This window comes from Bacillus sp. DNRA2 (assembly GCF_012843265.1).
GTDB lineage: Bacteria > Bacillota > Bacilli > Bacillales > Cytobacillaceae > Bacillus_BU.
In genome coordinates this window covers 115,343-173,013 of record NZ_JABAIT010000005.1, presented here as the reverse complement: position 1 = coordinate 173,013, position 57,671 = coordinate 115,343, and the positions used below count along the sequence as shown (strand labels likewise).

Below are 57,671 nucleotides of genomic sequence, written 5' to 3'. Positions count from 1 at the left end.
CGTTTCTTTAATTCCTCATACAAGAGGTGAAACGATTTTAGGGCACAAGCGAGCTGGGGATATAGTGAACATAGAATTCGATTTGTTAGGAAAGTATGTTTATTCAATGATTGAGCGGAAAACAGAAGAACAAGCACAAAATTCTGGAATAACGGCTGATTTCCTAAAACAAACTGGTTTTATGTAACTCGAAGGAGGAGAAAAAATGTTTCATTCAGTTGAAGAAGCATTAGAGGATTTAAAGAATGGTAAAATGGTCATCGTTTGTGATGATGAAGACCGCGAAAATGAAGGCGACTTTATTATGTTGGCAGAATATGCCACACCAGAAGCCATCAATTTTATGGCAAAAGAAGGACGAGGTCTGATTTGTGCACCTATTACTGAGGATCTCGCAAAAAAACTTGATTTAAAACCAATGACAGATGTAAATACAGACACGAATGGTACGGCCTTTACAGTAAGCATCGACCATATTAGTACTACGACCGGAATTAGTGCATTCGAACGGTCCGATACGATTATCAAGTTACTAGACGAAGATGCAAAGGCTACCGATTTTAAGCGTCCAGGACATATTTTTCCACTCATTGCTAAAAATGGAGGGGTATTAAGAAGAGCAGGACATACTGAAGCCGCGATTGATTTAGCCCGACTTGCTGGTGGAAAGCAGGCAGGAGTGATATGTGAAATCATGAATGAGGATGGAACGATGGCTCGAGTTCCACAATTGATTGATATTGCCAAGAAATTTGATTTGAAATTGATTACAATCCAGGCGTTAATTGAATATCGACTAGTTCATGATTCTTTAGTAAAACGTGAGGCTGTTATTCAATTACCAACAGAGTTTGGACAATTTGTTGCTGTCGGTTATACAAATATTGTTGATGGTCAAGAACATGTAGCTCTTGTAAAGGGTGAGATTTCAGAAGACGTTCCAACCCTTGTTCGTGTCCACTCTGAATGTCTAACTGGGGACGTATTTGGGTCTTGCCGTTGCGATTGTGGTCCTCAATTGCATGCGGCGCTTAAGCATATAGAAGCAAATGGCAGTGGCATTCTCCTTTACATGCGTCAAGAGGGTAGAGGAATTGGTCTTATCAATAAAATGAAAGCCTATGAGCTGCAAGAGCAAGGGTATGACACCGTTGAAGCGAATCATAAACTAGGCTTTAAAGATGATTTGCGTGATTATGGTGTCGGAGCGCAAATTCTACGTGATTTAGGCGTGAGGAAAATGCATTTGTTAACCAATAATCCACGTAAAATTGCCGGACTTAAAGGCTATGGTCTTGAAATACTTGAACGAGTTCAGATTCAAATGCCAACTAAAGCTGAAAATAAGCATTATCTTGAAACGAAGCAACAAAAGCTTGGACATTTATTAAAATTATAAAGAAGAGGAGAATATATTATGAAGAAAATCATTGAAGGAAATTTAATTGGAACTGGTCTGCGAGTGGCGATTGTTGTGTCACGTTTTAACGAATTTATTACAGGTCGTCTTTTAAGTGGTGCTGAAGATGCGTTAAATCGTCATGGAGTAGATGAAGGTGATGTAACGGTTGCATGGGTCCCGGGCGCTTTTGAAATTCCACTTGCTGCAAAGAAATTAGCTGAATCCGGTCGTTATGATGCAGTTATTGCATTAGGTACAGTGATTAGAGGGGCTACACCACACTTTGATTATGTGAATAGTGAAGTCGCAAAAGGGGTTGCTAATACGGCGCTTCAAAGTGGTGTACCGGTTATTTTTGGTGTTTTAACTACAGATACAATTGAGCAGGCAATTGAGCGAGCAGGTACAAAAGCGGGTAATAAAGGCTGGGATGCAGCGACAAGCGCAATAGAAATGGCAAACCTCTATAAGCAATTCGAGTAGACATATAAACATAGAATGGATTCATTTTCGGGGGAATGATTGTGAATATTGAAGTGTTAAAAGTTCATGGGTCGGGCAACGACTTTTTGTTAATTGATGAAATGACTAATCTTTATACATTTTCTGAAGAGGATCGCGCAAGACTAGCCATTGCGTTTTGTAATCGTGATTCCGCTTTAGGAGCTGATGGGATTCTGTTTGTGTTAAACAGTGAAACTGCAGATGCTAGAATGCGGGTGTTTAATGCCGATGGTTCTGAAGCTTCTATGTGTGGCAATGGTTTACGCTGTGTTGCTCGTTATGTTTGTGAAAAATTAAAGGTAACAAGTGCTGTAATCGAAACGATGAAGGCTAACCTTCAAGTCGAGAAGGAAGCTGATTTATTTCCCGAAATTCCAACCTACAAAGTAGAAATATCACCAGTGACTTTTCAGCTAAAGGATTTACCATTAAATCTTCCACAAGAAACGGTTATTGATGAGAAAATTCCTGGTTTATCTGAGGACTTGGCATTTACAGCGATCGCTGTGCCGAATCCCCATATTGTCGCTATTGTTAATAATGACCAACTTAACTCTGATATTCAATTAACATTGAGTGAATATGTAAATGGCATAAATCCATTATTCCCAGATGGTGTCAATGTAAGTTTTGTTAAGCCGATAGAGAAAGGACATATTTTTGTTCGAACATTTGAGCGAGGGGTTGGCTTCACAAACGCATGCGGAACAGCGATGTCCGCTTCGTCATTGGTTACTTGCCTAGTTGGCTTAAATAATAAAGAGGAAGTAATTGAAGTTTACAATCCTGGTGGAAAGGTTCGCTGTATTGTTCATGAACAATTAGGTGTATATAAAATAGACCTAATTGGTAATGGTACATATGTGTACGAGGCGGTTGTGAAAGTTGCTGGCCCAGATTTTACTCAATTTTCGGTAGAACAAACATATGTATATTTAAATGAAGCAGAACAATATGAGAAATTGCAAGACCATGCGAAGCAATTTATTACACTTCATCAGGATTAATTAGTAAAAGAGATAACCAAAAGCCTGACAAAGGCTTAGCGGTTATCTCTTTTGTTTTTGCTTAAAAAATCAAGAATTGGCGCTATGTTTTGCTTTTCTTTGATTGTAAAATAATCCTGGAACGGGTCCCCAGTCTTGCGGATGCGCTCAATCACATTCGTAATATCAAAAAGGTCGGGGGACAAGGTGGCTGTTACTTCGTCCCAAAAAAGCGGAGTAGCAATGTTGGCTTTATTAGTTCCTCTTGGAGAATATGGGGCAATAATTGTCTTACCTTCACCATGCTGAACATAGTCTACGTATAGCCGATTGCCACGATTTTTTTTCAATCTTTCAATCGTAAAGTAATCAGGCGCCTTTGAGATTAAATACTCTGCAAGAAACGATGTGAAAACTCGTGTTTCTTCATAACTAATATTACCTTCAGGCAAGGGTATATAAATTTGTAAACCTTTATTTCCAGATGTTTTAATAAAACCGATTAAATGTAACTGATCCAGTACTTCTTTAATGAGTATGGCTGCTTTAACTGCAAGCTGAAACTCATTTTTTGAAGGGGGATCGAGATCTAAGACGATTTCACTGGGTGTGGTGCTCCCGATGGTTTGAAAGGGGATATGGAATTCAATGGCGAGCTGATTTCCTAACCAAACCAATGTATTAACATCGTTACAGACAATATAATCGATATCTTCAACTCGATAAGAATTTACAAAATCGGGGGCATAATCTGGACGATTTTTCTGATAAAAGGCCTCACCGAACATCCCATGGGGATATCGGATTAACGTTAAAATCCGATTGTTCAAAAACGGAAGCATGAAAGGAGCAATTTCATGTAAATAATAAATAAAATCTTGCTTTGAAACGGTAGGTATTTCCCAAATAGGTTTATCAGGATGGGTAATTTCGAGATTTGCAGGAAGATTTTTTTGATTTCTTACAAACTTGTCATAGGTGCAATTCTCAGGAGTAAGCTCAAACAGAAAACGGTGGAAATGGGGCTCACGTAACTGTTCCTCATAAAGTTCCAAGTACTTAATTTCCACACAGAGACCTGCCTGTATGTAGATCAGGTTATTATCTTCATGGGTTTTATTTTCTTTGAGTATCGTTGCAAGGGCCCGTTTTTCCTCCGGGGTCAATCCAAAGATGAAATGACCAATTTGTTTTATTACCTGATTTTGATAAACTGCGATGTGAAAGTAACCATTATGTTTGTCCATCGCTGTAATAAAACAAGATGCATATTTCCAATTCTTGTATTTTAACCAACTTTCAGTGCGTTTTCCCTCTTCCCAATAATGTTGCGCTTTTTTTGCGACAATCCCCTCCCCGTCATGGAGGACAACCTGTTCCCAAAGCGTTGAAAAGTTTTGGTTTTCAGGAATTAATTGAATAAGTCTGGAGCTAGTTTCAGATGGGTGAATCGGTAGTGACAGCGCTGAAAATAATTCGACCAGTTTCTGTTTACGCTGTAAATAAGGCTTCCTGTTGAACGATTTTCCTTTAAACATGAGTAAATCGAAAATTAATAAACGGCAAGGTTGTTTTTTAGATTTTTCATTAATTCTTTGTTGTGAGCGCATTCGTCCTCGGACTTGAATCCCCGCAAAATTCGATTTGTAGGGGTTGACTAAGTCAACTAGCTCACCGTCTAAAACAAGTGGTAAGTATGGCTCAAATGATTGTTTATTAGCTGTTAAAAATTGTTCGATTTCTGGGAATTGTTCAAGTAGCGAATTGCCATTACGACTAATCAATGTTACTGTTTGGTCCCAAATTAATAGCGCTCGGAAGCCATCGTATTTTACTTCATAATACCAATCTTTTCCTTCCGGGATGTCGAATGTCAGTGTTGGTAACATCGGTTTCATGATCCGTACCCCTTTACGCTAAATCTCATTAGTATTGTGCCACTTAAGGTAACCTTTCATCCTTTTCCAGATGTTTGTTAGCATGGAACCTAGCATCAATTTAAAAAATAAGAAAAAAAGATGGGAGCAGGATTCGATGCACACAATTTGGAAGGGAAGCATCAGTTTTGGGCTTGTTAATATACCGATTAAGCTGCATACAGCTACCGAGGATAAAGATATAAAATTACGAACACTTCACAAGCAGTGTCATTCCCCAATTAAGTATGAAAAAGTATGTCCCGTTTGTGATGTGGAAGTAAAACCTGAAGAAATTGTAAAGGCATTTGAATACACGAAAGGTAAATTTGTCGTTCTTGAAGATGAGGATTTAGAAAAACTAAAAAAGGAAAATGAAGAGCGTGCTGTGGAAATTGTTGATTTTGTTAAGATGGAGCAAATCGATCCAATCTATTTTGATCGAACCTACTTTATGTCACCAAGCGAAGGAGGAGTTAAAGCCTATTCACTGTTAAGAAAAGCGCTGGAAGATACTTCGAAAGTGGGGTTGGCGAAAATTATTATCCGTTTGAAAGAACAAATGGCTGTGATTCGAGTTTACGAAAATACTTTAGTAATGGAGACAATTCATTACCCAGATGAGGTAAGGAAAGCTTCAGATGTTCCTAACATTCCGACTGAAAGCAATGTTTCTGAAAAAGAATTAGAAACAGCAAAGTTGTTAATTGATCAGCTAACAACTGATTTTGAACCGAAAAAATATAACGATGAATATCGTACCGCATTAATGGAACTTATTGAAGCAAAACAAAGCGGACAAGAAACTGTTACGGCCTCGCAAAAGGATACACCATCAAATGTAACTGATTTGATGGCTGCTCTTCAAGCGTCAATTGATCGAACAAAGCCAAAAGCTAATTCAGGCGAAAAGAAAAAACGAGTTCTTACTAAAATGAAAAAAGAAGCTTAGGTCAAAGGGGGGAGTCCATTAAAAACTCCCTTCTTTTTTTATGCTTCCTGATTGATTTTTGAACCATTCATTAATACACAAGAGATAAAATAAAAATTATAATGGAGTGAGACTCAAATTTAGGCGTGACACTACATAATCATATAAAAAATAAGCTGTGTTAAAGCTTAGTGTTGATTTTTCGCTAGTTGATTGGAGCGGAAGGCACGAGACTCCTGCGGGAGTAGCTGGTATGGGAGACCCCGCAGGCGCGAATGCGCCGAGGAGGCTCCCAACTAGCCCCGCGGAAAGCGAAGTGCCTGTAGCGGAAATCAACATTCATGTTTAACACAGCCAAAAAATAATAAAAGAGTTTGGGGGAATTACATTGGAACAATACATACTATCTTTAGACCAAGGCACAACCAGCTCGCGGGCCATCCTTTTCAACAAGCAGGGAGAAGTGGTTCATATTGCTCAAAAAGAATTTGCACAATATTTCCCTAACCCCGGTTGGGTTGAGCATAATGCCAATGAAATATGGGCAACGATTCTAGCGGTGATCGCCAGCGTCTTAACTGAAGCAAATGTGAAGTCGGAACAAATTGCCGGAATTGGTATTACCAATCAGCGTGAAACAACTGTCGTGTGGGACAAGGACACTGGCTCTCCTGTGTACAATGCAATCGTTTGGCAATCTCGCCAAAGTCATGATATCTGTGAGGATTTGAAACAAAAAGGACATAGCGAGCTGTTCCGTCAAAAGACAGGTCTTTTAATTGATGCCTATTTTTCGGGAACAAAAGTAAAGTGGATTTTAGATCATGTCGAGGGTGCTAGGGAAAAAGCGGAACGAGGTCAGCTATTATTTGGTACAATCGATACTTGGCTGATTTGGAAACTTTCTGGTGGGCAGGCTCATGTGACTGATTATTCTAACGCTTCACGCACGTTGATGTACAATATCCATGAATTAAAATGGGATGAACAATTAGTGGAACTGTTAACTGTTCCAATCTCAATGCTCCCAGACGTTCGTCCGTCATCGGAAAGATATGCGAACACGCTACCTGAGCATTTCTTTGGTACCGAAGTTCCCATCTCTGGTGTCGCAGGTGACCAACAGGCTGCATTATTTGGTCAAACTTGTTTTGAGACAGGTATGGCGAAAAATACATACGGAACAGGCTGTTTTATGCTGATGAATACCGGAGAAAAAGCAGTAGCTTCCAAACATGGTTTGTTGACGACTATCGCTTGGGGACTGAATGGTAAAGTGGAGTATGCGCTTGAAGGCAGCATTTTTGTTGCAGGCTCAGCCATACAGTGGCTGCGCGACGGTCTAAGAATGCTCAAACACTCTAGTGATAGTGAAACTTACGCTAAAAGAGTGGCTTCCACAGATGGTGTCTACGTGGTGCCAGCTTTTGTAGGTTTGGGCACACCGTATTGGGATAGTGAAGTCAGAGGGGCGATTTTTGGTTTAACAAGGGGAACGACTAAAGAGCATTTTATACGAGCAACACTTGAAGCTCTTGCCTACCAAACGAAAGATGTGCTAGCAGCGATGGAAGCTGATTCAGGAATCAGTTTGAAGGCGCTTCGGGTTGATGGAGGTGTAGTGAAAAACGATTTTCTGATGGAGTTTCAAAGCAATATTTTAAATGTCCCTGTTGATCGTCCCAAAATCAATGAAACAACTGCGCTCGGAGCAGCATATTTGGCAGGTCTTGCAGTTGGCTTTTGGGAAAATCAACAAGAAATCGCTCAACTTTGGAGTGTTGATCGGAAAATTCTACCGAATATGTCAGAGAATGAACGTTATCAATTATATGATGGTTGGAAAAAGGCAGTTCAAGCTGCACAAATGTTTAAATAATTGGTTATGAAAGTAAACATTTATTAATATCATATTCTGAAGGCTTTTTTATCCAACACTCCATGGTGGTGGTTAAATGGTGGATTTTTCAAATTTGTACAGAAAGTTGTTTGTGGATCAGTTACGGACCATTCATTTTGACGTTTTGGTTGTTGGGGGAGGAATTACTGGAGCAGGTATCGCATTAGATGCCGTCTCCAGGGGACTGAAAGTGGCATTAGTAGATATGCAGGATTTTGCAGCAGGAACATCAAGCCGTTCTACCAAGCTTGTGCATGGGGGGCTTCGCTACTTAAAGCAATTGGAATGGAGACTTGTTAAGGAAGTTGGGAAGGAACGAACAATAGTATATCATAACGGTCCCCATGTCACGAGACCAGAAAAAATGCTCCTTCCTATCTATCAAGATGGAACATTCGGGAAAATAACGACCTCATTTGGCCTAAAAGTCTATGATTATTTGGCAGGTGTAGCAAAACAAGAGAGACGGAAAATGCTATCTGCAGAAGAGACATTACACATTGAACCATTATTAAAACGAGATGGCCTTAAGGGTTCCGGACTTTATGTGGAGTATCGTACGAATGATGCTCGTTTAACAGTTGAAGTTTTAAAAAAAGCAGTCGAATTAGGAGCAATCGCTCTAAATTATACAAAGGTGGAGTCCTTGTTATATCGTAGTGGGAAAATAAACGGGGCAACAGTAGTCGACCAAATTTCTGGTAAAAGTTATGATATTCATGCTCAAACTGTTGTAAATGCGGCAGGGCCTTGGGTCGATGACGTCAGGCGCTTAGATATTTCAACCGATGTGAAAACACTCAGATTGACGAAGGGTGTCCATATCGTAGTAGACCACGCTAGGTTGCCCATTAATCAAGCCCTGTATTTTGATACACCCGATAGTCGGATGGTTTTTGCAATTCCTCGTGATAACAAAACATATATTGGAACAACGGATACATTCGTTGATAACCCCACCCAAACTCCCAAAATGACCGTTGATGATTGTCTTTACTTACTTCAAGCGACTTCACGGGTGTTTCCAAGTATCAAATTAAATTTATCCGACATAGAGTCAAGTTGGGCTGGAATACGTCCATTAATTTACGAAGTCGGAAAAGGACCATCTGAGATATCACGAAAGGATGAAATTTGGCAATCTGAATCGGGTTTATTATCCGTAGCAGGTGGGAAATTAACGGGTTATCGAAAAATGGCAGAGAACGTTGTGAATATTTTGATAAAAAAAACCGGAAGAAATAATAAAAAGGCGAATTGGCCATGTCGAACAAGAGAGTTAGCAATATCAGGTGGCGAAGATATAACACCAAAAAATTTTGCTGATTTTGTTGAGCGTGGAATTAGACAAGGAATTGAACTAGGATTATCAGCTAATATAGCCAAAGAATTAACCTCAACTTATGGAACCAATATTAATAAAATATATGCGAAATTCGAATCCTATCAAAGAAAAAGTAGAGCCTACCAGCTTCCAATTGATTTGGTTGCTCGGCTAGATTATGCCATCATGGATGAAATGACTGTAAGCCCTTTGGATTTCTTTAATCGGAGAACTAGTATGCTTTTTTTTAATATTTGTGAGGTAGAGAAAAATAAGAAAGCTGTATTAAACTATATGTCCACAATATTTAATTGGAGTGAACAAGATTTTAAAAAATATGAGCAAGAACTTAATGATGCCATTATCGTTGCCACTACGGCAATCGAAGATAGCTGAAGCTAATGTTTCTAAAAGGGTTCTCGAAACAGTTGACAATTATCTTAAGATGAAATATGATGATATAGACGCTTTTAGTTAGGATATAATGAATAAGGATATAAGTAGTCGTAGCTGCAAATGAACTGTAGGCGATGGATTATCCCTACATTTCAAAATGAAGGCTACGCTTTTTTGTTGCTAATTATATGAAAAACTAATGGTGAATGAATTTTTGGAGGTCATCAACATGACTACAGGTAAAGTAAAATGGTTTAATGCAGAAAAAGGATTTGGATTTATTGAAGCAGCTAATGGTAACGATGTATTCGTTCACTTCTCTGCAATCCAAACAGAAGGTTTCAAAACGTTAGAAGAAGGTCAAGATGTAACGTTTGAAATCGTTGAAGGTAACCGTGGACCACAAGCAGCTAACGTTCAAAAAGCATAATTTGAACTGATATTATGAGGTGATGCAGCATAATCGCATCACCTTCTTTTATGATTTAGTATGATATTCAAATTCTTCATGTTCCTCTTGCTAAGTCTCCTCAATACTGTATGTCTTTTTGCTCAAAAGCCCCTTCTAAGGACGTTTTCCGAACAGAAGTTGATTTATTTGTGGGGATTCCACATGATTGCATATTGAATACTTTTTAGAACCTGATTCACACTGGAACGGCTTAGGAGCCGTAAGGACGAAAGAGAGGTAGGGCTTTCGTTGTATTAGGAAAGAAACCTACAAAATATTGAATAATTTGTATGTAATAAAGTAAAAACATGTAATATAGAAATACTTGAATTTGATAAATGATGGTTACCATTCTTTTTTTGATAAAAGAACGTGGTTTTTGATAATAATGTAAACATGGAACAATGTAAGGAGGATATAATTTGACAACATTTTCAGATTTTAATTTAAGCGAAGTGTTAGAAAGAGCATTATCACAAATGGGTTTTGAGGAACCAAGTCCAATTCAGGCACAAGCAATTCCGGTTGCCCTAACAGGTAAAGATATTATTGGACAGGCACAAACAGGAACTGGAAAAACAACAGCTTTTGGTGTTCCTTTAATAGAAAGAGCAAAAGTGGAAGAATCAGCGATTCAAGGTCTTGTTATCGCACCGACTCGCGAACTAGCTGTACAAGTAGCAGAAGAGTTAAATCGTATTGGTAATGTAAAAGGGATTCGCACCTTGCCAATTTATGGTGGTCAAGATATTAGTCGCCAAATTAGAAGTTTAAAAAACAGACCACATATTATCGCTGCAACACCGGGGCGTTTAATTGATCATATTGAAAGAAAAACAATCCGCTTACAAAACATACACACAGTTGTTCTTGATGAAGCTGATGAAATGCTGAACATGGGCTTTATTGAGGATATTGAGAAGATTCTGGCTGGTATTCCGAATGAACGCCAAACATTACTGTTCTCAGCAACTATGCCTAAACGTATTAAGGCTTTAGCTGAAAAGTTTATGAAAAATCCTGAACACGTACAAGTTAAAGCGAAGGAAATGACTGTTAAGAATATTGAACAGCATTACTTAGAAGTACAAGAAAAACAGAAATTTGATGTGATGTGTAGTCTTTTAGACATCCAATCACCTGAGCTTGCGATTGTGTTTGGTCGAACAAAGAAGCGCGTTGATGAGTTGGTTGAAGGATTAATTAAACGTGGCTATTCAGCAGAAGGAATCCATGGCGATATTCCACAAACAAAACGGGATCAGGTAATTCGCCGTTTTAAAGAGTCGACAATTGACATTATGGTAGCAACTGATGTAGCTGCACGAGGACTAGATATTAGCGGAGTTTCACATGTGTATAATTTTGATATCCCACAAGATCCCGAAAGCTATGTTCACCGTATTGGAAGAACAGGTCGTGCAGGTAATAAAGGGTTAGCGATTACCTTTGTTACACCACGTGAAATTGATCATTTACATGTGATTGAAAATGTAACGAAATCAAAAATCCAGAAAAAACCTATTCCTAGCTTTAAGGATGTACTTTTTGGGAATCAACAAGCAACCATTAATAAGATTATAAGTGTGGTCGAATCTGGAGATTTCAATGAATACAAGCGTGCTGCTGAAAATCTGCTTGAGGATACAGATTCTGTAACTCTTTTAGCTTCTGCATTAAAGCTGTTAACAAAAGAGCCTGATGCAACGCCGGTTACTCTTACAGCAGTTGAGCCGCTTCGCTCTAAAAAACCAAGATTTGAGCGTGATCGTAATCGACGTAACGACCGACCAAAAGCGAATAATCGACCAAGAAATAATGAAAATAGACGTCCAAGAACTGAAAAAGCGAAACGTCCATCAAGACCTCGTCCGTAAATTTTAAAATTTTTGTATGAAAAATGGATGTTTGTCCCATATTATATAATGTTTGATAGTATTATGCGATTTCGTAATTAGGAGGATTTTTACATGGAAACAGGTAAGGTAAAATGGTTTAACGGAGAAAAGGGATTTGGATTTATTGAAAGAGATAATGGCGAAGATGTTTTCGTTCATTTTTCTGCTATTCAAGGTGATGGATACAAAACTTTAGAAGAGGGCCAACAGGTTACCTTCGAGGTTGAACAAGGACAACGTGGACCACAGGCTGTAAACGTAGTTAAAGCATAATAATTTATAACCTTCATATAGTGGTTTACTAATCCGAATATTTGTAATTTATCTCAATAAACGTTATGATATAATTATGGATTATTTATGATGTAGGATAAATTCACTGATTATAAAATAAACTGTTTTATGCGAGTTTACTTTTATAATGAGTGGATTTTTCATTTGACTAAATTTACTGAAAGTGAAATGTTTAGTCAAAAAATGCAAACTGGAGGTAGATAGGATGGCTTTCGGCAGAAGAATCGTGGAAGAAATCATTACAGTTGAAACAAAGGTTTGGGAATGTGAGGCAGAAACCTGCAATTGCTGGGTTCGAGATAATTTCAAGGCAACAGAAGTTCCTAAATGTCCTATCTGTAACAGTGATATGGTACAATCAACAAAATTGCTACAATCAATCGATAATCATAATAAGAGTTACTAATTATTCGGAAAAAATGAGGCTGATAATGAATCAGCCTCATTTTTTATTCCGTACCATTTAGATGTTCCTTGCAAAAATTAAAAACCATATTCAATTCTTCATCCTCGAGCGATAAATCAATATACTTTTCAGTTGCGCTTTCGAGCAGATTGTAAGAAATAATTTTTTCTTCTGCTCCATTAATTAGAAATAATACCTTCAAGAGCAGTCCGTTTTCGTTGTATAACTCATCGTCTTCATCAACTTCTATGTCTAAGAAGAATTCATATCGATCTCCGCTCAAAATCCCAAATGGATCGATTAATTTTTCAACAGCATATCCTGTTACATTCATTTTTTTCATCCCTTATCTTTATTTAAAACAGTTTAACTTCCTTCTCTATTATAAACATAAATGTATGTTCAAAACAGTACTTGGCTATGCTCACAATTAACTTTTATCAGGTTTAATGGCGAATAAAGCATATAAAGCAGTTAAAAGGCTAATTCCTGATAAAAGATAGAAAATCCACTCTGTAGAATGCTTCATCATGATAGCGATCACTGGTGGCCCTGCCGCTACACCGATAAACCGCATCGAACTATATAATGATGTGATTGTTCCACGTTCCTCTTTTTCAATCCCTTCAGTAATTAAGGCATCTAAGCACGGGAGGCTTACACCAATTCCAACGCCACACACGATAAAGATGGAAATCATAAGCCATAATGAATTTGTAAACTTAAGTGAAAAAGCAGCAGCCGTTAACAATATTATCCCGATAAAAGTAATCCATTTCATCTTGATTTTATCTTCCTTGATTTTTTTACCGGTAAAATAGGAAGAAAGGCAAAGGGCACCTAAAGGGATAGCTAAAATACAGCCTTTTTTCACATCAACAATTTGATACTCTTTTTCCAGAATATCAGATAAATAAAAAAGCACTCCAAATAAAACAAACATAAGGTTCCCACCAATAATAAAAACAGCATTTAGCCAACGACCATTATTAGCAAATACTTCTTTCGTTTGGGAAATAAATTGTGAAAAAGGCAAGGTTTCTTGTTTTTTAGGTGGTGATTTTACTAAAAATATGATCATCACGACCGAAATGACACAAAATACTGGAAAAGCAAAAAAAGGTATAAACCAAATAATTCCTGCCAGGTACGCGCCTAAAATTGGGCTTAAAACTTTTCCGAGTGTATTGGACGTTTCGATGACACCTAAAGTACTGCTGACCTCATCATCGCTTTGAAACATGTCTCCAACAAGAGGAAGGACAATCGGAAAGGCCCCGGCAGCACCCACACCTTGCAATGCACGGCCAATTAAAATCAGCCAATAGCCATCCTGTAATTTCCACCCGACATAACCTGAAATAATTCCGCCAGCTCCAGCGATGATTAAGCTTGGAATAATGATTCTTTTCCTGCCAAGGTGATCGGATAAAAATCCTGCGATTGGAATTAACAATATCGCGACTATTGAATACACTGTTAAAATCATGCTTGATTGAAACGGTGAAATATCGAGCTCACGTTCCATAGCAGGAAGCACGGGGATTAACATCGAATTTCCTAGCGTCATTACTAGTGGTATCGAAGCGATGGATACGACTGCCCAGCGCTTTTTCATCGATTTCTTTTCTGTCTCATCAAATATTTTTTCAAAAAGACTGTCGACCTGTTCCATATTAAGCCACCTTTGTTTTCATGCTATTGTTAATATGGACATATTTGATTTTTACTAGTAGTGCAAGTTATAGTTGATTTATGGAAATAATATGGAAGTAATTTAAAGAAAATTGTTCCGAACTATTGACAATTTTTCAGAAAGTTAATATTATTAAAAATAACAATATCGATAGGGCATTGACAAAGAGTAGTAACTTAAATGGATACTGAAGAGAGCTGGTGGGTGGTGCAAACCAGTGTGGAAATTTAAGTGAATGGACTTTCGAGCCTCCAAACTGAAACCTTAATGGGAGTAGGCTTTGGCGATGGGTCTCATCGTTACAAGAGACGGGTATTCAAGCAGACGCTTTGATACTTTTAAGTGAGCTAATTGTTTAGCTAATGAAGGTGGCACCACGGGTTTCTCGTCCTTTTTATAGGAGAGAGACCCTTTTTTTATTGAAAAGGCGGAATTTTTACATCATTAAATCGATGAGTGAGAGTAGTACACAATACTGCTTAGTGACAGAGAGCCGGGCTGCTGAGAACCGGTACTAAGGGCTTGTGGAATGGACTTACGAGTGAAATCTTGAAATAACAGTAGGGGTTTCCGGTTATCACCGTTACATGATAAAGCAAACAGGTTATGCTGTTTGCTGAAAGTGGGTTAAAGGATTATTCCATTAACCAATTGAGGTGGTACCGCGGTCAACAATCGTCCTCTATATACACTATTTTACGTGTATATAGGGGATTTTTTTTATGCTTTGGAAGTGGACTTTGTTTTAAATGGAGGTAATCACAATGAAAAAATTAATAAATCCAACCAACTGTACTATAGAGCAAATGGAAGGCGATATGCTGACGCCGATTTCGATATTTCAAAAAATCAGTGGCCGAAAAAAGTTTCTTCTTGAAAGCTCATTAAAATATGAAAACACTGGTAGATATTCCATCATCGGAGCTGACCCTGTTCTAGAAATAAAAGGCTTTGGCCAACAAAAGAACAAGATCATCACTGAAAAAGGAGAAGAACTTGTAACGGGTAAAACGCTCGATATTGTTAAAGAACTACTTCCTCAATATGGCGAAGAGGATGGTGTGTTTCCCTTTGTCGGGGGGGCTGTCGGGTATGTTGGCTACGATACGATTCGCCAATATGAAAATATTGGTGCAATCCCAGGTAAAGATTTGGAAATGCCTGATGTTCACTTAATGTTTTATGAGCAAGTTATCATTTATGACCATTTAGAGCAAAAAGTGTATTTAGCCGCTACTCCTATTTTACCTGAGACAACTCAGCATACACTCAAAAAACAAAATGAAAAACGCCGTAAAGAACTGATGGCTGAATTTCACAGTGAAGAACGGAAGGGTGTAGTTCTATCAAGTTTCAAGGCTTCAACTTCAAAGCAAAAATTTATCGAGAATGTAAAGAAGGCAAAAGAATATATTTCAAAAGGTGATATATTTCAGGTCGTATTATCACAACGAATGGAAGCAAGTTTCGAGGGAGATCCGTTTTCCTTTTATCGGAAATTAAGAATCAGTAATCCAACTCCATATATGTATTATTTAGATTTTGAAGACTATGTAGTTGCCGGGTCATCACCCGAAAGCCTAGTAAAAGCGAAGCAATCAGTCATTACAACCAATCCAATTGCTGGAACTCGACCTCGCGGAAAAACTGAAGCTGAGGATCAAGTGCTCGCTCAAGGACTAATTGCTGATGAAAAAGAATTGGCAGAGCATCGCATGCTTGTTGACCTTGGCCGGAATGATCTTGGGAAAATTTGCACGTTCGGTACTGTAAACATCCATAAGTATATGGAAATAGAAAAATTCAAACATGTCATGCATCTCGTGTCAGAGGTGAGTGGCGACTTAGCAGAGAAGCACAAACCTCAAGATGCATTAATTTCTTGTTTACCGGCAGGGACCGTTTCCGGCGCTCCAAAAATCAGAGCAATGGAAATCATTAATGAGCTTGAATCAGAAAAGCGCGGTGTATACTCAGGGGCAATTGGATATTTTTCAGTAAATGGAAATATGGATTTTGCTTTAGCGATTCGGACGATGGTGATTAAAGAAAACAGGGCATATATTCAAGCGGGGGCAGGAATTGTCTATGATTCAGTCCCTGAAAAAGAATACGAAGAAACCATCCATAAACTAAAAACATTTTTGGAGGATCCAGATGATTTTATTAATTGATAATTATGATTCCTTTACTTATAACCTGTTTCAATATTTTGGCGAATTAGGTGAAGAGATTACCGTTATTAGAAATGACAAAATGACGATTAAAGAGATTGAAACGCTTCAGCCAGAGGCCATCATTTTGTCACCAGGACCAGGACGCCCGGAAAATGCCGGAATATGTGTCGATGTCATTAAAACGTTCCATCAATCAATCCCAATTTTAGGGATTTGTCTTGGTCATCAGGCTATCGGCTATGCCTTCGGAGCTAAAATAGAACGTGCTCAAAACATTATGCATGGAAAAACTTCACAAGTTGAACATTCTGGTTCAGATTTATTTGAAAATTTACCACAGCATCTAGAAGTGATGCGATATCACTCCTTGGTGATCAATCCAAAGACTTTACCTGAAGAGTTAACAATTGTTGGTAAAGCAACAAGCGATCAAGAAATTATGGCTATTAAACATAGGCAATATCCGACGTTCGGATTGCAATTTCATCCTGAGTCGGTTGGAACAATTGATGGAAAACAAATGCTGAAAAACTTTCTTGAAAAAATAAGAGAGGGGAACAAAACATATGAAAATTTATCTTGAACAATTAGCTGAACAACGCTCATTAACAGAAAATGAAATGGAAAGTGCGGTAACACAATTATTTTCTGAAGAGATATCTGATAGTGAAATGGCAGCCTTTTTAATTGGCCTAAAAATTAAAGGAGAGACGGTAGATGAAATTTTAGGACTTGTTAAAGTCATGCGCCGCTTTGCGATGCCATTTACGGAAGAAATTTCAAAAGTAATTGATAACTGTGGTACAGGTGGAGACGGATCGAAAAGTTTCAACATCAGTACAACTTCTGCTTTTGTTATGGCCGGTGCAGGATTGACCGTTGCAAAGCATGGTAATCGAAGCATTTCCAGTAAAACTGGTAGTGCAGATGTACTGGAGCATTTAGGCGTCAACTTTAATCTTCCGACTGAAGCAGCACAAGAAATACTTCAGACTGTAGGGATTACCTTCCTATTTGCGCCATTTGTTCATCCAAAAGTAAAAAGAATCATGAAGGTCCGTAGGGATTTACGTATTCCAACGATATTTAATTTAATTGGTCCGTTGACTAATCCAGTAAATCTCGATTATCAACTCTTAGGTATATACCGTCGCGATTTGTTAGAAATGTTTGGGGAGGTATTATTAAGACTTGGCCGGAAACGGGCCGTAGTTTTAAACGGAGCCGGTCATATGGATGAAGCCTCCTTACAAGGTGAGAATCATTTAGTCATTGTAAATAATAGCGAGATAACGAAGAGAATTCTTCATCCCGAAGAAGTTGGATTAGGCACCTATACCAACAAAGATATTGTCGGTGGCGATGCTAAAGAAAATGCTGATATTCTTTTAAGTATTTTGAATGGTGAAAAAGGGGCAAGACGTGATACGGTGTTGTTGAATGCAGGGCTTGGAATTTTCACTGCCCAGAAAGCTGAATCAGTTGAACAAGGTATTGCATTAGCAAAAGAAAGTATTGATTCCGGAGCGGCATTAGCAAAGCTTGAACAATTAATCGAGTTCAGCCAGCGGTATCAACAAGAGGTGATATAGATGAGTACAATTTTGAATCGAATATTAGACGTAAAAAGAACAGAACTTGCTGATTTAGCCAATTTAAAGTTTGAGGAGCATAGCCCTCGAAAAAAACGATCTTTTATAGAAAAAATCCGTGAAGCGAATGAAATGAAAATCATTGCCGAATTTAAACGGGCATCACCGTCAAAGGGAGATATCAATCCGAATTTGAATCCACAAGAACAAGCTCAAAGCTATGAGCAATTTGGTGCTGATGCAATATCTGTATTAACTGACTCCAGCTTTTTTAAGGGATCTTTTGCTGACTTACAAGCAGTCCGTTCCGTTGTGGACCTTCCGATTTTATGCAAAGACTTTGTTATTGATCCAATTCAAATAGACACTGCCTACAAGGCTGGTGCGGATATTGTGCTGTTAATTGCTGCAGCGATGGAAAAATCAAAGCTGATTGAACTATACCAATACGCCAATGAAAAGAATTTGGAGGTATTGGTTGAAATTCATGACGAGGAAGATTTTGAAAAAGCAAATGCTGCAAATGCTCAGTTAATGGGAATCAATAATCGTAATTTAAAAACCTTTGAAGTAAATCTCGCAGCAACAGAGCAGTTAGCGCCACTTGTTCTCCAAACTGGTGCTTCATTGATAAGTGAAAGTGGTATTAAAACAGTAAGTGACGTTATTCGTGTCCAATCAGCTGGAGCACGTGGGATTTTAGTTGGGGAAACATTTATGATGGCACCAAATTTACAAGATACTTTTAAACAGCTGAAACAACCAGTACGGACGGTGCGTTAATGATGAAGGTGAAAATTTGTGGGATTACCGATGTGTTTACAGCATTACAGGCAGTTGAATGCGGAGCTGATGCGCTTGGGTTTGTGTTTGCTGAAAGTAAACGAAAAATTTCTCCTGCTGCTGCAAGAGAAATCATCGATCAACTTCCTGAATATGTTGAGAAAATCGGTGTATTTGTCAATGAGAGAAAGGAAATGATTGACGAAATCATTGCTGAGGCAAATTTGACCATGATTCAGTTCCACGGTGATGAAACACCTGAATTTTGTGAGTCATTTTCTGTGCCAGTGGTTAAAGCATTAAGTATTAACGACGGAGAGGATTTTGAACAGCTAGCTGACTATTCAAATCAATGGTTTTTACTAGATAGCCCATCAGGGAAATATCGCGGTGGGAATGGCACCAGCTTTAATTGGGAATTGTTATCTGGGCGTCAATTTACAGATAAGAAAATTATTCTTGCCGGCGGTTTAGCAATCGACAATGTGGAACAGGCAATTGCCATTGCATGTCCAGACATGGTCGATGTTAGCTCCGGTGTCGAAACGGATGGCAAAAAAGATGTAGCAAAAATCAAAGCATTTATTGAAAAAGCCAAGAAAAATAATCATTAAAAGGAGAGTCAGTTATGACTACTTACACACTACCGGATGAAAAAGGACATTTTGGCAAGTACGGTGGAAAATATATTCCAGAAACACTCATGAAGGCAATTAACGAACTTGATGTTGAATATCAAAAAGCAATTAGTGACCCAACCTTCACAGAAGAATTGCAATATTTATTAACAGATTATGTTGGGCGGGAAACGCCCCTATACTTTGCGAAAAACCTCACAAAGTACTGTAATGGCGCAAAGATATACTTAAAACGAGAAGATTTAAATCATACGGGCGCCCACAAAATTAATAATGCGATTGGTCAGGCTTTACTTGCAGTTAGAATGGGAAAGAGAAAAATTGTTGCAGAGACTGGTGCGGGACAGCACGGTGTGGCAACGGCAACTGCTTGTGCATTACTAGATTTGGATTGTGTTATTTTTATGGGTAGCGAAGATATAAAGCGCCAACAACTGAATGTATTTCGGATGGAGCTTTTAGGGGCAAAAGTTGTAAGTGTTGAGTCAGGAAGTGCTACATTAAAGGATGCTGTAAATGAAGCACTCCGCTATTGGGTTTCTCATGTTGAAGACACCCATTATATATTAGGCTCGGTTACGGGACCTCATCCGTTTCCAATGATTGTTCGTGATTTCCAAAGCGTTATTGGTTCGGAAACAAAAACACAGCATCTTGCGAAGGAAGGTAAGCTCCCAGATGCAGTTGTTGCCTGTATAGGCGGAGGTAGTAATTCAATGGGCATGTTTTACCCTTTTATTAATGACCTCGACGTGAAATTATACGGTGTGGAAGCAGCTGGTCTTGGCGTAGATACGGACCGCCATGCTGCATCATTAACTAAAGGAACACCAGGTGTTTTGCATGGCGCATTTATGTATTTACTTCAGGATCAAAATGGGCAAGTTCAAGAAGCACATTCAATTTCTGCTGGTTTAGATTACCCAGGTGTTGGACCTGAGCATAGCTATTTAAAGGATATTGGAAGGGTTCAATATGATTCTATTACCGATGACGAAGCTTTGGAAGCACTTCAGTTATTATCAAAATTAGAAGGGATCATTCCGGCACTTGAAAGTTCACATGCGGTTGCTTATGCTTTAAAGCTTGCACCAAAAATGGAACAAACAGAAACTTTAGTGATTTGTTTATCTGGTCGAGGAGATAAGGACGTTCATACAGTAAGGGCTAGATTAGGGGGAGAATGACAATGAGTCGAATTCGACAAGCGTTTATGAGTTTAAAGGAAAAAAAAGAAAAAGCTTTCGTACCATATATTATGGCTGGTGACGGGGGACTTGAAGTGCTAGGAGAACGGATTGTATTTCTTGAGAAATGTGGTGCGACTGCAATAGAAATTGGCATTCCATTTTCAGATCCAGTTGCTGATGGTCCAACGATTCAACAAGCAGGGATTCGCGCATTGGAGCGTGGAACATCTCTTAGGGACATATTAAATGCTGTTGGTCAGATTAGACCGAAAGTTCAAATTCCATTAATAATTATGACCTACATGAACCCAATTATTGCACTCGGGGTAGATGAATTTGTAAATCTTGCGAATGAAGCTGGTATTGATGGTTGTATTATCCCGGATTTACCGATTGAAGAAGAGGAAATAATTGATCCATTACTGGAACGGGTTGACATTGATTTAATAAGATTAGTTACCCTAACAAGTTCACTTGAAAGATTAACAGCAATTTCTGAAAGAGGAAGAGGATTTTTATATGCTGTTACGGTTACAGGCATTACTGGAGCACGCAGTGGTTTTGATGAGAAACTGGGACACTTCCTGCAACAAGTAAAACAACTCAGTTCAATCCCAGTATTGGCCGGCTTTGGAATTTCATCACCGGAGCACGTAAAGGAAGTAAGCCAATATTGCGACGGAGTTATCGTCGGTAGTAAAATCGTTGATTTGTTTGCCAAAAATGATCATCAGGGCATCGAGACCTTAATTCAATCGTCAAAAACGGTCACTACGAAATAAACAAAAGGGACTCAAATGAGTTCCTTTTTTGTATAGATCAATAAAAATATTTCTTGGGAAAGCGCATGAACCGACAATTTTTTTGAAAAACGTCAAAAGGAGACGAAATGGAAAAAATAAGCGGTTAACTCGTGCATTTTGTTACAGAAGGATGTCTAGTAAAGCGTTATAATGACTATAAAGAACATCAATAATTACGAAAAAAACTATCAACAATGAAGAGAAGTTGTGAAATTAATAAGTGGGGGGATATGGTCATTATGTATATTTATGAAATGATCCTGGACATTTTACAAAAAAATGGTCCAACGTCGATTCCTTCCATCTGCCAGGAAATGAATCAGCAAACAATCCATTTGGAGGAAAAATTCGTTCAGCCTTCACAAGTGAAATCAGCTATCAATAGGAAAAAAGAATTATTTAAAGTACAAAATGATGTAGTCTTTATCGATCCAGATAAGGATATTCAGTATTTAAACGTCCATATTGGAGGTGCATCTGAGCCGGCTCTGACGATAAAAGTTGATTTCCTGAAAAATCGTTTTGCCTTTTTTGAATGGCACATGGATCAAAATCCCAATGTGAGTGTACGAAGATCCCATTCACAGATGATTGGGGATGTTGATACTTTTAAAAAGGAGCTATATCGTATAAAGCCATGGGAATGGGATGCAGATTATCAAGATGAAGGTTTAGTATTAGATGGAATTTATTGGTCCGTAAAATTGGTGACTCAAGGCAGGATTTATGAAAGTGAAGGGTTGCAATGTTTCCCAGAGGAATGGAAAAAATTATGTAAAAGTTTAACAAAACTAACCGGATTCAAGATACTTTAAACAGCCATCAATCTAATTGATGGTTGTTTTTTTAAAAGTCTAAATACGGCAAATGTTATAATGGTGATAAACGAATGATGGTAGAAGAGGGGAGACGTTAACTTTGATGTTTCAACAGTTACAAACACATCATGAACGCATTGAATTTATGAATCATTTAAAGGATTCATTTAAAGAAAGAGCTACAAAAATAGATGAGGATGGACTTTTTCCATTTTCAAATATTGAAGAACTTAAACAAAGTGGATATTCTGCATTAACTGTTCCAAAAGCTTATGGTGGAAACGAGATTTCGTTGTTAGAAATGGTAATGCTTCAAGCGAAAATTGCTGAAGGTGATGGGGCAACTGCACTTGGAATTGGCTGGCATATTGGCATTATGAAAAATTTGTCAGAAAAAAACAATTGGCCTTCTCAAACATTTGCAAAGTTATGTGAAGAAGTTAAAAAAGGGGCACTAATTAATAGTGCTGCTACAGAGCTGCAAACAGGAAGCCCAACAAGAGGTGGAAAACCCGCCACAACAGCTGTTGAGAGAAATGGAAAATGGGAAATCAATGGACGAAAAACGTATACAACGATGGCCCCTGTACTTGATTATTTTTTAGTGAGCGCATCAATGGAAGATGGCGGGGTGGGAAACTTTTTAGTTCCAAGAACCAGTAAAGGAGTTTCAATCGAAGAAACTTGGAATAGTATTGCCATGAAAGGAACTGCCAGTCATGATTTGGTATTAAATAAGGTTCAACTTTCGCAAGATAATTACGTAGAACGAATTGTTCCAGGAAAAAAACAAGCTGCGGGATGGCTCCTTCATATTCCTGCATGTTATTTAGGTATTGCTCAAGCAGCCCGTAATGAAGCGATAACCTTTGCTAAGCATTATTCACCTTCAAGTATTTCAGGGACCATAAGCGAGCTACCTAATGTACAGCAAAAACTTGGCGAAATAGAGCTACTCCTCATTCAATCACGTCATTTCTTATATAGTGTGGCTAATAAATGGGATGAAAGCGGCAGCGAAGCTAGAATGAATATGCAGGCAGAATTAGGTGCTGTGAAGTATTCAGTTACAAACAATGCGATTAAAGTAGTTGATTTGGCGATGAGGGTCGTTGGAGCAAAGAGTTTATCATCAAAAAGTCCATTACAGCGATATTATCGCGATGTTAGAGCTGGTCTGCACAATCCTCCTATGGATGATGCAACGATTAGTTTGTTAGCTAAAACAGCTTTAGCTTCTTTTTAGAATAACCAAAGAGGAGTAGGGGAGAATCCTCCTACTCCTCTTTAAATATGACTACTCGATTCCTCCCAGAATTTTTTGCATGATATAATGCTTGGTCAGCGCAATAAATGAGGTCAGTGATATTATTGATGTTCGAATTTAGGACCATTCCGATTGAAGCTGTAATATGGATTTTTTCTCCACTTGGTAAATGAAAAATATGGCATTCAATTTTGGTCCGAATCGATTCAGCCAAGCTTATAAGTTGTGCTTCATTGGCAGTAGGAACGATGATGGAAAATTCCTCCCCACCATTTCGAAATACAGTATGATTAAATGGATTTGAGTTTATGAGAATCCGGCTAAAACCTCTTAATACCTCATCACCAGCTGGGTGCCCATATGTATCATTGATTTTTTTAAAATGATCAATATCAATGAACAACAGTCCTAGCTTTGCTTCCGTTTCGCTTGCCTTTGCCAAAAGTCGTTCAAGCAAATGGTGGAATTGCCGAACGTTTCTTAGTCCGGTTAAATAGTCTATTTCTGCTTGTTGTTTTAGCATCTGATAGGAATGGTTTGTAATCGTGATATAATTAAATAAGTAAAAGGCTAAGAAGCCTCCTAATAAGGACATTGGAATATAGAAAAATATGATTTTTTGTAAGTAAAGGTGGCCATAGCCGAAGTGCTGCAAAACAAACCAAAACATAATCCCGTTGGCAATCGTACTAAAAGCAATCATCACTATAACCTTCTGAAACTCTGTGTACCTCCTCTTTGTTACAACACCTGAAAAAATTGTGATAATAATCAAAGTTATAACGGAAGCGTAGGTTGAGTAACTAATTGGGAAAAAAATAATTCGTGAAAAAGCAATGATGAATGCTGTAATAAAGGTCGGAATAGTACCACCAAAAACAGCAGATATAATGATAGGGACATGCCGGAGGTCGAGGATAATATATTGGGCTATCGGAATGTTGAAACGAATTAGTAGAGAACCAATAATGCCTAACAAAAAACCTAGAACCAATTTATGGCCAGTTTTGTTTTCTATATGAATATGTCTGAAAAAAGTGCCCATTAAAAAAAACAGGGCGATGACAATACATCCGTGAATGAACAACGCTATAATCATTTTCTCACCCAAATAATAGAATCTTGTATTTATCATATCAATTATTATCACAAAAAGCTGTGTGGAATTTATGTGAATTATGAATAGTTCATTGTAAATTTTTCGCAAAACAGGACAAATACTTTAAAAAAGTCATTTATTTTTTTGCAGTTGTAATTTTTTTTGGTATAAAAACCATTTTATTTGCGATAAAATGGGTATATTGATTTTTTATATGGGGGTTTTAACCTTGATTGATATATGTATTGACCAACTTTTAACGATGGAAAAGGCTATCCCCATTGACGTGCGTTCCCCAGAAGAATTTAATGAATCGACGATTCCCAATGCCGTTAATATCGCATTATTTAGCGATGAAGAGCGGAAAGAAGTAGGGACCATTTATAAACATGCTGGGCCAGAAAAAGCAAAGTGGCGGGCGATGGAAATCGTATCACCAAAGTTACCTGAATTACTAACAAGAGTTAAGAATTTGGCTGAAACTGGTGGTAAGCCTGTTTTGTTCTGCTGGCGCGGTGGAATGCGCAGTCAATCGTTGGCTACTTTTTTAGATTTTGCCGGTTTCCCAGTGCATCGTATTATTGGTGGCTATCGAGCATATCGGGAATATATTTTAGCACAAATTCCAGAGTTGATTCCAACACAAACTGTTGTACTTCATGGAATGACCGGTGTAGGGAAAACGGATATTTTAACCAAATTAACCGGTAAGGGTTACCCTGTTTTGGACCTGGAGGGAGCAGCTGCCCATAAAGGTTCAATTTTTGGGGCAATGGGATCCGAAACTGATGGGAATAATCAAAAAACATTTGATTCTTTGCTTTTTACAAGGCTTAAACAATTAGAGGGTGCACCGTATATTATTGTGGAGGCAGAAAGTAAGCGAATCGGAAAAGTGACACAGCCTGAAGAATTATTAATTACCAAAAAAGGTGGTATCCATTTTATTGTCGAAGCGTCCGTTGAAACACGGGTGAAAAGAATTTATCATGAATATGTTGAACCTTTTATAGACCAAGAATGGTTCTATCCGATGGTCAAAGAAAAATTTGAAAAAATTCAAAAAAGAATTAAAGATGTTAGCATTAAAACAGCTGTGAATGATGCACTTGAGCAAGAGGATTATCATGAATTTATTCGATTGTTGCTCCTGTACTATTACGATCCACGTTATGAGCATAAGCAGTTGGAGTATGAAGGTGAGTTCATCCATATAAATTCGGATGACGAAGATGAAGCAGTCAAGCAGATTGCATTGAAACTTGATGAAGTATTTACACTTCAACAGCAACAAAAATAAAACCAGGGATTCCCTGGTTTTTTTGCTTGTCGAAAAAAATTGCATCATTGGGCACATTGGTACTACATTTTCCGTGTGAACAAATTAAAAGTAGCTCATATCAGTTGAATTTACAATATTTTCTGAGCTAAGAAATAAATTTCCAAAATGGGGAAAATTTAAGTCCTCTAGCTAGATAAAAAAAGTGTGTGGCATATCCTTATCTTTATTTGTACAAGGTTGATTGGAGTGGAAGGTGCGAAGACTCCTGAGGGAGTAGTGGGACAGGTGAGACCCCGCAGGAGCTTTAGCGACGAGGAGGCTCACCGCCCACCCCGCGGAAAGCGTAGCACCTGGAATGGAAATCAACCTGCCATTTAGAAGGCTACAATTGTCTACCAGTTGTACCGATTGATTTGTCCGTATTTGATTGGGTATTATAGTCATCTTTATTCAAACTTCCATTATTTTTTAGCGTTTCATTGCTTACATATGCTGATTGGTGCTTTTTTTGAACGGAATTAAATTTTTCAAACTCCTCATTGACCACATCACTTCACTCCTTATGAAAAATTTTTAACTTCATCATTATCATCCTGAATTTGTTAAATATTTATACAAGTACAAGACGTTTACTTTCTTTAGAATGAAAGCAGAAGTCTTTGGAAAACTAAGCAAAAGGATTCGAATGAAATTCGCTAATTTCTGCTTTTTCTGTCAAGAAAACTGCTTTGAAAGGAGTTCAACCATGCTAACAACTGAACATTTAAATAAATTTAAAAAGATATTAACGGAGGAGAGAAAGGACTTAATCGAAAAATTTGAGATAAATGATCATTTCGGACTTGAACGTGCTCATTATCATGAATCAATGGGGGAACTATCGAGCATTGATAACCATCCAGCCGATGAAGGAACTGATTTATACGAACGAGAAAAAGATATCGCACTCTTAGAGCATGAGCAGTTTCATTTACAGGATATTGACCATGCTCTACAGGCAATTGATCAAGGAACATACGGTATTTGCCAAGTTTGTGGTGTGGAAATTCCAATCGAACGACTTAAGGCTCTCCCAACTACTACTTATTGTAAACAGCATAGCCCTGATAGTTATACGTCTCATAATCGTCCAATTGAAGAAGGAGTGCTAATGCCTCCGTTTGGTAAATTCGATTTTGATGGGCGAGATGAGTCAGTGGCCTATGATGCGGAAGATTCATGGCAGGAGGTTGCGCAATGGGGTACCTCGGAGACACCGTCTGACTTCGCTTACCCTACAGATCATTATAATGATACTTATAATGAGTCTGAAGAACCTAACGGATATGTGGAGGAGTTTGAAAATTTCATTGGCAATGATATGTATGGAAATAATGTAACTGTTTACCCTAATGCACAGCATAACAAATATGAACAAGAGTTGGATGACGAGGGGGTTATGACTGCATTCGGTGATTTACCGGGTTATGAAAAGGAACCATATACAAAAGACGAAGCGAAACAATAAAAGACTCGCCTAGGCGAGTCTTTTATTGTTAATTTCCTTTGTAGGGAATAACGGTGTTTTTATCATGATCATGATTGCTTTCTTGTTTGATTTCACCTTCCATGTAGGCATCACTAGCTTGCTCATGTGTAGTTGCAAGTCCTTGTGATAGCGAATCTGGTTTTTGATAATCGGTGACATCGTATAGTCTACCGGCAAGTTTGGTAGAGTCTTGTGGTTGCTTCTTGTTCATATTTAACACTCCTTTGCAAGTCGCTAGTTAGTCAAAGTGTATTGTTTGCAAATATGCACAAGTTTACTCAGTCGGCTAGCAAAGGCAAATTGTTTTTGCAAAAGAAAAATTAGTCATTTCTTAACACGGTAAAATAGCGGGCATCAGGATGCGCAAATACCATGGCTGAGACTGAGGCTTCTGGTTCCATCATATAGCCCTCAGTGAGCTGAACTCCAATGTCTTCAGGCTTAATTAACCCAAACAACTTCGTTTGATCTTCAAGCTCAGGACAGGCTGGGTATCCAAACGAATAACGTTGTCCTTGATATTTTGCACTAAAGCGGTCCTTCATCGTAAAATCGACAGGATCAGGGAAGCCCCAACGATCACGCATTTGACGGTGAATCAGCTCGGCCAGGCCTTCAGCGGTTTCTAAGGCGAGAGCCATAAGGGCATGAGATTCTAAAAATCTACCTTGTTCTTTAAGCTGTTCAGCAATTTCACGATACGCTGGACCTGCTGTTACTGTGAAGAAACCAATATAATCAGTTAAACCACTATCTACAGATTTAACGTAATCACTTAAACATAGGTGAGCCCCATCATTTTGACGAGGAAAATCAAATACTTGTATTACAGTTTTTGGATTGTTAGGGTCATAAATAATAACTTGATTACCATCACTTTGAGCAGGGAAGAATTGATAAACAGCTTGTGGCTGAATCCAATTGTTGTTTTTCGCATCTTGCACCAACTGGTTAATCATATCATTAATTTTTATTGCTTTTTCATCACCGTTAGCAAGAAGCTTTTCAACATTTCCTTTAACTCCAAGATGATGGCCAATCAACATTTGTTTATTGATATATGGCTCAACATGGGCCAACGTATAGCTTTTGACAATGTGACGCTCTGTATCCATCGGAACAAATACAGGTACGTCTGTACGAACTGTAGGGGCAACTTTCACAGCAGTTGCCACACTGCTTGTAGCAACAACGCTATTACTTGCAAGTTGCGCAGCCATTTGACGCTTCGTTTCACGTTCTTGGATTAGCTTTTCATGATCTTCAGGGTTTTGTAATTGATTAGCAAGGTCTAATCCATTCATGGCATCTTTTGCATATAAGACAATTCCATCGTATTCGTTGGAAATCTTTGTATCAGTAAATTTCCGTGATAAAGCTGCACCACCTACTAAGATCGGAATATCGATGCCAGCTTGTTTCATATCATGTGCAGTCAGTACCATTTGTTGAGCGGATTTTACCAATAGTCCAGATAATCCAACAATGTCTGGTTGTTCCTTTTTAATCGCTGCCACGAGATCAGCTGGAGCTACCTTAATTCCTAAATCAATTACTTTAAAGCCATTATTGCTTAAGATGATGTCAACAAGGTTCTTTCCGATATCATGAACGTCACCTTTTACCGTCGCTAAGATAATCTTACCTTTTGTTGCACTTGAATCACTCGTTTCCATAAATGGTTCTAAATAGGCAACGGCTGTTTTCATAACTTCCGCACTTTGCAACACTTCGGCAACAATCAACTGATTATCATTAAAGAGACGACCAACTTCCTTCATCCCATTCATTAGTGGTCCGTTAATGATATCAAGTGGGGCAGGGTATTTCGTTAAGGCTTGTTCCAAATCCGGGATTAAGCCTTCTTTAGTTCCTTCGACGATATAGTAGGCTAATCTTTCTGCTAGGGACATGTTTGGTACAGTTTGTTTTGCTTCTTTCTTTTTATCTCGATAAAAATCTGTGAATTTAGCGAGAGTTTCTTCGGTTGTTTCAAATAATAGCTTTTCCGCAAGAGTGACTTCATCTTTAGATATTGAAGCAAATCGCTCTAATTTTTCAGTGTTAACAATCGCATAATCCAACCCGGCTTGGGTACAGTGGTAAAGGAAAACAGAATTTAATATTTCTCTGCCGACTGCCGGGAGACCGAAAGAAATATTACTTATTCCAAGAATGGTTTGGCTTTTTGGAAATGCTTCTTTAATCATTCTTATTCCATTAACGGTCGCCAAGGCAGAACCAATGTATTGCTCATCTCCAGTTCCAACTGGAAACACTAGCGGATCAAAAATGATATCCTGTGGTTGAATATGATATTTATTAACAAGTAAATCATATGATCTCTTTGCAATTTCAAGCTTTCGTTCTGCTGTTACACCCATACCTATTTCATCAATTGTACCGACAACTAGAGCTGCGCCAAATCGATGAACTAAGGGTGTGATCGCAGCAAAACGCTCTTCGCCATCTTCAAGATTGATGGAGTTAATGATTGTTTTTCCTTGTGAATAGGTTAGCGCCTTTTCAATGACTTTTTCGTCAGTAGAATCAATGACGAGAGGTACTTTTACTTTTTTAACTACCTCTTTAATGAAATTTTCCATATCCTGTAGTTCATCACGGTCCGGGTCAGCTAGACATAGGTCAATAACATGGGCGCCACCTTTTACTTGAGCACGGGCTATCTCGGAAGCCTCTTCAAATTTGCCTTCACTGATTAACCGTTTGAATTTACGAGAGCCGATAACATTCGTTCGCTCACCGACCATGATTGGTCGAAGGGTTGGATCATCATAAACAAATGGTTCAATACCGGAGACCATGTGGGTTGAATTTTCTTCAGGGTGACGCGGTTGATAATCTTTCATTGTTTCAGCTATCGCCTTGATATGAGCCGGAGTTGTTCCGCAACAGCCGCCAACGATGTTCAACCAACCTTCCTGAGCAAAACCTGCAAGTTTTTTCGCCAAAATTTCAGGTGTTTCATGATAATGACCCTCTTCATCTGGCAATCCAGCATTTGGATAACAGATGACAGAAGTTGAAGCAAGGCCTGATAATGAACGAATATGGTCTTGCATAAATTCAGGTCCAGTCGCACAGTTAAGTCCGACAGCAACAGGATTCATATGTTGGACTGAAATATAAAAGGCATCAATCGATTGGCCAGCTAAAGTGGTACCCATTGGCTCGATGGTACCGGAAATGATAAGTGGTAATTTCTTGCCTGTTTTGGCAAAAGCACGTTCAATTCCAACAAATCCTGCTTTTACATTTAGTAAATCTTGGCTTGTTTCAAGTAAAAGAACGTCTACATCGCCGTCAATTAAACCGATAGCTTGTTCCTCGTATGAATCAGCAAGGGTATCAAACGTTGTTCCACCTGTAACGCTTAAAGTTTTAGTTGTTGGTCCCATTGAACCGGCAACGAACCTCGGCTTTTCTGTGTTCGTAATGGAATCAACTGCACGTCGGGCAATTTGTGCGGCTATTTTGTTAATTTCGTATGCTTTTGATCCAAGTTGATATTCATCAAGAACAATACTGGTTGCACCAAAAGTGTTCGTTTCGATGATGTCAGCACCAGCTCGTAGGTAATCAAGGTGAATCTTTTCGATTACATCCGGACGAGTAAGATTCAAGTTTTCGTTGCAGCCTTCAAACTGTTCTCCACCAAAATCGTTAGCTGTTAAATTTTCCTGTTGGAGCATTGTTCCCATCGCGCCGTCCATAATTAGGATTCGATTTTGTAACTGTTCATTGAATGATGCTCTGGACATTTTCTTTCCCCCTTGCTAAGTTTGCAATTCGCTTGTTAGTATAGTCGGCTAGTTCGACGGTTAATTCATAGCGAAGAAATGGCGTAATGAGATAGATGCCGTTGAAAAGCTCTAAGGCTGTATCGATTAATGATTTTGTAATGACTAGACCTTCTTGAGCTGCTAGAACTGGGTTATCTTTATATCTTGCTATTGATTCCCGAATTGTATCAGAGATTTTAATACCTGGAACTTCATGATGTAAAAATTCCATATTTTTATAGCTCGTCAACGGCATTAATCCAATATAAATCGGAGCCTCTATATGACGAGTAGCTTCATATACCTCGATAAGTTTCTCCTCAGAAAATACAGGTTGGGTTATAAAATAATCTGCACCATGGGCAATTTTCTTCTCCATTCGAACAACAGCTTTTTCTAAGGAGCGCACATTTGGGTTAAAGGCAGAGGCGACAGAAAAAGATGTTTTTTGACCGAGATCTTTTCCGGAAACAGATAATCCTTCATTAAGCTGTTTAATCATTGATATCAATTCAAATGAAGACACATCATATACTGATGATGCACCAGGGAAATCACCTACTCTGGCAGGGTCACCTGTAATCGCCAAAACATCGTTTAAACCAAGTGTAGCCAGTCCCATTAAATGTGATTGTAGACCAATTATATTACGGTCTCGGCAAGTGATGTGGATTAGAGGCCTAAGACCTAATTGTGTTTTCACGAGATGACCAATTGCTGAATTTGAAATTCGTGGAGATGCTAGCGAATTGTCCGCAAGGGTGACTGCATCAATACCAATTTCTTTTAACGCTTTTGCTCCTTCGAAAAACTTAGTCGTATCCAATTTACGTGGTGGATCTAATTCGACTAATATTGAAGGCCTCTCTTTAACGATTTCATGTAATGGAGGAATATCACGTTTAGTCTCAACTACTTTTACAACGATTTTCGCAGGATCTTCCTTTAAAACCTTTTCGGTAATTGGTTGAACATTGCGCAGTTCTTCTGCAAATGCCCGAATATGATCCGGTGTCGTACCACAACAGCCACCAAGGAGACGTACACCTTGATCACGAAAAGCCATTGCTGAATTTCGAAAATAATCAGCATTTCCTTCATAATGGAACTCACCATCGGTGAAGGTAGGTAAGCTTGCATTAGGGTAAGCAGATAAAAAAGAATGCTTTGGAAGCGGTACTTGCTCCAATGCTTTTAACATATGATGTGGGCCAAGCCGACAATTAAGACCGACAATGTCAGCACCTAAATTTTCAAGACGTAACAGTGCCTCGGCAATTGGCGTATGGTCTTGCATGAACCCAACTTCCTGCATTGATAGCTGGGCGATAATTGGAAGTTCTGTATCGCGTCTGGCAATCGCTAAGACAGCCTCCATCTCTTCTAGGTCGTAGTAGGTTTCCAAAATGATTCCGTCCACACCCTCAACGAGTAAGGCAAATAACTGTTCACGAAAGCTAGCTGTAATTTCCTCCAAATTGATGCTCTTCGGTTTAATCCCGCGATTACCACCGATTGTTCCAATAACATAGGAATTACCCTGAGCCGCTTTTTTAGCGATTTGAACAGCGGCACTGTTGATTTCTTTAACGGAATCTTCAAGTCCATATCGTGCTAATTTTAAATGATTAGCTGCATATGTATTGGTTTGAATGATATCGGCACCGGCATTGAGATAAGCACGATGAATCGAATGAATTTGCTCAGGATTAGATAGATTTAATTCCTCGAGACAGCTGTCTTTTCCATATGAAAACAGAAGCGTCCCCATTGCACCATCACCGATTAGGATTTGATTTTCTAACTTTGATAAAAAACTCATGGTTTACACCTCTAAAGGTTTGTTTGAACGATTATTTATTGCTTGGGTAAAATCAGCAATAAGATCATCAGGATTTTCTAGTCCAACAGAAAGGCGCAATAATTGATTACTAATTCCTCTTTGTAGGCGTTCTGACTCAGGCATTGCTGCATGTGACATTTTTGCCGGGTAAGAGAGAATGGATTCTACTGCACCAAGACTTACTGCAAAAACTGGTATTTTAACATTCTCAATAAATTTACGGAATAATGCTTCATTTTTAATTTCAAATGATAAAACTGCTCCTGGACTTGATGCCTGTTTTGTTTGCAATTCGTATTGTGGATGATCTTCTAAACCTGGATAATACACTTTTTCAATCCAGTCCTGATTGGCTAAAAATTCTGCAATTTTTTGTGCTGCTAATGCCGAGTGTTGTAGGCGAACATGGAGAGTTTTTAGTCCTCGTAGAACCAACCAGGCATCCTGAACCCCTAAGACGGCGCCAAATGAATTTTGCAAGAAGCCCAAGCGTTTAGCTAATTCTTCATCTTTAACAACTGCTAGTCCAGCTATAACATCGCTATGTCCAGATAAGAATTTTGTAGCGCTATGTAATACAACGTCGGCACCCAATTCAAGCGGTCTTTGATAAGCAGGGGTAAGGAAGGTGTTGTCAACAAAGGTGAGAGCTCCAGATTTTTTTGCTAAATCGCTAATTGCTCGTATGTCTGTTACCTTCAATAAAGGATTTGAAGGGGTTTCAACATAAAATAATTTCGTATTCGGTTGAATAGCAGCCTCAACCTTTTTTAAATCAGTCATATCAACAAAGGTATGTTTTATGCCAAGCCTTGTTAGTACTTCAGTGACCATTCGGAACGTACCACCGTATACATCTTCAGTAATAACGACATGATCATTTTGTGAAAGAAGCAAGAATGCGGTAGAAATAGCTGCCATTCCTGAAGAAAAAGCAAAACCTTTAACTCCACCTTCTAATTCTGCAATAACGTCTTCAAGAGCTTCGCGTGTTGGATTAAGACTTCGAGCGTAATCATATTTCCCAAATTGATCGACATCAAATTGATGGAAGGTAGATGCATGTTGTATAGGTACACTTACCGCACCTGTAGTAGGATCAATTTTATGGCTATTATGAAGTAGTTTCGTTTCGAAAGTATAATTTTGGCTCATTATCGTTCTATCTCCTTTTTAGCATTTGTTAATGCATGTTGCAAATCATTGATAATATCCTCGGCATCCTCTAACCCAACTGAGAAACGTAGCAATCTGTTGCATACGCCAGTTTCTAAACGAATCTCTTCAGGGATATCTGCATGCGTTTGTGTCCAAGGATAAGTAATGAAACTCTCTACTCCACCTAAGCTCTCAGCAAAAGAAATAAGCTTCATATTTTGTAAAAATGGATTTACCCATTTCTCATCTTTAATTCTGAAGGAAATCATTCCACCCTGTCCTGGATATAGAACATCAATCACGTCATCGTGAGAACTTAGATAGTTCACAACAGCTTTGGCATTTTTTTCATGACGTTCCATTCTTAAGGACAAAGTCTTCATGCCGCGGATTAACAACCACGAGTCAAACGGGCTTAATACTGCACCAGCAGCATTATGGTATAATGCAAGGCTCTCGCAAAGTTCTTTGCCCTTGCCAACAATCAGTCCGGCAAGTACATCGTTATGACCGCCCAAATATTTAGTTCCACTGTGGATAACGATATCTGCTCCAAGTAGAATTGGTTTTTGCAGTACTGGTGTGTAAAAGGTGTTATCTACTATTAAAAGTATGTTATGCTCTTTGGCAATCTGAGCAACTGCACTAATATCTGTTTGTTCCATTAATGGATTTGTTGGAGTTTCGATAAAAATGGCTTTTGTTTTTGAATTGATGAAAGGAATTAGGTCTTCAGGATCTGCTGTATTTACATAATGACTTGTTAACCCCCATTTTTTAAAACCACGTTCAAGTAAGCGATAGGTTCCACCGTAAAGGTCCTTTGAGACGATCCACTCATCTCCTGATTCAAAGATTGAAAGTATCGTAAAGATGGCGGCCATTCCGGAGCTACAGGCGAAGCCTTGATCGCCGTGTTCTAAATCAGCGATTGCTTGTTCTAGTATTTTTCTAGTTGGATTTCCGGTTCTGATGTAATCAAATCCAGTCGATTGTCCAATTCCTTCATGTCTATAAGCAGTTGAAAAATATACAGGGGGATTAACGGTACCTGTTACTTGTTCACTGCGGTTTCCGATTTGTGCTAATAAGGTGTCGATTTTATACATGCCGTCACTCCTCTTTGTTTAGAAAAAATAAAAAAGCCTTCTTATAAGAAGAAGACTTAATGTAGTAAGGTCAATGAGCCATTCTTCTTATCTTTCAAGTTTAACAAACTTGCAGGACTTAGCACCTTATCAATGAAAAAGACATTGATGGTTGCTGAGGTGTCATCGGGCCATACCCTCAACCTCTCTTGATAAGAAATTATTTATTTTATTTTTTTAAATTTACTATACAACATGGTAATAGTCAATTAGTTTATAAAAATATTCTGCAAAATCAATTTTGGGCATGTTATAGATGTGGCCTTCAAACTTGACGCTATTTAGTTACTATTTTATGGTCAATACAAGTAGATAAAAGTCAGTTAATAAAAAACACTAATTATCATTTAAGGAGTATATGAAATGAAAACAGATCAATATTATATGAAGATTGCGCTTGAGCTTGCAGAGACGGCGAGGGGGAAGACGAATCCGAACCCATTAGTTGGAGCAGTTATTGTCAAAGATGGGATGATAGTGGGTTCCGGACTACATCGAAAGGCAGGTGAACCCCATGCTGAGGTTCATGCATTTCGTATGGCTGGTGATCACGCTAAAGATGCAACTCTTTATGTTACTTTAGAGCCATGTTCACATTATGGTAAGACTCCTCCTTGTGCAGAATTGGTGAAAAATTCTGGAGTCAAGCGAGTGGTTGTGGCGATGGAGGATCCAAACCCACTTGTTGCTGGAAGAGGAATTAACTTGATTAAGGAAGCTGGAATAGAGGTTGAGGTCGGAATTCTCGAAACAGAAGCTCGCCTTTTAAACGAGCGCTTTATCCATAATATGATTACAGCTCGTCCCTTTGTGATTTCCAAGGTGGCAATGACATTGGATGGAAAACTGGCAACCTATAACGGACATTCCAAATGGATTACTGGAGATAAAGCAAGAGAAACTGTTCATCGACTTCGAAATCAAGTTGATGGAATCATGGTCGGGATCGGTACGGTTCTTTTGGATGATCCAGAATTAACGACCAGATTACCTGAAGGTGGAGGTGAAAATCCGATTCGGATTATCTTAGATTCGAACTTGAGAACTCCTTTGGATGCCAAAATTGTTAAGGTATCTGACGAAGTGAAAACGTGGATTGTGACTGGACAAAATGTGGACCTTGAAAAAATAAGTAACTTAAATGCATTGGGAGTAGAAGTCATTTCAGCTCCATTAAATGAAACAGGACTTGATCTGTTTGTTGTGTTGCAGAAGTTATTTGAAAGAGGCATTACTGAACTTTTACTAGAGGGTGGAAGTGAACTAAATGGTGCTTTCCTTAAGGAAAACCTCATTGATAAATATTTAGTTTATGTTGCACCAAAGCTATTAGGAGGGCGAAATTCAAAAACTCCATTTGCAGGAAGCGATCGAGAGTCGATGGATGAAGCAGTGAATCTTGAATTTCACTCGATAGAACAAATTGGAAGCGACATTTGTATTACTGCGTACCCGAAAAAAATGGATTAAGTGAGAGCCATATGATTTTGTAAAAACTTTTTTTGACAAAACCTGTGAAAAAGGAATATACTTACCTAAGTAACTATTTCGATTCCAAGAAATAGTTACTTTTTTTCGTAAAATAGTTACCTGGGTAAGTAATTAGGAGGATGTTGCTTTGGATAAGCATTTATTTCATCAAATCCATCAATTATCAAGAAAATTAACGAAGCGATTAAACGAAGCATTATTGCCTTATGGCATTTATGGAGCACAGTGGTCAGTTCTTTTTGTGCTAAAAGAAAAAGGGACATTGACGCAAAAGGAGTTATGCGACTATTTGAGTGTTGAGGCACCTCCAATGACCCGAACCATCAAGCGACTAACAGATCAAGGATATGTGGCTTACGAGAATAGAACCGACCGACGAAAGAAGTATATTACTTTAACTCCAAAAGCACTTGAATCGTTTCCGTTATGGGAAAAGGCGGTAACAAAAATGGATGACACCCTCATTCAATCATTACCAGAATCAGCTAGACAGGAACTTTCAGCGTTAATCGCAAAGTGGTTGCGCGAGCTTTAGAAAAGAGGTTTTTTCAATGAATACATCTTCCTTATGGACAAAGGATTTTTTGCTTATCTCGATTGCTAATTTTTTTCTATTTTTAGCGTTTTACATTTTGTTGGTTACTTTACCGGTGTATGCAATCGATCATTTGCAAAGTGAAAATACAGAGGCGGGATTGTTAACTTCGGTATTTTTAATATCCGCCATTATCATCCGCCCATTTGCCGGTTATTGGCTTGAGCGCTTTGGTAAAAAAATAATCTTGGTTGTCGCTTTATGCTTTTTTGCGCTGCCAACCTTTTTCTATTTTGGACCTGACTCTATTATAGGTTTATTAGTCATCCGCCTTATCCATGGAATCGGATTTGGGATGAGCACGACGGCGACAGGGGCTATTGTTGCTGATTTACTACCAAATTCAAGAAGGGGAGAGGGAATGGGTTATTTTGTTCTCTCGACGACGATTGCGATGGTGGTTGGTCCGTTTATCGGGATTACAGCAATCAATCAGTGGAGTACGACGATATTATTTTCGATTTGTATCTTCGCTGCGTTGTTGGCTTTATTATTGGGTTTAGGTGTGAAACTACCTGAATTAACAACGCAACAAGCGAACATAACGTTTCAGTGGAAGGACTTATTTGAACCTTCAGCGCTCCCTATTTCCTTACTTGGAGGCTTGCTTGGCCTCGTTTATGCTTCTATTCTTTCATTTGTGTCAGTATATGCCAATGAGATAGGACTAATTGAGGTGTCTAGCTACTTTTTTGTTGTTTATGCTGTTGTATTGCTCCTATCACGGCCATTTACGGGTAGGATTTTTGATTTATATGGGGAAAATTGGATTATCTATCCGGCACTATTATGTTTTGCTGCGGGGATGTACGTGCTGGGAATCGTGAATTCTTCGCACATATTTATGTTTGCAGCAGCACTTATTGGTTTAGGCTGGGGAACAGCCTCGCCGAGCTTTCAAACAATTGCCGTACAATATGCTGCACCTACTAGACGGGGGACGGCAACGGCAACCTATTTATCGGTATTTGACTTTGGGATAGGGGTTGGCTCATATGTGATAGGTGCGGCTATGAGTCATATTAGTCTAGGGCATATTTATCAGTTTAGTTCGCTGATCATTGTTTCGGGGATATTCATGTATTATTTTATCCATGGAAGAAAAATATCGAAGCAGCATAAATATGTCCAAAAGGCATAGTTTGAAAATTCGACATATTTATTTACAGAAAATTTGGTATATAATGAATATATAGAAGAATTATGGAGGAAGGAAGTATTAGAATGCATGAACTAAGACACAGTTCACATCGCGTTTCAAATAATGAGGAAAATATCGCATTTCTAAATGAGGATGGGATAGATGTTTTCTTGTCTGGAGAAAGATTTCAGCATTGTTTATTAACAGGTGAATCAAAGCTGCAAATTGAAACGATGGAAATAGTCGGTATGACACTTCATGAGAAGCGAATGCATCCACAATCCACAAATGATTTAACTTTTATTGATTTACCATAAACCATTTACTTGTTTTACAAAATAAACACCGCTGTAATAATTTACAGCGGTGTTTTGATATTATCCTTTTTTAAATGGTCTTAAACCACGACGTTGAATTTCATCCTTTAAAACTTTAATCCAATCCTTATCCTTATCCGACTTTAATGCATCACGATACGAGACGATTAACTGCTCATTACTCATAATTTTCACTTGCATGCCTCCTCGGTTTTAAGGAAATAATATTAAGTTTTAATTTATTGTAAATGTTTTTTCATGTTTTGAAAACCCAAAATTATATTTCATTTATATTAATTTTTGTGACAATTTTCAAAATGTTCAATTATTAAAAAGTGGACATTAATTCCATCAAATAGTTAATAAGTAGTTGCGGAATGAAATGTCTATTCCTTATAATGATTGAAGATGAGCTAAATAAAGGAGTGGCAAATTTTGATTCAACATACATGGCATGATCGTGATTCAATTAAACAAGTAATTTGCGTCCATACAAATGCAAAAAAATACGTTGTTAACCAAGTATTAACTGTGGGACAAACCTATGCAGTTAAAAATGAGACTGAGGAATTTTATTTTATCCTCGACAACTCTGGTAAAGTTGGCGGATATTATAAAGAGTATTTTAAAGATGCATAACAAAATGCCAGCCTGAGATTAGGCTGGCATTTCTTTTATTTCTCAACTGAAGCTGTCTTTGTAGTGGACGGTTGTTGGTATAATTTCCGAGCTAACATCGTTTGCAGAATAAGGAAGAAACCGCCGATTGTCCAGTATAATGGAAGTGCAGCAGGGGCATTTAGTGACATAAAGACGATCATGATAGGGGAGATAAGTCCCATCATTTTCATTTGCTGCTGCTGTTCAGTTGGAAGATTTGATTGTGATACCTTAAATTGAAAATAGTAAATCACACCAGCAATAGCTGTAATCACAAGATCAGAAGAACCAAGATTAAACCAAAGGAAGGAGTGGGTAGCAATTTCTTTTGAGCCTCTAATGGCATAATATAAACCCATGATAATTGGCATTTGAATCAGCATCGGTAAACAGCCCATCGCCAGTGGATTAACACCATGCTTTTGATATAACCCCATCATATCTTGTTGAAGCTTTTGTTGCTCCTTTTTATCTTTTGTTGCTTTAAGTTTAGCCTGAATCTCCGTCATTTCAGGCTTTAAAGCCTCCATTTTTTCCTTCATCGCTGCTTGATTCTTATATTGTCGCAACATAAGTGGCATTAATACTAAACGTAAAATAAAAGTAATTAAGATAATCGCAATACCGTAGCTTCCTTGAAAAAGGTCTGCCAAAAAGGTTATTGCAGATGTAAATGGTTGTACTAAAAAGTGATTAAACCAACTGTCACTATTTTGTGTAGTTGCTTGTGAACAGCCTGATAATAATGTGATTAACCCAATAATAATAAAAAATAATGATGTTTTATAAGCTTTCATGATTTCCTCCTAAAAAATATTAATTTCTAGCTTTGGAAGGAAATCAGTGTTGCTTCCGAATCATCACCAGTTCCGGTTTTATTACGAATATATTTTATCATCCAAATTAACAGCCGATTCGGTAAAACACGGCTTTTTCTTTGGATCATGATATCATGAGTAGTTAACTTTACCTGTATTTTTCTAGCGAGTAAATCGATGGATGTTTCCTTAACAGACCAATCAAACCACAATTTTAATAAAAGGCCAAGAACAAGCCCGACATAAATTGAATATAGAGCGTACGTATTGGTAAAATCCAACAGATATTCAAGCATTATTCTCACCTTCTTTACTACGAATGTATTGAGTATATAGAATTACAGACAGAAGAGCAATGGTAAATTGAAGGAAGCCAACTGTAATACGAATAAACGAAGAAAAAGTTTCAAAAAAAATGCTTCCTCGATAGAAGAAGCACTGTAAAAAAGTTTAGATTTTTACCATTTGCTCAGTGAGTAATTGATAAGCTTCTGATACTTTTTCGTCACTAGGTGGTTCTACGTCCTTAAGCGGATATTCCAAACCAAGTGCCTCCCACTTATAAACACCGAGTTTGTGATAAGGCAGGATTTCTACCTTAGCTACATTTTTTAAGGTTGCAATAAACTCGCCCATTTGCCTTAAATCCTCAACATCGTCAGTTACTCCAGGTACTAATACGTGGCGGATCCAAACCGGAATTTGATGTTGAGATAGAAACTTAGCAAACTCCAAGATGTGATCATTCGCCATACCAGTTAATTTAATATGTTTCTTACGATTAATGTGCTTTAAATCCAGTAAGATTAAATCAGTGTAGCTCATTAATTCCTTTAATTGTTCCTGGAATTGCGGGGAAGTAGAATAGCATCCGCCTGACGAATCAATCGTTGTGTGAATTCCTTGCTGTTTACACGCTTTAAATAACTCGAGAAGGAATGGTATCTGCAAAAGTGGTTCACCGCCACTTACAGTAATTCCTCCACCTGAAGCTTGTATAAACGGTAAATAGGAGCGTAGATCATTCATGATTTCAGAAACAGACATTTGCTTACCAGTACCTATTTCCCATGTATCCGCATTATGGCAAAATTGACAACGCAAGAGACAGCCTTGCGTAAAAATTACATATCGAATTCCTGGGCCATCGACAGTACCAAATGTTTCAATTGAATGAATGTTTCCGAGCATAATGAGCTCTCCCTTCAGTTAAAAACGAACCTTCCGCTTCAGAGGGAAGGGAAGGTTCCATTCTTAGTTTGCTTATATTTACTACATTGTTTCGTGGAACGTTCTGTTAATAACGTCTAATTGTTGTTCTTTTGTTAATTTAATGAAGTTTACAGCATAACCAGATACACGAATGGTTAACTGTGGATATAATTCTGGATGCTCCATTGCATCGATTAATGTTTCACGGTTAAATACGTTAACATTTAAGTGATGACCATGTTTTTGTGTATATCCATCTAAAATGGAAACTAGGTTGTTTACACGTTCGCCATCTTCTTTACCAAGAGCTTTTGGTACGATAGAGAAAGTATTAGAAATTCCGTCTAAAGCAAAGTTGTAAGGAATTTTTGCAACAGAAGTAAGGGAAGCAAGCGTTCCTTTTGTATCACGGCCGTGCATAGGGTTTGCTCCTGGTGCGAATGGTTCGCCAGCACGACGTCCGTCTGGTGTGTTACCCGTTTTCTTACCGTATACTACGTTAGAAGTAATCGTTAAGATTGATAAAGTATGCATTGAATCACGGTAAGTAGGATGCTTACGTAACTTCTTCATAAAGGTCTCAACAATCTCTACTGCAATGCTGTCAACTGCGTCATCGTTATTTCCGTATTTAGGGAAATCGCCTTCTGTTTCGAAATCAACTGCAATTCCATTTTCGTCACGAATTACTTTTACTTTAGCATGTTTGATTGCGCTTAATGAATCGGCTACAACACTTAGGCCAGCAATACCAGTTGCCATAGTACGAAGAATTTTCGTGTCGTGAAGCGCCATTTCAATGCGCTCATAGCTATATTTGTCATGCATATAATGAATTACGTTAAGTGTATTGATGTAAAGTCCTGCTAACCATTCCATTACGATGTCAAAACGTTCCATTACTTCATTGTAATCAAGGTATTCTGATGTAATTGGTTGATATTTTGGTGAAACTTGAATTTTTAGCTTTTCATCCATACCACCGTTAATCGCATAAAGAAGGGCTTTAGCTAAGTTAGCGCGAGCGCCGAAGAACTGCATTTGCTTACCAATCTCCATCGCTGATACGCAACAAGCAATTCCGTAATCATCGCCGTATTCAGGGCTCATGATATCATCGTTTTCATATTGGATTGAGCTTGTTTTAATTGACATATTTGCACAATATTTTCTGAAGTTCTCAGGAAGCTTTGAAGACCAAAGAACGGTTAAGTTTGGCTCTGGAGCTGGTCCTAAGTTATCTAATGAATGTAAGAAACGGAATGAGTTCTTTGTTACTAATGGACGGCCGTCTAAAGCCATACCCCCGATTGATTCCGTAACCCAAGTAGGGTCTCCGCTGAATAAGTCATTGTAATCTGGTGTTCTTGCAAATTTTACAAGACGAAGCTTCATGATAAAGTGGTCAACGATTTCTTGTACTTCTGCTTCAGTTAATACACCTTCTGCTAAATCTCTTTCAATGTAAATATCTAAGAAGGTTGATACGCGACCAAGGCTCATCGCTGCACCGTTTTGCTCCTTAATTGCTGCTAAATATGAAAGGTATAGCCATTGGAATGCTTCTACTGTATTTTTAGCAGGAACAGAAAGGTCAAAGCCATATTTTGCTCCCAATTGTTTTAATTCACCTAAAGCGCGAATTTGTTCAGAAATTTCTTCACGTAGACGAATGACATCTTCAGTCATAACCATTGAAGTAGATTTTAAATCTTTTTTCTTTTCTTGGATCAAGAAGTCAATTCCGTATAATGCAACACGACGGTAGTCACCGATGATTCGACCGCGGCCATAAGCATCTGGTAGACCAGTGATGATTGCAGATTTACGTGCCATTTTCATTTCATCAGTATAAGCATCAAATACACCAGCATTATGAGTTTTACGGTAATCTGTGAAAACTTTTTCTACTTCTTTATTTAGTTCGTAACCATAAGATTCACAAGCTTGTGCAGCCATACGGATACCACCAAATGGTTGCATAGACCGTTTGAAAGGTTTATCGGTTTGGACACCAACTACTTTTTCAAGATCTTTGTTTAAATAGCCAGGGCCATGTGAAGTAATCGTTGAAACAATATCAGTGTCCATGTCTAAAACGCCGCCATTTTCACGCTCTTGCATTGTTAAATCCATTACTTGATCCCATAGCTTAGTTGTTGCCTCTGTTGGACCAGCTAAGAAAGACTCATCGCCTTGGTATGGTTTGAAGTTTTTTAGAATAAAATCACGAACATTTACTTCTTTCATCCATGGACCCTTATTAAAATTTTTCCAGTGTTCTTTTTGCTGAGTAGCTGTTTTGGTTTGTTCCATTTACTGAGCACCTCGTTTGGTTGAAATTAATGTAACAGTTTTGATGAATTCATCATATAATTTGTAATACAGATTGCATGTGAGTAAAATCACACCCATTGAGATGTTTTGGCTTTGAAAACCCTTTAAATGCTTATATACCAACGGTTTGTGGCTTTTTGACAATATCGTGAAATACATTTGGTTTCCAGTTGAAAATACAATCTGTACTATAATTGTTTTCGTCGTGTTTCAACTGTTATACAAAAAGATTATATTAATATAACGATTATTATGAAGTCAAACATGTTAATATAATCTCCTATTTCCTTAAAAATTGGTCTGGAAATTTCTAATCGTAATAGGTTGCACAAAAAAAACAGTGGGAGCACCCACTGTTTCAAAGTTGCTAATCCACAATAATATAGGCAATCATGGGGCCATTATGCTCCTTATCAGGATGAGTTAGACAAATCATCCGATAAATGCCTTCTTTTGAAAATTGAAGTGGAATAACAGTTTCTTCATTTTGAATTATCGTACCTTTAATCTTAGTTCCTTCAATTATAAATGGATGACTACGGCCGTTAATACCTAACACCTTTAATTCGACTTTTTCTCCTTGTTTGATAAAGATTGTACCTGGATCCCATCTGTAGGCCTCGATTTCCTTTCCATCAATGGTCTTCGCTTTGAATTCACCTGTGACAATATGAATTTCTCTAGTTTTTCCAGTTGGATTAATTGTTGGAATATCTTTTTCTGTATTTGTAAAAAGCCAAATGGTTGTAACAAATAACGAGCAGAAAAGAATGAAGAAAATGGCTAACGTTCTTCTTTTTAATATGAAGAAATGCAAGTACACTCCCCCTTATGGTTGTCTACTCCCAATATATGCATGGTATAGGTAAAAACTTGTCCGTATTTTAAAAACAATTAAAATAAACAACACAAACATGATTGTAATAAAATATTAATATTTTTAGATTCTTTTTAATGATATAATTCGTTGTTGATTGAACTGATATTCTGCTTAAGGGGATAGTGAAAAACGAAGGTCATTATCTTATAAATATTTTTCTGTATCAGTATTTCTAATGGCTTAATGGTAATTATTGTAATATTAATATAGAAAGTTGTGTAATAAAGTGAAAAAATTATTGATCTTGTTTTGTATGATTTTTGTTGTACTTTTTTCATCAGTAACCGTCTCAGCTGAAATAGGAGGGACTACATTACAAATAAAAAGTGAAGCGGCAGTTTTATTGGATTCGCAAACAGGTGCTATCTTGTACAGTAAAAATTCTCAGGAACGAATGTATCCTGCGAGCTTAACGAAAATTGCAACAGCAATTTACGCAATAGAAACAGGCAATTTAGCGGATTCAATTGTTGTGAGTGAAAATGCAGTAAATACTGAAGGAACCAAAGTCTATTTAGAACCAGGTGAAACAGTCACATTACACCATCTGCTTCAAGGTATGTTGATTAACTCTGGAAATGATGCTGCCGTTGCAATTGCCGAATACTTAAACGGAGATGTTGAAACTTTTTCAAAAGAAATAAACAAATACTTAAAGGAAAAAGTAGGCATTTCAAATACGCATTTGACAAATCCAAGTGGACTTTTTGAGGCTGACCATTTTACAACTGCAGAGGATTTAGCCAAAATCACTGCATATGCACAAAAAAATGCAACTTTCAAGGAAATATTCGGGACAAAGGAGTTAGCTTGGGACGGCCAAACTTGGGATACAACATTAATTACGCATCACCAAATGTTAAAAGGTGAGGTTCCCTATCCGGGGGTAACAGGTGGCAAAACTGGATTTGTAAACGAATCCAAACAGACGCTTGCTACAACTGCAGAAAATGGCGATATGAAATTAATCGCCATTCTTTTAAAAGCTGATTTTAAACGTGATATATATAGTGACACAAAAGATTTGTTTGATTATGGCTTTCAAAATTTTAAATTAACACAATTACAAGATACAAATACGTATCAGGTTCAAGATAAGGTTTTTAAGCTATCAAAGCCTACTTTAATTACTGAGCCATTAGCTGGAGCCACTTTTGAAGTGTCAGAACAAGGAGTCTTAAAGATTCAGTCACCGGAAAAACAGACATTTCAGGAAATTCAATTGGATCAAGTTAAAAAACAGCTAATAGATGAGCCAGTTGCAGATGAATCTCCGAAAAAAGTTCCGATTACTAGCATGAGCGCTTTTTTTGGGATAGTTGTTGTCCTTGCTGCGGGTGCAACGATTAGTGTGATGAAAAAACAGAAAATGTAATAAAAAGGATGATGTTTTTCGGTTAATTACCAAAGTACATCATCCTTTGTTATTTTATGATGTTTGTCATGAGCAGCATGATGAATGATATCAATACCATCATCGTTACAAACAACCAAGCTAACTCCATATTTCCAGAATCAAGTGCGATATAGACAGCGATTGGTATCGTTTGTGTTTTACCTGGGATGTTGCCTGCAAACATGAAGGTGGCACCAAATTCACCCAAGGCGCGTGCAAACGCCAAAATCATCCCAGAAATGATCGATTTTATCGATAATGGTAACGTGATGAATAAAAAAACCATCCAATTACTTGCCCCATCTATCCGCGCAGCAGCCTCAATATCACTGTCTACAGCCTGAAAGCCTGTTTTTAGTGACTGATACATAAGCGGAAAGGAGACAACAATTGCAGCAATAAGTGCCGCCCACCAGGTGAACATGATCGAATGTTGAAGGATTTTTTCTATCCATTTGCCAACAGGACTTTGGGCGCCGAATATCATTATTAATAAAAAACCTACGACGGTGGGGGGAAGTACAAGTGGCAAGAGGAGCACAGTTTCGATGATTGTTTTTCCGCGGAAAGTAGACTTCGTCATCCAATATGCAATTAAAATACCAAAAAGGAGCGAGAAGATTACGGCGACTGTAGAAATTTCTAAAGAAAGCTTAACTGGAATCCAAAACTGTTCACTCATATTTTTCCTTTCAATAATCACTGTGTTTAAAACATAGTTGCATTATACCGAATTAAGCAGGGAATAAACAGTGATTTCAATTAATAGAAACAATTTAATTTCAATACATATTGCCATTAAACCAATCAAAAAAGACTAAAGATTACTTTAGTCTTTTAAAGGGTTATATTATTGGATTCGTCGTTCGACCTGTTGGCAAATCTCATCAGCTGACAGGCCGTTTGCCTCAATTACAGAAGCGCTTGTAATTGTGTTATTCATACCCATAACATTTGAATCCAAGCCCGTAATCACACAACAATCACAGCCTTTTGCATCTTGTTCTTGCTTTAATTCAACAATATCGTATCCTTTTTCACGAAGTGCTTGTTGAACATCAGTTAAAGATTGCTCTACACCTATTTTGGCCAAAGAAAAACACCTCCTTCACACATGTAAGCTTTCCACCATGTCGTGAAAATATTCTTGAATCATTTGGAGAAAATAATCCGTGAACAAGACATGTTGGGAGGTGTAAGGATGAGTAATATACGAAAAAAAGATCCATCAACGATTGGGTTAAATTCTTCACAGGTGGAAGGACAAGGGACCACTACGACGGAAACGGGTTCACGTCAGGCAAATTCTTCTCGCAAAAAACAAAAGAAGTCATAATGATCAAGGGTAGGAGTAGTATAAAAAATGAGAAAAATAAGGAGGGGATTTTTATCCCCTCCACAATTAGCTTAAGCGCCAGTATACATATCAGCTATTTGTTTTTGCAACTTTGTATCCTCAAGATACTCATCATAGGTCATCTGCTTATCGATTACGCCATTAGGTGTAATTTCGATAATGCGATTTGCAATCGTTTGAATAAACTGGTGGTCATGTGAAGAGAAGATAAGTGAGCCTTTAAAATTAATTAAGCCGTTGTTTAGGGCTGTAATGGATTCAAGATCCAAATGGTTAGTAGGCTCATCTAGTAGTAGCACATTAGATCCGCTCAGCATCATTTTTGAAAGCATACAGCGTACTTTTTCTCCACCGGACAACACACTTGCCTTTTTTAGTACATCTTCACCGGAAAATAGCATACGCCCCAGGAAGCCGCGTAGAAAGCTTTCGCTGTCATCCTTTGGAGAAAACTGACGCAACCAATCAACAAGATTAAGCTCACAGCTTTCAAAGAATTCTGCGTTATCCTTCGGAAAATAAGCCTGAGAGGTTGTGACACCCCATTTAAATGAACCGCTATCTGTCTCAAGTTCACCCATTAGAATTTTAAATAAAGTTGTTTTGGCGAGTTCATTAGGACCGACTAAGGCGATTTTGTCACCTTTATTCATAATGAGATTGAAATCATTAAGAACTTTAACGCCTTCAACCTCTTTTGATATTGACTCAACACGTAATAAGTCATTTCCGATTTCACGCTCTGTAGTAAATCCGACATATGGATATTTACGTGAGGAAGGGCGGATATCATCTAATGATATTTTATCTAATAATTTTTTACGTGAAGTTGCCTGCTTTGATTTTGAAGCATTCGCACTAAAACGAGCAATGAATGCTTGTAATTCTTTAATTTTTTCTTCTTTCTTCTTATTGGCATCTTGTGCCATTTTTACTGCTAACTGGCTAGATTCGTACCAGAAATCGTAATTTCCTACATAGATTTGAATTTTACCAAAATCCAAATCTGCAATATGGGTACAAACTTTATTTAAGAAATGACGGTCATGGGAAACAACAATGACAGTGTTTTCAAAATTAATCAGAAATTCTTCAAGCCATTGAATTGCCTTGATATCTAGGTGGTTCGTAGGCTCGTCCAGTAGTAATACATCCGGTTTACCGAACAATGCTTGGGCAAGTAGAACTTTAACCTTTTCTCCACCCGATAAGTCAGCCATCTTCTTATAATGAAGATCTTCTTCAATTCCAAGACCTTTTAGTAAGATTGCTGCTTCGGATTCTGCTTCCCAACCATTTAATTCGGCGAATTCGCCTTCAAGTTCAGCTGCGCGCATGCCATCTTCATCGGTAAAATCTGCTTTCATATAAATGGCATCTTTTTCTTGCATGATTTCATAAAGTTTTGAGTGACCCATGATGACAACTTTTAACACTTCATGCTCTTCGTATTCAAAATGGTTTTGTTTTAATACTGTAAGGCGTTCATCAGGTCCCATTGATACTGAGCCTGATTGAGGTTCAATTTCTCCAGATAAGATTTTCAAGAAAGTAGATTTTCCGGCTCCATTTGCACCGATTAATCCATAGCAATTCCCTGGTGTGAATTTTATATTAACATCTTCAAATAATTTTCTGTCGCCATAGCGCAAACCTACATTACTAACTGTTATCATTTATAATCCTCCAAAAACATAATCTAAAGAATTATATCATAAAAATCGTTGCGAGCGAATGATTTCCTTTGATTTCACATGAAGTAATAGCCAGAAATGTAATAATTGAGTCAAATAAGGGGTGAATACCTTATGTGATATTAGTCGCACAAAAAAGTGTCGAATATATGATAATAATACAGAAATTTCAGAAATGCAAAAAAATTGATCTATTTTTTCAATTTTTACTGTATTCTAGTGCTATTTTGTGTAAAATAGAATTGAATCGGGTAGGGTAAAGGGGTTTTTAAGATGCCAAAAAATCAGTTAATTGATTTTGTAAACAAACTAAAAGAATCTGGAATAAACGTCAGCTTTACAAAACCTAGATCCCATTATGTAATGAAACTAGTTACGGTGAAACAAACTCCTTCAATGACGATTAAATCATAAATGTAAAAAGCGGTGAATCAATGATTCACCGCTTTTTTTAGATATAAAGGAAGAAACAATCTTCCTAAATCTCATCCATTATTTTATTAAAGACGTCTTCACGATCAAAATCCTCACCCATTGGGAATTTTTTTACAAATTTGTTGTTTTCATCAACTAAAAAGGTGAGTGATGTATGAACGTAGTAACCATCACCAGGGTCGCGGAATTGGAATTTAAACGGTTCTGCGATTTCATTAATTTCTTTTAAATCTTCGCGGATGTTATTTGGGTCACCTGTAAGAAAAATCCAGTTCCCGTCGTCCTTAATATCAAAGTTCTTCATGTACTGTGTCATTACTTCGGGTGTATCTTTATATGGATCGATGGTAATGGTAATGAATTGAACCTTCTTACCAAAGACCCCCTCTTTTTCTAAATCCCTTTTTAGCAAATTCATTTTTTGAGTCGTTGTAGGGCAAATGTCTGGACAGTTTGTGTACATAAATTCAACCAGCTTTAATTTTTTGTCAGCGTTCTTAAATATGTACGGTTCGCCATGTTGATTAACTAATGAAGCATTGCCCGGTATTGTTGCATTTGCATCTCGTATTACAAAAAACATAATTCCAGAGGTAATACCGATTAATATAAGAGCTACAACAAGTATATATGTTTTCTTCATTCATGATCCCCTCCCCATATTTAAGATAAGGAAAAAACTCACATAATCATATGGACATTTTGTGAACTCTTTCATAATCTTTCCAAAAATCTATACAATAAAAAAAGAAACAATATTTTCTGAATATATTGAAAAGATAACCATTTTCTTTTATTATTATTTAAATATACAGATAATATTCATTAGAGTACTAATAGGAGAAAAAAAGGAGTTCTCTTTGAAATTACATGATGAACAAATCATCAATCGTTCATTCGGTGAAAGGAGAAGTTCTTTTTGAAGGTCAGAAATATTTTTAACATTTTACTGCAACTGTTGGTTTTATGGGGAATTTATCAAGTCGGCGTCTTTACTGTCAAGGAAACACATCTTCCGATTCCAGGAAATGTGATGGGGATGATACTTCTCTTTCTGTTATTATGTACTGGGCATATCCGCCTTGATTGGGTTGAAAAGGTGTCATCATTATTAATCAAGCATTTGTCGTTTTTTTTTATTCCGGTTTCCGTTGGTTTGATGACATTAGGGCATGTCATAATCAAAAATGGAGTTGCGTTAATTATTGTGTTGGTTATCAGCACATTAGTAGGGATAGTGGTGTCAGGGTCACTTTCGCAAGCGTTAGTAACGAGAAAGGAAGCGGTCCAGCATGAGCACCATCATCACCACGTATAGTATTATCCTAACTGTAATTGTTTATTTTTTTGTTAGAAAAATCTCGGTAAAATATCCATCACCGTTTACAACTCCGGTGTTTTTGGGAACATCGATAGTAATTATTATCCTACTTGCAAGTTCTGTAAATTATCAACAATACGAACCCGCTAAGGAGATTATGACATATTTACTGGGACCGGCGACAGTTGCGTTAGCAGTGCCAATATATCGAAACCGTTCCTTATTAAAAGCATATCTGATCCCGGCATTAGTAGGCTTAACCACCGGCACAATTGTAACGGTGTTACTAGCCATATATTTAGCTAAAATGTTCCATCTAGCCAAATATATACTGGCATCATTAAGTATAAAATCAGTTACCATTCCAGTAGCTTCAGAGGTTTCAAAAATTATTGGTGGAGATACCATCTTGGTTGCTGGAATTGTCATGATTACAGGGATGTTGGGAGCTATGTTTGGACCGTGGCTAATGAATTTGCTTAAGATAAATCATCCATTTGCCAGAGGTTTGGCAATCGGCTCAATGGCTCATGGCATAGGAACTGCTGAAGTTGCTAAGGAAGGGGAATTACAAGGTGCAGTAGCAGGTGTAGCGATGGGGGTAGCAGCTGTTCTAATCTCAACTGTCTTGCCGTTCGCCATACCATATTTATTATAAGAAGGATGTCTTGTTGGGATCACACACCCATTCAAGACATCTTTTTTTTAGGAACCAGCTATGTATCAAAAGTAGGTGCACTTTGAAAAGTTTGATACAATAACTTTTGTTACTTTAAATTGGGCATGTGCAGGAGGCACCACGAATGAATACCAAAGTACGAAATAATATGAATAATATGAAGGGATTTTATCTATTAACCTTTTTTGGTGTTGGCAGTATTTCGCCACTATTAAGTGTATATATGAGTGAGGTAAATGAATTTTCTGGCTATCAAATCGGAATGATTATGTCGATTGGTCCTATCATGATGATCTTTTTTCAACCAATTTGGGGAATGGTTTCAGATTGGCTAAATGCACCAGTAAAAGTGTTAACAATCACAACTTTAGTGGCAGGAATTATTTCATTGGGTTATCTTTATTTCCAGACTTACCTCGGCTTTTTGGTTATCGCAGTACTTGTAGCATTATTTCAAAGTGCGATTATCCCGATATCAGATAGCATTAGTTTGGCTTATTGTAGTAAAGTGAAGGTTAATTACGGCTCGATACGCCTTTACGGGTCATTGGGATTTGGTATGGCAGTCTTTATAATGGGCAGATTATCGGAAATAAACGAGTCAGTAATTTTTTATTCGTTTTGTTTAGCGTTGACCGTTGCGTCTATTTTAGCAACCAAATTGCCGCAGGAAAAAACAAATGAAGCTAGAAATACACATCTCTTATCAGGTATCAAGGAAATGCTTTCTTATAAAAAATTTCTTTTGTTTTTAGTAATTACCTTTATGATTTTTGGGCCAAATTTGGGGAATAATGTTTATTTTGGATTACTCGTTGAGCATCTGGGTGGTTCTTATACTGGTATAGGAATGGCGTTTTTAATTGCTGTATTATCGGAAATTCCGTTTATGCGATTAGCTAGTCACCTCGTGCGGCGGTTTGGCATACTACCGATAGTGGTAGTGGCGGGAATGGTTTCACTCGGGCGATGGTTCCTTTATTTTACAGAGCCAAATATAGGGGTTATTTATGCTTCAGCTTTTCTACAGGGGGCTTCGGTCGGATTATTTATACCGGCTGGACTTCAATATGTTCGTGGAATTACACCTACACACCTGACAGCAACGGCAATAACATTATATTCGGCAATTGGGAACGGGTTGGGTAATTGGTTCTGTACATATATTGGCGGAATTATTTTTGATCATTATTTCATTAATATTGTATATTTATTTTTTAGTTTGATGGCATTTGTGGGGGTTATCTTAGTATTATGCTTAATGAAAATAGATAAGCATGAGCAGACCGGAAATGTGCAACTTCCTCAAAATAGGTGAACGAAATGGTATAGCAGTGTCTTCAAAAAAGAATCTTCGAATAAACTAAGCAGCAAAACGAAAAATTATCATTCGCAAAAAAAAAACGGCCAGCTTCGGCCGTTTTTTATTCTTCTTTTTTTGCTAAACAACGGTCACATTCCTGGAGATAAGATTCTGCTTGTTCAACAAAATGTTCACCACATTCAGAGCATATCTTTTGAGGCAACTGACGAAAAAACTCTACTGGACTTTGAATTAACATTAAAATTCCTCCTTTTTAGCTAAGCAACGATCACATTCCTGAATGAAATATTGTTCTTGTTCGTTCATTTTGTTTCCGCATTCTGGACATACTTTTGAACCTTGACGTAAAGTTTCTGTTTGATTTTGGTAAATCATGAATAAATTCCTCCTTTTTATAATACAGATAATTGTTTTTCTGTTCTGTTGTAATACAGTATATTACGATTCAAGGCGTTTGTATAGCCCCTTTTTCTAAAAAATCAAAAAATTTAAAAAATAAATAAAGCATAAATTATCTTGTATACCCAAAATGATTGATTAACAAATATATTTATATTTTAAGAAAGTATTTTGTGAAGAAAATTGTTGAAAAATCGACAAATTTCTCTTTTCTTCTATCTTGATTTCTATTACAATTATAGTATTAAAGACGTCAGAAAATAGGAGAGATGGAATGATGTTAACTTCGTCCTCAAGCCCGATCTTAATGATGGTCGCTATCATATTAACAATGATGTCGTCTTACGCAGCGTTGGATTTATTGTCCTTATTGAATTCTACAGAGAGGAATAAGCACTTTCTGTTTTTAGGTGGCACATTTTCAATGGGAATCGGAATTTGGGTTATGAATTTCTTCGGAATGTTATCCGGATATATGAATGGCTCGATGAGTTTCCATCTTCCGATTGTATTGCTTGCAATAATAATAGGGATTTCATTTACAGGAATGGCCCTTTATTTGATGACAGGGAAATCAATTTCGAAGGCTAACTTATTGATTGGAAGCTTTTTAATAACGATGGCGGTTTTTTCGAATTATGTAATTGGGATGTACTCGATGAATCTAACCGCACACTATAATCAGTTAATCATGTTGTTAACACTTATATTGGTGTTTTCGGGGTTTTTGTTTTCGTTTTGGCTTTTGTTTTACACGAAAAGCCTTGTTAAGACCAGTTACGCATGGTTAAAGCCGATTGGAGCCATTATTATTTCAGCGAGCATTGTCCAAGGACACATATTATTTATTAGAGCTTCAGAGTTTGAAATTCAACAGCAGTCAGCACTTCAACAACCTCCATCTGAGAATTTCATATTTTATTTAATCTTATTTGTTGCTGTTATTATTTTAGGTGGATTAATCAGTTCAAGCGCATTAATCAGTAATCGTCTGGCAATTAGCGATACAAGCTTACGGGATATTACGACTGCTCTTGATGTATCCTCGATTGTTGCGATAACCAATCCTCAAGGGAGAATCACCTATGTGAATGACAAATTCGTTGAGATCTCAAAATATTCCGAGGCAGAATTAATTGGACAGGATCACCGAATTTTAAATTCTGGAGCACATTCGAAGGGATTTTTTAAGGATCTCTGGGCCACAATTGGACAAGGAAAAGTATGGAAGGGAGAAATTAAAAATAGAGCAAAAGATGGTTCTTTTTACTGGGTCTATACAACCATTGTTCCTTTTTTTAATAAGAACGGGAAACCATATCAATATGTATCGATTAGGACCGATATAACCGCTCGAAAGACCGCTGAAGAGAGCCTGAAAAATTCTCTGAAGGAGCTTAGAGATATCAAGTTTGCGCTTGATCAATCATCTATTATTACCTTCACAGATGAAAAAGGCAGAATTACTAGTGTAAATGACAAATTTTGTGAGTTGTCTAAGTATGATCGAAATGAATTGATAGGCAAAGATTTTAGAATGCTCAATTCGGGGTATCACTCGAAAATGTTTTTTAAGGAATTGTGGCAAACTGTTTTGAGTGGGAATGTTTGGCAGGGGGAAATCAGGAATAAGGCAAAAGATGGTAGCTATTATTGGGTTGATACAACCATTGTTCCGTTTTTGGATGACAATAAACATCCATACCAATTTTTATCGATTCGAAATGATATTACTGAGCGAAAAAAGCAAGAGGAAACTTTACATCGTCAAGATAAATTAGCAGCTGTAGGTCAGCTTGCAGCTGGAGTTGCGCATGAAATTCGAAACCCGCTAACATCAATCAAAGGTTATGCAGAATTTTTGCAATTAGATGAAAAGAACCCAGAAAGATTAGAATTCCTTGATATAATTTTAGAAGAACTTGATCGCGTCAATTCAATCGTGGAAGAATTTATGGTGTTAGCAAAACCGAAAGCAGCAAATCTTGAAGAGAAGAATATTGTACCAATTATCCAAAATGTGTTAAATTTGCTATCGTTTGAAGCGAGGAAAAAACATGTTCGTCTTCTATTTAGTGCTGATCAAGAGATCATTCAGGTTGAATGTGATGAGGACCGTTTAAAACAAGTGTTCCTTAATTTGGTTAAAAATGGAATTGAAGCGATGCCAAACGGAGGAGACCTGAGCGTATTTGTAAATGTTAGAAATAGTAAGGTTGAGATTTCCATTCAAGATAGTGGAATCGGTATTCCGCAAGAAAAGATAAAAAAATTAGGTGAACCGTTCTTCACAACAAAAGAAAATGGTAATGGGCTAGGTCTTATGGTGACTTTCAAAATTATCGAGAGCCATAATGGAAGCGTTTATATTGAGAGTGAGGTTGACAAAGGAACTACCTTCAATATAGTGCTACCAGCACGACCAGCTTAATAACGTGAGCATTGTCACTGCTTGCGTTATTTTTTTTTAATAAAATGTTCTTAAAGTTATATGCATTTCTAACAAATTCTCGTTTATTATATTATCATGGTGTTTTATTAATAAATTACTGGAGGGGACAACGTGGCTATTGAAAGCATAAAGACGGTTTGTGGCTATTGTGGTACAGGTTGCGGTCTTGTTGTTGAGGTTGAAGACAATCAGATCAAACGAATCAGAGGAGATAAAGATGCACCTGTAAATAATGGGCAAACTTGTGTAAAAGGTGCCTTTGCTTATAAATATGTGCATGCACCATCAAGGCTTACAACGCCATTAATCCGCAAAGCTGGGGAGCTTGTGGAAGCGACATGGGAAGAAGCATTACAATTTATTGCTGATGGATTAAGCAAAATTAAGACAAACTTTGGACCTGAAGCGATTTCAATGTTTGCATGTGCAAGAACGACTAATGAGTCAAACTTCGTTACTCAAAAGTTTATGAGAACGGTCATCCATAGTAACAATATTGATGGTTGTAACCGAACGTGACACGCTCCTAGCGTCGCCGGTCTGGCGACTGTTTTTGGCAGTGGTTCACCTACTAGCCGTATTGAAGATATAAATGAGGCAAAAGTTTTATTATTAATGGGATCTAATACTACAGAGGCTCATCCAATTATTGCTAATCGAATGAAGAAAGCAGCAAAAGCGGGATTAAAAATTATTGTTGTTGATCCTCGTAAAATTGATATGGTCAAGGTTTCACACCGACACCTACAAATTAGTGTTGGTTCTGATATTGCTCTTATTAATAGTATGATTCATGTTATCATAAAAGAAGAACTTTATGATGCTGATTTTATCAAAAACAAAACGTCGGAATTTGAAAAGCTAAAACAAAAGGTGGAATCGTATACACCGGAATTAGCAGCATCCATCACTGGTTTAACACCAGAAGTAATCATCGAGACTGCAAGGGAGTATGCAACATCTGGAGGTTCAATGATTGCTTATACTCTTGGTATTACTGAGCATCATTGTGGCGTAAATAATGTCTTTGATATTGCTAATCTAGCTTTACTGACAGGTAATATAGGAAAAATTGGAACTGGTATCATGCCGTTGCGCGGCCAAAATAATGTTCAAGGTGCCGGTGATATGGGCTGCTTACCAAACCAATTAACAGGTGCGTATAGCATTACTGACGATGATAAAAGAGCTCGCTTTGAAGCACGTTGGGGTGTTGAAATTAATCCAATGGCTGGAGATACTCAAACGAGAACGTTTGATCGAATTGAAGAAGGCGCAGTGAAAGCACTATATGTAATCGGAGAAAATCCTTTGATGGCCGATGTGCATATGAACCATACGAGAAAGTTATTGGAAAATCTTGATTTATTAATCGTTCAAGATATTTTCTTAACAGAAACGGCTGCTATGGCCGATGTTGTGTTACCTGCAAAATCATGGGGTGAAGTGGATGGAACTTATACCAACACAGATCGCCGTGTTCAACGTGTACGTAAAGCTGTTGATGCCCATCCAAATGTGAAGGAAGACTGGCAAATCCTTTGTGAATTAGCAGAAAAGATGGGTTATTCAATGTCTTATCAATCAAGTCAAGAGGTTTGGGATGAAGTCCGTGAATTAGCATGGGAAACCTATGGTGGGATTTCCTATGAGAGACTTGAACAGGAATATAGCATTCATTATCCATGTCCTGACGAAAATCATCCAGGAACACTTCTATTACACCAGCATTTCCATAACGAAACTGCTGGAGAGGAAAAGAAGTCATCCTTCGTTCCAGTTGACTATACCGCTCCATTGGAATTACCAGATGAAGAATTTCCGTTTATGCTAACGACCGGTCGTCGCTATGAATCTTATAATACACATTCTCAAACTAGACATTATGCAGAGGGTGTGAAAATTAAGCAAACAGAAGAAACATTAGATA

At 37.7% G+C, this 57,671-nt stretch carries 57 protein-coding genes, 1 riboswitch and 2 other annotated features (2 of these 60 running past the window's edge); of the genes, 35 read left to right on the top strand and 22 right to left on the bottom strand.

Annotation, left to right across the window (positions count from 1 at the left end; all coding sequences use genetic code 11):
* The 4 genes in view from ribE to dapF are tightly spaced (at most 41 nt apart) and all read left to right on the top strand, a layout consistent with a single transcriptional unit that may run on beyond the window.
* Positions 1 to 187, top strand: partial view of a riboflavin synthase gene (ribE, locus tag HHO41_RS06750; protein ID WP_169096771.1) — the end only. Its footprint begins 467 nt before the window's first position; only the last 187 of its 654 coding nucleotides appear in the window; its start codon lies beyond the left edge, outside the window; the stop codon is at positions 185 to 187.
* An 18-nt stretch (positions 188 to 205) separates the two neighbouring features.
* The gene (locus HHO41_RS06745; protein WP_169096769.1) at positions 206 to 1,399 is read left to right on the top strand and encodes a bifunctional 3,4-dihydroxy-2-butanone-4-phosphate synthase/GTP cyclohydrolase II; all 1,194 of its coding nucleotides are present in this window, start codon (positions 206 to 208) and stop codon (positions 1,397 to 1,399) included.
* Between the two features lie 18 nt (positions 1,400 to 1,417).
* Positions 1,418 to 1,885, top strand: coding sequence for a 6,7-dimethyl-8-ribityllumazine synthase (gene ribH, locus HHO41_RS06740; protein ID WP_169096767.1), 468 nt, complete (start codon positions 1,418 to 1,420; stop codon positions 1,883 to 1,885).
* 41 nt (positions 1,886 to 1,926) lie between these two features.
* Positions 1,927 to 2,913, top strand: coding sequence for a diaminopimelate epimerase (dapF, locus tag HHO41_RS06735; protein ID WP_169096764.1), 987 nt, complete (start codon positions 1,927 to 1,929; stop codon positions 2,911 to 2,913).
* Positions 2,914 to 2,948: 35 nt separating this feature from the next.
* Here dapF and HHO41_RS06730 read toward each other — a convergent pair whose 3' ends face one another.
* The gene (locus tag HHO41_RS06730; RefSeq protein ID WP_169096762.1) at positions 2,949 to 4,790 is read right to left on the bottom strand and encodes a DNA ligase D; all 1,842 of its coding nucleotides are present in this window, start codon (positions 4,788 to 4,790) and stop codon (positions 2,949 to 2,951) included.
* A gap of 136 nt (positions 4,791 to 4,926) precedes the next feature.
* Between HHO41_RS06730 and ku the strand changes: the two genes are divergently transcribed.
* The 7 genes from ku (at position 4,927) to HHO41_RS06695 (ending at position 12,408) form a co-directional block, all read left to right on the top strand.
* On the top strand, positions 4,927 to 5,760 hold the full coding sequence (ku, locus tag HHO41_RS06725; RefSeq protein WP_169096760.1) for a non-homologous end joining protein Ku: 834 nt from the start codon (positions 4,927 to 4,929) through the stop codon (positions 5,758 to 5,760).
* A 367-nt stretch (positions 5,761 to 6,127) separates the two neighbouring features.
* Positions 6,128 to 7,618 (top strand): glycerol kinase GlpK, encoded by a 1,491-nt coding sequence (glpK, locus tag HHO41_RS06720; RefSeq protein ID WP_169096758.1) that lies wholly within the window; start codon positions 6,128 to 6,130, stop codon positions 7,616 to 7,618.
* Positions 7,619 to 7,694: 76 nt separating this feature from the next.
* Positions 7,695 to 9,359, top strand: a complete 1,665-nt coding sequence (locus tag HHO41_RS06715) for a glycerol-3-phosphate dehydrogenase/oxidase (protein ID WP_169096756.1) — start codon at positions 7,695 to 7,697, stop codon at positions 9,357 to 9,359.
* A 229-nt stretch (positions 9,360 to 9,588) separates the two neighbouring features.
* Positions 9,589 to 9,789 carry a cold-shock protein gene (locus HHO41_RS06710; RefSeq protein ID WP_169096754.1) on the top strand — a complete coding sequence of 67 codons (201 nt, stop codon included), beginning with the start codon at positions 9,589 to 9,591 and terminating at the stop codon, positions 9,787 to 9,789.
* A 443-nt stretch (positions 9,790 to 10,232) separates the two neighbouring features.
* Positions 10,233 to 11,687 (top strand): degradosome RNA helicase CshA, encoded by a 1,455-nt coding sequence (gene cshA / locus HHO41_RS06705; protein ID WP_169096752.1) that lies wholly within the window; start codon positions 10,233 to 10,235, stop codon positions 11,685 to 11,687.
* Between the two features lie 93 nt (positions 11,688 to 11,780).
* The gene (locus HHO41_RS06700) at positions 11,781 to 11,981 is read left to right on the top strand and encodes a cold-shock protein (protein ID WP_169096750.1); all 201 of its coding nucleotides are present in this window, start codon (positions 11,781 to 11,783) and stop codon (positions 11,979 to 11,981) included.
* A gap of 226 nt (positions 11,982 to 12,207) precedes the next feature.
* Positions 12,208 to 12,408, top strand: coding sequence for a cold-shock protein (locus tag HHO41_RS06695; RefSeq protein ID WP_169096748.1), 201 nt, complete (start codon positions 12,208 to 12,210; stop codon positions 12,406 to 12,408).
* 43 nt (positions 12,409 to 12,451) lie between these two features.
* Here HHO41_RS06695 and HHO41_RS06690 read toward each other — a convergent pair whose 3' ends face one another.
* Entirely contained in the window at positions 12,452 to 12,742 is a 291-nt protein-coding gene (locus tag HHO41_RS06690; RefSeq protein WP_169096746.1) for a DUF6509 family protein, read from the bottom strand.
* Between the two features lie 96 nt (positions 12,743 to 12,838).
* Positions 12,839 to 14,083, bottom strand: a complete 1,245-nt coding sequence (gene bcbE, locus HHO41_RS06685) for a bacillibactin exporter BcbE (protein ID WP_169096744.1) — start codon at positions 14,081 to 14,083, stop codon at positions 12,839 to 12,841.
* Positions 14,084 to 14,253: 170 nt separating this feature from the next.
* Positions 14,254 to 14,500, top strand: a binding site (T-box leader).
* A 47-nt stretch (positions 14,501 to 14,547) separates the two neighbouring features.
* Positions 14,548 to 14,790: a binding site (T-box leader), on the top strand.
* A gap of 78 nt (positions 14,791 to 14,868) precedes the next feature.
* On the opposite strand from bcbE, the gene trpE reads away from it, so the two are divergent.
* From trpE to HHO41_RS06640, 9 genes are all read left to right on the top strand, one after another.
* On the top strand, positions 14,869 to 16,278 hold the full coding sequence (trpE, locus tag HHO41_RS06680; RefSeq protein ID WP_169096742.1) for an anthranilate synthase component I: 1,410 nt from the start codon (positions 14,869 to 14,871) through the stop codon (positions 16,276 to 16,278).
* A complete protein-coding gene (locus tag HHO41_RS06675) occupies positions 16,262 to 16,864 on the top strand; it encodes an anthranilate synthase component II (RefSeq protein WP_169096739.1) in 603 nt (200 codons plus the stop codon). The genes trpE and HHO41_RS06675 overlap by 17 nt, the downstream gene beginning before the upstream one ends.
* Entirely contained in the window at positions 16,848 to 17,873 is a 1,026-nt protein-coding gene (gene trpD, locus HHO41_RS06670; protein WP_169096737.1) for an anthranilate phosphoribosyltransferase, read from the top strand. The genes HHO41_RS06675 and trpD overlap by 17 nt, the downstream gene beginning before the upstream one ends.
* The gene (gene trpC, locus HHO41_RS06665) at positions 17,874 to 18,656 is read left to right on the top strand and encodes an indole-3-glycerol phosphate synthase TrpC (protein WP_169096735.1); all 783 of its coding nucleotides are present in this window, start codon (positions 17,874 to 17,876) and stop codon (positions 18,654 to 18,656) included.
* Positions 18,657 to 18,658: 2 nt separating this feature from the next.
* Entirely contained in the window at positions 18,659 to 19,270 is a 612-nt protein-coding gene (locus HHO41_RS06660) for a phosphoribosylanthranilate isomerase (protein WP_169096854.1), read from the top strand.
* Between the two features lie 14 nt (positions 19,271 to 19,284).
* Entirely contained in the window at positions 19,285 to 20,481 is a 1,197-nt protein-coding gene (gene trpB, locus HHO41_RS06655) for a tryptophan synthase subunit beta (protein WP_169096733.1), read from the top strand.
* Positions 20,482 to 20,483: 2 nt separating this feature from the next.
* The gene (trpA, locus tag HHO41_RS06650; RefSeq protein ID WP_169096731.1) at positions 20,484 to 21,266 is read left to right on the top strand and encodes a tryptophan synthase subunit alpha; all 783 of its coding nucleotides are present in this window, start codon (positions 20,484 to 20,486) and stop codon (positions 21,264 to 21,266) included.
* A gap of 260 nt (positions 21,267 to 21,526) precedes the next feature.
* Positions 21,527 to 22,102 carry a hypothetical protein gene (locus HHO41_RS06645; protein WP_169096729.1) on the top strand — a complete coding sequence of 192 codons (576 nt, stop codon included), beginning with the start codon at positions 21,527 to 21,529 and terminating at the stop codon, positions 22,100 to 22,102.
* Positions 22,103 to 22,205: 103 nt separating this feature from the next.
* The gene (locus HHO41_RS06640; protein WP_481747087.1) at positions 22,206 to 23,351 is read left to right on the top strand and encodes an acyl-CoA dehydrogenase family protein; all 1,146 of its coding nucleotides are present in this window, start codon (positions 22,206 to 22,208) and stop codon (positions 23,349 to 23,351) included.
* A gap of 31 nt (positions 23,352 to 23,382) precedes the next feature.
* On the opposite strand, the gene HHO41_RS06635 is transcribed toward HHO41_RS06640, so the two are convergent.
* Complete coding sequence (locus HHO41_RS06635; RefSeq protein ID WP_169096725.1) at positions 23,383 to 24,471, bottom strand: GGDEF domain-containing protein; 1,089 nt, start codon at positions 24,469 to 24,471, stop codon at positions 23,383 to 23,385.
* A gap of 229 nt (positions 24,472 to 24,700) precedes the next feature.
* On the opposite strand from HHO41_RS06635, the gene mnmH reads away from it, so the two are divergent.
* Positions 24,701 to 25,771, top strand: coding sequence for a tRNA 2-selenouridine(34) synthase MnmH (mnmH, locus tag HHO41_RS06630; RefSeq protein ID WP_169096723.1), 1,071 nt, complete (start codon positions 24,701 to 24,703; stop codon positions 25,769 to 25,771).
* Between the two features lie 364 nt (positions 25,772 to 26,135).
* On the opposite strand, the gene HHO41_RS06625 is transcribed toward mnmH, so the two are convergent.
* The gene (locus tag HHO41_RS06625) at positions 26,136 to 26,300 is read right to left on the bottom strand and encodes a hypothetical protein (protein WP_169096721.1); all 165 of its coding nucleotides are present in this window, start codon (positions 26,298 to 26,300) and stop codon (positions 26,136 to 26,138) included.
* 198 nt (positions 26,301 to 26,498) lie between these two features.
* Between HHO41_RS06625 and HHO41_RS06620 the strand changes: the two genes are divergently transcribed.
* On the top strand, positions 26,499 to 27,260 hold the full coding sequence (locus tag HHO41_RS06620; RefSeq protein WP_169096719.1) for a TraR/DksA C4-type zinc finger protein: 762 nt from the start codon (positions 26,499 to 26,501) through the stop codon (positions 27,258 to 27,260).
* Between the two features lie 28 nt (positions 27,261 to 27,288).
* On the opposite strand, the gene HHO41_RS06615 is transcribed toward HHO41_RS06620, so the two are convergent.
* The 5 genes from HHO41_RS06615 to HHO41_RS06595 all read right to left on the bottom strand — a co-directional run bounded on the left by HHO41_RS06615 (position 27,289) and on the right by HHO41_RS06595 (position 35,194).
* The gene (locus HHO41_RS06615) at positions 27,289 to 27,492 is read right to left on the bottom strand and encodes a YozQ family protein (protein WP_169096717.1); all 204 of its coding nucleotides are present in this window, start codon (positions 27,490 to 27,492) and stop codon (positions 27,289 to 27,291) included.
* A 109-nt stretch (positions 27,493 to 27,601) separates the two neighbouring features.
* Positions 27,602 to 31,063 (bottom strand): methionine synthase, encoded by a 3,462-nt coding sequence (metH, locus tag HHO41_RS06610; protein ID WP_169096715.1) that lies wholly within the window; start codon positions 31,061 to 31,063, stop codon positions 27,602 to 27,604.
* Complete coding sequence (locus HHO41_RS06605; protein ID WP_169096713.1) at positions 31,041 to 32,906, bottom strand: bifunctional homocysteine S-methyltransferase/methylenetetrahydrofolate reductase; 1,866 nt, start codon at positions 32,904 to 32,906, stop codon at positions 31,041 to 31,043. Before HHO41_RS06605 ends, metH begins: the two co-directional genes overlap by 23 nt.
* Before the next feature lie 3 nt (positions 32,907 to 32,909).
* Complete coding sequence (gene metC, locus HHO41_RS06600) at positions 32,910 to 34,082, bottom strand: cystathionine beta-lyase (protein WP_169096711.1); 1,173 nt, start codon at positions 34,080 to 34,082, stop codon at positions 32,910 to 32,912.
* Positions 34,082 to 35,194: a methionine biosynthesis PLP-dependent protein gene (locus tag HHO41_RS06595; protein WP_169096709.1), complete on the bottom strand. Its 1,113-nt coding sequence runs from the start codon at positions 35,192 to 35,194 to the stop codon at positions 34,082 to 34,084. The genes metC and HHO41_RS06595 overlap by 1 nt, the downstream gene beginning before the upstream one ends.
* A gap of 84 nt (positions 35,195 to 35,278) precedes the next feature.
* A riboswitch (SAM riboswitch) is annotated at positions 35,279 to 35,392 on the bottom strand.
* A 204-nt stretch (positions 35,393 to 35,596) separates the two neighbouring features.
* Between HHO41_RS06595 and ribD the strand changes: the two genes are divergently transcribed.
* The 4 genes from ribD (at position 35,597) to HHO41_RS06575 (ending at position 38,777) form a co-directional block, all read left to right on the top strand.
* Positions 35,597 to 36,703, top strand: a complete 1,107-nt coding sequence (gene ribD, locus HHO41_RS06590) for a bifunctional diaminohydroxyphosphoribosylaminopyrimidine deaminase/5-amino-6-(5-phosphoribosylamino)uracil reductase RibD (RefSeq protein ID WP_169096707.1) — start codon at positions 35,597 to 35,599, stop codon at positions 36,701 to 36,703.
* 148 nt (positions 36,704 to 36,851) lie between these two features.
* On the top strand, positions 36,852 to 37,259 hold the full coding sequence (locus HHO41_RS06585) for a MarR family winged helix-turn-helix transcriptional regulator (RefSeq protein ID WP_169096705.1): 408 nt from the start codon (positions 36,852 to 36,854) through the stop codon (positions 37,257 to 37,259).
* 16 nt (positions 37,260 to 37,275) lie between these two features.
* Positions 37,276 to 38,460, top strand: coding sequence for an MFS transporter (locus HHO41_RS06580; protein ID WP_169096703.1), 1,185 nt, complete (start codon positions 37,276 to 37,278; stop codon positions 38,458 to 38,460).
* A gap of 83 nt (positions 38,461 to 38,543) precedes the next feature.
* On the top strand, positions 38,544 to 38,777 hold the full coding sequence (locus HHO41_RS06575) for a hypothetical protein (protein WP_169096701.1): 234 nt from the start codon (positions 38,544 to 38,546) through the stop codon (positions 38,775 to 38,777).
* A gap of 60 nt (positions 38,778 to 38,837) precedes the next feature.
* Here the strand turns inward: HHO41_RS06575 and sda are convergent, their stop codons facing one another.
* On the bottom strand, positions 38,838 to 38,963 hold the full coding sequence (gene sda, locus HHO41_RS06570; RefSeq protein ID WP_248278391.1) for a sporulation histidine kinase inhibitor Sda: 126 nt from the start codon (positions 38,961 to 38,963) through the stop codon (positions 38,838 to 38,840).
* Between the two features lie 249 nt (positions 38,964 to 39,212).
* Between sda and HHO41_RS06565 the strand changes: the two genes are divergently transcribed.
* Positions 39,213 to 39,416, top strand: coding sequence for a DUF6501 family protein (locus HHO41_RS06565; RefSeq protein ID WP_169096697.1), 204 nt, complete (start codon positions 39,213 to 39,215; stop codon positions 39,414 to 39,416).
* A gap of 35 nt (positions 39,417 to 39,451) precedes the next feature.
* On the opposite strand, the gene yidC is transcribed toward HHO41_RS06565, so the two are convergent.
* The 5 genes from yidC to HHO41_RS06540 all read right to left on the bottom strand — a co-directional run bounded on the left by yidC (position 39,452) and on the right by HHO41_RS06540 (position 44,621).
* On the bottom strand, positions 39,452 to 40,234 hold the full coding sequence (yidC, locus tag HHO41_RS06560; protein ID WP_169096695.1) for a membrane protein insertase YidC: 783 nt from the start codon (positions 40,232 to 40,234) through the stop codon (positions 39,452 to 39,454).
* A gap of 26 nt (positions 40,235 to 40,260) precedes the next feature.
* Positions 40,261 to 40,551, bottom strand: a complete 291-nt coding sequence (locus tag HHO41_RS06555; RefSeq protein ID WP_169096693.1) for a hypothetical protein — start codon at positions 40,549 to 40,551, stop codon at positions 40,261 to 40,263.
* Between the two features lie 154 nt (positions 40,552 to 40,705).
* On the bottom strand, positions 40,706 to 41,446 hold the full coding sequence (pflA, locus tag HHO41_RS06550) for a pyruvate formate-lyase-activating protein (protein WP_169096691.1): 741 nt from the start codon (positions 41,444 to 41,446) through the stop codon (positions 40,706 to 40,708).
* Between the two features lie 81 nt (positions 41,447 to 41,527).
* A complete protein-coding gene (pflB, locus tag HHO41_RS06545) occupies positions 41,528 to 43,783 on the bottom strand; it encodes a formate C-acetyltransferase (RefSeq protein WP_169096689.1) in 2,256 nt (751 codons plus the stop codon).
* Between the two features lie 388 nt (positions 43,784 to 44,171).
* Positions 44,172 to 44,621, bottom strand: coding sequence for a cupredoxin domain-containing protein (locus tag HHO41_RS06540; protein ID WP_169096687.1), 450 nt, complete (start codon positions 44,619 to 44,621; stop codon positions 44,172 to 44,174).
* 289 nt (positions 44,622 to 44,910) lie between these two features.
* Here HHO41_RS06540 and HHO41_RS06535 point away from each other — a divergent pair, with 289 nt between their 5' ends.
* Positions 44,911 to 46,059, top strand: coding sequence for a D-alanyl-D-alanine carboxypeptidase family protein (locus HHO41_RS06535; protein WP_348981228.1), 1,149 nt, complete (start codon positions 44,911 to 44,913; stop codon positions 46,057 to 46,059).
* 49 nt (positions 46,060 to 46,108) lie between these two features.
* Here HHO41_RS06535 and modB read toward each other — a convergent pair whose 3' ends face one another.
* Complete coding sequence (gene modB, locus HHO41_RS06530; RefSeq protein WP_169096685.1) at positions 46,109 to 46,762, bottom strand: molybdate ABC transporter permease subunit; 654 nt, start codon at positions 46,760 to 46,762, stop codon at positions 46,109 to 46,111.
* 168 nt (positions 46,763 to 46,930) lie between these two features.
* A complete protein-coding gene (locus HHO41_RS06525) occupies positions 46,931 to 47,173 on the bottom strand; it encodes a YkuS family protein (RefSeq protein WP_169096681.1) in 243 nt (80 codons plus the stop codon).
* A 108-nt stretch (positions 47,174 to 47,281) separates the two neighbouring features.
* On the opposite strand from HHO41_RS06525, the gene HHO41_RS06520 reads away from it, so the two are divergent.
* Entirely contained in the window at positions 47,282 to 47,416 is a 135-nt protein-coding gene (locus tag HHO41_RS06520) for a YuzL family protein (protein ID WP_169096680.1), read from the top strand.
* Between the two features lie 71 nt (positions 47,417 to 47,487).
* On the opposite strand, the gene HHO41_RS06515 is transcribed toward HHO41_RS06520, so the two are convergent.
* Positions 47,488 to 49,113, bottom strand: coding sequence for an ABC-F family ATP-binding cassette domain-containing protein (locus tag HHO41_RS06515; protein ID WP_169096677.1), 1,626 nt, complete (start codon positions 49,111 to 49,113; stop codon positions 47,488 to 47,490).
* A gap of 291 nt (positions 49,114 to 49,404) precedes the next feature.
* On the opposite strand from HHO41_RS06515, the gene HHO41_RS06510 reads away from it, so the two are divergent.
* Positions 49,405 to 49,545 carry a hypothetical protein gene (locus tag HHO41_RS06510; RefSeq protein WP_169096675.1) on the top strand — a complete coding sequence of 47 codons (141 nt, stop codon included), beginning with the start codon at positions 49,405 to 49,407 and terminating at the stop codon, positions 49,543 to 49,545.
* Between the two features lie 64 nt (positions 49,546 to 49,609).
* On the opposite strand, the gene HHO41_RS06505 is transcribed toward HHO41_RS06510, so the two are convergent.
* On the bottom strand, positions 49,610 to 50,209 hold the full coding sequence (locus HHO41_RS06505; protein ID WP_169096673.1) for an SCO family protein: 600 nt from the start codon (positions 50,207 to 50,209) through the stop codon (positions 49,610 to 49,612).
* A 276-nt stretch (positions 50,210 to 50,485) separates the two neighbouring features.
* On the opposite strand from HHO41_RS06505, the gene HHO41_RS06500 reads away from it, so the two are divergent.
* The 3 genes from HHO41_RS06500 to HHO41_RS06490 all read left to right on the top strand — a co-directional run bounded on the left by HHO41_RS06500 (position 50,486) and on the right by HHO41_RS06490 (position 52,884).
* A complete protein-coding gene (locus HHO41_RS06500; RefSeq protein ID WP_211171059.1) occupies positions 50,486 to 50,884 on the top strand; it encodes a CidA/LrgA family protein in 399 nt (132 codons plus the stop codon).
* A complete protein-coding gene (locus HHO41_RS06495) occupies positions 50,859 to 51,545 on the top strand; it encodes an LrgB family protein (protein WP_169096670.1) in 687 nt (228 codons plus the stop codon). Before HHO41_RS06500 ends, HHO41_RS06495 begins: the two co-directional genes overlap by 26 nt.
* Before the next feature lie 145 nt (positions 51,546 to 51,690).
* Positions 51,691 to 52,884, top strand: a complete 1,194-nt coding sequence (locus HHO41_RS06490; RefSeq protein ID WP_169096668.1) for an MFS transporter — start codon at positions 51,691 to 51,693, stop codon at positions 52,882 to 52,884.
* Between the two features lie 106 nt (positions 52,885 to 52,990).
* Here HHO41_RS06490 and yhfH (HHO41_RS06485) read toward each other — a convergent pair whose 3' ends face one another.
* Together yhfH (HHO41_RS06485) and yhfH (HHO41_RS06480) are read right to left on the bottom strand one after the other, a co-directional pair.
* A complete protein-coding gene (gene yhfH, locus HHO41_RS06485) occupies positions 52,991 to 53,128 on the bottom strand; it encodes a protein YhfH (RefSeq protein WP_169096666.1) in 138 nt (45 codons plus the stop codon).
* Positions 53,128 to 53,265: a protein YhfH gene (yhfH, locus tag HHO41_RS06480; RefSeq protein WP_169096664.1), complete on the bottom strand. Its 138-nt coding sequence runs from the start codon at positions 53,263 to 53,265 to the stop codon at positions 53,128 to 53,130. The genes yhfH (HHO41_RS06485) and yhfH (HHO41_RS06480) overlap by 1 nt, the downstream gene beginning before the upstream one ends.
* A 298-nt stretch (positions 53,266 to 53,563) precedes the next feature.
* Between yhfH (HHO41_RS06480) and HHO41_RS06475 the strand changes: the two genes are divergently transcribed.
* The gene (locus HHO41_RS06475; RefSeq protein WP_348981227.1) at positions 53,564 to 55,720 is read left to right on the top strand and encodes a PAS domain-containing protein; all 2,157 of its coding nucleotides are present in this window, start codon (positions 53,564 to 53,566) and stop codon (positions 55,718 to 55,720) included.
* A gap of 132 nt (positions 55,721 to 55,852) precedes the next feature.
* Positions 55,853 to 57,671 carry the 5' portion of a formate dehydrogenase subunit alpha gene (fdhF, locus tag HHO41_RS22335; protein ID WP_348981226.1) on the top strand. Its footprint extends 242 nt past the window's final position, so only the first 1,819 of its 2,061 coding nucleotides appear in the window; its start codon is at positions 55,853 to 55,855; its stop codon lies off the right edge, out of view.

Coding starts and splice junctions, on each gene's coding strand:
- HHO41_RS06745 (WP_169096769.1), top strand. CDS start 206: ATGTTTCATTCAGTTGAAGAAGCATTAGAGGATTTAAAGAATGGTAAA.
- ribH (WP_169096767.1), top strand. CDS start 1,418: ATGAAGAAAATCATTGAAGGAAATTTAATTGGAACTGGTCTGCGAGTG.
- HHO41_RS06730 (WP_169096762.1), bottom strand. CDS start 4,790: ATGAAACCGATGTTACCAACACTGACATTCGACATCCCGGAAGGAAAA.
- ku (WP_169096760.1), top strand. CDS start 4,927: ATGCACACAATTTGGAAGGGAAGCATCAGTTTTGGGCTTGTTAATATA.
- HHO41_RS06715 (WP_169096756.1), top strand. CDS start 7,695: ATGGTGGATTTTTCAAATTTGTACAGAAAGTTGTTTGTGGATCAGTTA.
- HHO41_RS06710 (WP_169096754.1), top strand. CDS start 9,589: ATGACTACAGGTAAAGTAAAATGGTTTAATGCAGAAAAAGGATTTGGA.
- HHO41_RS06700 (WP_169096750.1), top strand. CDS start 11,781: ATGGAAACAGGTAAGGTAAAATGGTTTAACGGAGAAAAGGGATTTGGA.
- HHO41_RS06695 (WP_169096748.1), top strand. CDS start 12,208: ATGGCTTTCGGCAGAAGAATCGTGGAAGAAATCATTACAGTTGAAACA.
- HHO41_RS06690 (WP_169096746.1), bottom strand. CDS start 12,742: ATGAATGTAACAGGATATGCTGTTGAAAAATTAATCGATCCATTTGGG.
- bcbE (WP_169096744.1), bottom strand. CDS start 14,083: ATGGAACAGGTCGACAGTCTTTTTGAAAAAATATTTGATGAGACAGAA.
- trpE (WP_169096742.1), top strand. CDS start 14,869: ATGAAAAAATTAATAAATCCAACCAACTGTACTATAGAGCAAATGGAA.
- HHO41_RS06675 (WP_169096739.1), top strand. CDS start 16,262: ATGATTTTATTAATTGATAATTATGATTCCTTTACTTATAACCTGTTT.
- trpD (WP_169096737.1), top strand. CDS start 16,848: ATGAAAATTTATCTTGAACAATTAGCTGAACAACGCTCATTAACAGAA.
- trpC (WP_169096735.1), top strand. CDS start 17,874: ATGAGTACAATTTTGAATCGAATATTAGACGTAAAAAGAACAGAACTT.
- HHO41_RS06660 (WP_169096854.1), top strand. CDS start 18,659: ATGAAGGTGAAAATTTGTGGGATTACCGATGTGTTTACAGCATTACAG.
- trpB (WP_169096733.1), top strand. CDS start 19,285: ATGACTACTTACACACTACCGGATGAAAAAGGACATTTTGGCAAGTAC.
- trpA (WP_169096731.1), top strand. CDS start 20,484: ATGAGTCGAATTCGACAAGCGTTTATGAGTTTAAAGGAAAAAAAAGAA.
- HHO41_RS06645 (WP_169096729.1), top strand. CDS start 21,527: ATGTATATTTATGAAATGATCCTGGACATTTTACAAAAAAATGGTCCA.
- HHO41_RS06635 (WP_169096725.1), bottom strand. CDS start 24,471: ATGATTATAGCGTTGTTCATTCACGGATGTATTGTCATCGCCCTGTTT.
- HHO41_RS06620 (WP_169096719.1), top strand. CDS start 26,499: ATGCTAACAACTGAACATTTAAATAAATTTAAAAAGATATTAACGGAG.
- HHO41_RS06615 (WP_169096717.1), bottom strand. CDS start 27,492: ATGAACAAGAAGCAACCACAAGACTCTACCAAACTTGCCGGTAGACTA.
- metH (WP_169096715.1), bottom strand. CDS start 31,063: ATGTCCAGAGCATCATTCAATGAACAGTTACAAAATCGAATCCTAATT.
- HHO41_RS06605 (WP_169096713.1), bottom strand. CDS start 32,906: ATGAGTTTTTTATCAAAGTTAGAAAATCAAATCCTAATCGGTGATGGT.
- metC (WP_169096711.1), bottom strand. CDS start 34,082: ATGAGCCAAAATTATACTTTCGAAACGAAACTACTTCATAATAGCCAT.
- HHO41_RS06595 (WP_169096709.1), bottom strand. CDS start 35,194: ATGTATAAAATCGACACCTTATTAGCACAAATCGGAAACCGCAGTGAA.
- ribD (WP_169096707.1), top strand. CDS start 35,597: ATGAAAACAGATCAATATTATATGAAGATTGCGCTTGAGCTTGCAGAG.
- HHO41_RS06580 (WP_169096703.1), top strand. CDS start 37,276: ATGAATACATCTTCCTTATGGACAAAGGATTTTTTGCTTATCTCGATT.
- HHO41_RS06575 (WP_169096701.1), top strand. CDS start 38,544: ATGCATGAACTAAGACACAGTTCACATCGCGTTTCAAATAATGAGGAA.
- sda (WP_248278391.1), bottom strand. CDS start 38,963: ATGAGTAATGAGCAGTTAATCGTCTCGTATCGTGATGCATTAAAGTCG.
- yidC (WP_169096695.1), bottom strand. CDS start 40,234: ATGAAAGCTTATAAAACATCATTATTTTTTATTATTATTGGGTTAATC.
- HHO41_RS06555 (WP_169096693.1), bottom strand. CDS start 40,551: ATGCTTGAATATCTGTTGGATTTTACCAATACGTACGCTCTATATTCA.
- pflA (WP_169096691.1), bottom strand. CDS start 41,446: ATGCTCGGAAACATTCATTCAATTGAAACATTTGGTACTGTCGATGGC.
- pflB (WP_169096689.1), bottom strand. CDS start 43,783: ATGGAACAAACCAAAACAGCTACTCAGCAAAAAGAACACTGGAAAAAT.
- modB (WP_169096685.1), bottom strand. CDS start 46,762: ATGAGTGAACAGTTTTGGATTCCAGTTAAGCTTTCTTTAGAAATTTCT.
- HHO41_RS06520 (WP_169096680.1), top strand. CDS start 47,282: ATGAGTAATATACGAAAAAAAGATCCATCAACGATTGGGTTAAATTCT.
- HHO41_RS06515 (WP_169096677.1), bottom strand. CDS start 49,113: ATGATAACAGTTAGTAATGTAGGTTTGCGCTATGGCGACAGAAAATTA.
- HHO41_RS06510 (WP_169096675.1), top strand. CDS start 49,405: ATGCCAAAAAATCAGTTAATTGATTTTGTAAACAAACTAAAAGAATCT.
- HHO41_RS06505 (WP_169096673.1), bottom strand. CDS start 50,209: ATGAAGAAAACATATATACTTGTTGTAGCTCTTATATTAATCGGTATT.
- HHO41_RS06495 (WP_169096670.1), top strand. CDS start 50,859: ATGAGCACCATCATCACCACGTATAGTATTATCCTAACTGTAATTGTT.
- HHO41_RS06490 (WP_169096668.1), top strand. CDS start 51,691: ATGAATACCAAAGTACGAAATAATATGAATAATATGAAGGGATTTTAT.
- yhfH (WP_169096666.1), bottom strand. CDS start 53,128: ATGTTAATTCAAAGTCCAGTAGAGTTTTTTCGTCAGTTGCCTCAAAAG.
- yhfH (WP_169096664.1), bottom strand. CDS start 53,265: ATGATTTACCAAAATCAAACAGAAACTTTACGTCAAGGTTCAAAAGTA.
- HHO41_RS06475 (WP_348981227.1), top strand. CDS start 53,564: ATGATGTTAACTTCGTCCTCAAGCCCGATCTTAATGATGGTCGCTATC.